This window comes from Pseudomonas sp. BF-R-19 (genome assembly GCF_019956445.1).
Classification (GTDB): Bacteria; Pseudomonadota; Gammaproteobacteria; order Pseudomonadales; family Pseudomonadaceae; genus Aquipseudomonas; species Aquipseudomonas fluorescens_BH.
In genome coordinates this window covers 111,777-168,999 of record NZ_JAHBDN010000037.1, presented here as the reverse complement: position 1 = coordinate 168,999, position 57,223 = coordinate 111,777, and the positions used below count along the sequence as shown (strand labels likewise).

Below are 57,223 nucleotides of genomic sequence, written 5' to 3'. Positions count from 1 at the left end.
AAAACTGGAATATTCTAATGAAGTTTCACTGCAGGTGGAATCTGACAAGTTTGTCGAATATAAAGCAATGGGTAATTCCAATGTTACCGGTGTCAGCATCTTCTACGAAGGCAAGTTGCTGCACCATATTGATGAAATATTGATTACCCACTAAAAACATATACAGCTTCCGGCATCTCAGGCGTCCTGTCCGACACTTCGTGCAGGACGCCTCCTTGTCAGCTTGCGGCTTGCGCGTGCAGCAAACCGGCCAACGTCTCGGCCTCGACCGGGCGGCTGATCAGATAGCCCTGTACTTCATCGCAGCGCTCGGCTTTGAGGAACTCAAGCTGGTCTTCCCGTTCCACCCCTTCCGCCACGACCTTCAGCTTCAGGCCGTGAGCCATGGCAATAATGGCCCGGGTAATCGCCGCGTCTTCGCTGCCCTCCCCCAAGCCACGAATAAACGCCTGATCGATCTTCACGTAATCCACCGGGATGCGCTTGAGGTAGCTCAGGGATGAATAACCGGTGCCAAAATCGTCAATGGCCAGTTTCACCCCGAGATCACGCAACTGCTGGAACGTCGCGATGATGTGTTCGACGCTATCCAGCAACTGGCTTTCGGTGAGTTCCAACTCCAGCAGTTGCGGCGCCAGCCCGGTCTCTTCCAGCACCTGCCGCACCAGACTGACCAGCTTGCCCTGGCGCAATTGATGCACCGACAGATTGACCGACACCCGAATCGCTTCGAGCCCCTGCCGTTGCCACTCACAGGCTTGCCAGCAGGCCTGACGCAGCACGAACTCACCGATCGGGCCGATCAATCCGGTTTCTTCAGCCAGGCCGATGAAATCCCCCGGCGGCACACGGCCCATGGTCGGATGGTCCCAACGCACCAAGGCTTCGGCGGCATTCAATTTGCCAGTGGCCAGGCACAGTTTCGGTTGGTAAAACACCTTCAGCTGCCTGTCTTCGATGGCTTTGCGCAAGTAGTTTTCCAGCTGTAAACGCTCCAGCGTGCTGGCTTGCAAACTGTCGGTGTAAAACTGGAAATTATTACCACCCAGGTGTTTGGCGTGCTGCATCGCCATGTTCGACTGACTGACCAGTGCAGAAATTTCCCGGGCGCTGTCCGGCAACAAGCTGATGCCCATCGACACGCTGACCACCAGCTCATGCCCCTCAATGGTCACCGGCAGGCGCAACTTGTTCGCCAGACGAGTCGCCACCCGGGCCAGGCTCGAAAGGTTGCCGTAGGAGTTGAACAACACGGCAAACTCATCCCCAGAAAGGCGCGCGATGGTGTCTGCTTCAGGCAATGCATTCACCAACCGCCGGGCCATCTTCTGCAACAACTGGTCGGCGACTTCATGCCCCAGGCTGTCGTTGAGTTGCTTGAACCGATCGAGATTGATGTGCAGCAACGCCAGGCTGCGATAACCGCCCTGTCGCACTCGTTGATGAGCCTCGCTGAGTCGTTCGCGAAACATCGCGCGGTTGGCCAGACCGGTAAGCTCGTCGTAATGGGTCAGATAGCGCATGCGCTCTTCGGATTCTCGGCGGGCCGAGAGATCAGCGAAAAAGCCCACAATATGGCTCACATTTCCCCGGGGATCGCGCACGGCATTCAGTTGCAGCCATTGCGGATACATCTCGCCGTTCTTGCGGGTTTCCACCAATTCGCCCTGCCAACTGCCCTGCTGTTCCAGCGCCTGATGAATTACCGCGTAATGCCGACGCGCATCGCGACTGCATGGCAACTCAATGACATTGCGTCCGATCATGTCGTCGATGTCATAGCCGGTCACCCGACTGAAGGCCTGATTGATCGCGATCAGGACGTAGTTCGGATCGAAAATCACGATCCCTTCGCTGGCCGCCTCGAACACGGTCGCCGCCAGTTGCCGCTGCTCTTCCAGGCCTTTGCTGGCGCTGATGTCGCGGCGAGTGCCGACCATGCGAATCACCCGACCGTTCTTGGCGCGCTCGACCGCCCGCCCGCGGTCCTCGATCCAGACCCAGTGGCCGTCGCCATGCCGCACGCGATACTCGATTTGATAGTCTTCGGTGCGGCCCTTCAAATGCTCGACCAGTGCCCTTTTCAGCCCAGGAAGATCCTCGGGATGAAGGCGCGGCTTGAGGTGACGCAATATCGCCGTGACCTGTTCCGGCTCCAGGCCGAACAATTCCTGAATCTGTGTGTGATGGACTTCGTCGGTTTGCAGATTCCAGTCCCACAACCCCAACTCGCTGGCCTTCAATGCCAGCGCCAGGCGCGCCTCACTCTTGCTCAGTGCCTGGTTGGCGGCATCCAGTTCCAGGCTGCGCTGAGCGACTCGGTTTTCCAGGTCGATCTGGATTTCTCGCAATTCGGTTTCGGCACGCCGGCGCTGTTCAATCTCCTTGGCCAGCTTCTGATTGAGCTGATCACTGCAGCATTGCGCTTGCTGTAGATGCTCGATCAGTGCCTGGTTCTGAAAGCGTCGCATCAAGCCCCGATCGATCAATCGATTGACTTGCCAGGCAACCACGCTCAATGCACCGAGCAGAATCAGCCCGAACCAGCCCCAACCTTGCTGCTGTTCGTCAGCCCCCCAAAACATATAGGCGATGGCCGGCAACAGGCAGGGCAAGGTGAATGACAGAAAGGCCGGCAAACTGACCGCATAAGCCACGCTGGCCGAGAGCGCCGCGGCACCGATGAGGCCGAATACCCAGGCTTGCTGAATGAAGTTATCGGCGGGAACCAGGGCGATGCCGGCACCGGCCAGGGTCAGACCGGTGAGGCCGGAGCCCAGCAAAAACATCCGTCGCCAAATGGGATGGGCCTGACGATTGGGAATGGCCGAATCGAAGGCTGCGACCTGAATCACCCGCAATGCCACCAATGACAACAACCACACCAGCCAGACACTGACCAGGAAATAACGCTGCGGACTCCAGAGCAAACCGGCACAGACCAGGCCATTGATCAGCATGAATAACGTGGGCAGCAGCGAGCCTTGATACAACAGGCGCGTGCGTTCGACCGCCATTTCCATGGCGTACTGTTTACGGATCTCCCGGGGCTCCACAGTGGGGCCCGACAGGTCGAAGCTGAGGGTCATAGGCGATGTTCTTGTTCTTATAATGATGAGCATGAGCCCGAAACTGCTCGGAGCATACACAAGCAATTGCCCGGACCAAACTGCTGCTGATCAATAAATCGCCAAATTTTTCAGCCGCCGACGCCCCTGAAAATGCTGAGGGCACGCCCCGCCAACGCCTGCAGCCGATGACCGACCGGTCGTCCTTCGCATAACTTTCATCGGTTAAAGCGAAGCGGGGTTTGCCCGGTGTGTCGCGGCCCCCTAGAATGCCCCGATGCGCGATGATCTCTCCCTTCTGCTGAACTCCCTCAACGATGCCCAACGCCAGGCTGTAGCAGCCTCCGTGGGTCGTCAGTTGGTCCTGGCCGGTGCTGGTTCCGGTAAAACCCGAGTGCTGGTGCACCGTATCGCCTGGCTGATCCAGGTCGAAAACGCCTCGCCCCACTCCATCCTGTCGGTGACCTTCACCAACAAGGCCGCTGCCGAGATGCGCCAGCGCATCGAGCAGCTGATGGGTATCAACCCGGCCGGCATGTGGGTCGGCACCTTCCACGGCCTGGCGCACCGCCTTCTGCGGGCGCACTGGCAGGAAGCGGGTTTAAGCCAGACCTTCCAGATTCTCGACAGCGATGACCAGCAGCGGTTGGTCAAGCGGGTGATCCGCGAGCTCGGCCTGGACGAACAGCGCTGGCCGGCCCGTCAGGCCCAATGGTTCATCAACGGGCAGAAAGACGAAGGCCTGCGCCCGCAACACATCCAAGCCAGTGGCGACCTGTTCCTGGCGACCATGCGCGGCATCTATGAAGCCTACGAGGCTGCCTGCCTGCGTGCGGGCGTCATCGACTTCTCCGAATTGCTGCTGCGCGCCCTCGATCTGTGGCGCGATCACCCAGGCCTGCTCGCTCACTATCAAAAGCGCTTCCGGCACATTCTGGTGGACGAGTTCCAGGACACCAACGCCGTGCAATACGCCTGGTTGCGCCTGCTGGCCAAGGGTGGCGACAGCCTGATGGTCGTAGGCGACGATGACCAGTCGATCTACGGCTGGCGCGGCGCGAAAATCGAGAACATCTACCAGTATTCCGAAGACTTCCCGGACGCCGAAACCATTCGTCTGGAGCAGAACTATCGCTCCACCGCCGGCATCCTGAAGGCTGCCAACGCCTTGATCGCCAACAACACCGGGCGCCTGGGCAAAGAGCTGTGGACAGACGGCGGCGACGGCGAAGCGATCAACCTGTACGCCGCCTTCAACGAGCACGACGAAGCACGTTACGTTGTCGAAACCATCGAAAGCGCGCTGAAAACCGGCTTGTCTCGCAGCGATATCGCGATTCTGTACCGTTCCAACGCCCAATCGCGGGTTCTGGAAGAAGCCTTGCTGCGCGAGCGCATTCCCTACCGTATCTATGGCGGACAGCGCTTCTTCGAACGCGCCGAAATCAAGAACGCCATGGCCTACATGCGCTTGCTCGAAGGCCGCGGTAACGATGCCGCGCTGGAACGGGTCATCAATGTGCCGGCCCGTGGCATCGGCGAGAAAACCGTCGAAGCGATCCGCGACCATGCGCGCCACAGCGATGTGTCGATGTGGGAAGCGATGCGCCAACTGGTGGCCAACAAAGGCCTGACCGGTCGTGCGGCCGGTGCCCTTGGCGCGTTTATCGAGCTGATCGAGAACCTCGCCGCCAAGTGCATGGAAATGCCACTGCACCTGATGACCCAGACCGTCATCGAGCAGTCGGGGCTGATCGCCTATCACGAAGCGGAAAAAGGCGAGAAAGGCCAGGCCCGGGTAGAAAACCTTGAGGAACTGGTCAGCGCCGCGCGCAACTTCGAAAACAGCGAAGAAGACGAAGACCTGACGCCATTGGCAGCGTTTCTCGGTCACGCATCGCTGGAAGCCGGCGATACTCAGGCCGACGAGCACGAAGACAGCATTCAACTGATGACCCTGCACAGCGCCAAAGGCCTGGAATTCCCTTACGTGTTCCTGGTGGGCATGGAAGAAGGCCTGTTCCCGCACAAGATGAGCCTGGAAGAACCCGGCCGCCTTGAGGAAGAACGTCGCCTGGCCTACGTCGGCATCACCCGGGCCATGCAGAACCTGGTGATGACCTTTGCCGAAACCCGACGCCTTTATGGCAGCGAGACCTACAACAAGGTGTCACGCTTCGTACGCGAGGTTCCGAAAGGCCTGATTCAGGAGGTGCGGCTGTCCAACAGCGTCAGCCGTCCGTTCGGTGGCAACCAGTCGATGAGTGGCAGCAACCTGTTCAGCGGCAGCGAGATTCCGCAGACCGGCTTCAGCCTCGGCCAGACCGTGCGCCACTCTGTGTTTGGCGATGGCGTGATCCTCAACTTCGAAGGCGCCGGGGCCCAGGCCCGGGTGCAGGTGAACTTCAGCGAAGGCAGCAAATGGCTGATGTTGGGTTACGCCAAACTGGAAGCGATCTGAACACCAGACACAGGACCTTTGTGGGAGCGGGCTTGCTCGCGAAGAACGATGACGCGGTATTACTGCATTACCGCGGTGCGCCCATTCGCGAGCAAGCCCGCTCCCACAGGGTTCCGTGTGGACTTACAGATATTGATCTGAATAAGATGCAAAAAGCATGGTCTCAGGCTTTTTTTCCTCCTGGACATTCTGAGCCCTGCTATCGGCGGCATTCGCGGCAATATCCGCCACTTTCGCGAAAGTTGGCATCGAAAACGTCAATTCCGACTTCGCCACCCTGCTACGTACGATAGTGGTACTGGTCAGTCTGGCCTTGATTTTGTACGCCACGGGCCAATATCAGTCATTGGGATCGATCTCTGCGAAGAGCTACCTGTTCCTGCTGTTGTCGGGCCTTGCCACAGGTGCATCGTGGATCTGCTATTTCCACGCACTCAAGGTCGGTCCGGCGTCACTGGTTGCCCTGCGACGCTAGGCAAGCGTCCTACAAGCCCTGTCCACTCATCTGACAGATCAAAGTCAAAAGGCCTTCTTGCACTGACTGGAGCTGCACACGACCTGTCAGGCAAAAGCCCGAAACACTCTGCCGCTAGCCAGTAACACTTCACCTGTGCAACATGGCGCGCGTGCCTTCCACAAATGGGAATTCCCTTTATGAAACGTTTTCTTAGCATCGCCATGGCGTTGTGCATCGGCCTGACGATGAGTCTCGACGTCAATGCCGCCAAGCGCTTCGGTGGTGGCAAAAGCGCAGGCGCTGCGCCGACTCACCAGACCAGCCAGATGGCTCCTTCTTCTCCAGGCATGGGCGGCGCTGCGGCGACCGCGGGTGCTGCCGGTGCCGCTGGCGCCGCTGCCAAGGCCGGTGGCGCTTCGCGCTGGCTCGGCCCACTGGCCGGTATCGCGGCCGGTGGCCTGCTGGCATCCATGTTCATGGGTGACGGCTTCCAGGGCATGCAGATCCTCGACATCCTGATCATGGCCGTCATTGCGTTCCTGGTCTTCCGCTTTATCGCCGCCCGTCGTCGCAAGCAGCAGGAGCAATACGCTCCGGCCGGCCACGCGCCGATGCAACGTGAGGCGTTCGAACAAAAGCCGGCCGGCGGTTCGATCTTCGGTGGTTCGGCAGCGCCTGTTGCCGCTCGCCCAGTGATCAATGCGCCAGCCTGGTTCAACGAAAGAAACTTCGTCGAAGCGGCGCGTAATCACTTCCAGTCCCTGCAACAGCACTGGGACGCCAACGAAATGGACAAGATCACCGAGTTCGTGACCCCGCAAATGCTGGAGTTCCTCAAGCGTGAGCGTGCTGACCTGGGTGACGGTTTCCAGTCCACCTACATCGATAACCTCAATGTACAGCTGGACGGTGTAGACGATCGCGCTGACAAGACCATTGCCACCCTGACTTTCACTGGCGTGTCGAAAACCTCGCGTTTCGACCAGGGCGAAGTCTTCAGCGAAAGCTGGAACATGGAACGTGCACAGGGCGAGAATCAGCCTTGGCTGGTAGCTGGTATCCGCCAGAACGGCTGATCACCCTCCACGTTTCACTTGCTGCAAACAAAACCCCGGCCTCGGCCGGGGTTTTCTATTTCGCGGTTGCATCTATAGCAAGCTACTGTATAAACCGCCCCATATAAACCGCGCCATACAAGCAAGAGGATCCCGGACGTGGAAGAAATCATCGAACAACTGCGTGAAGCCAACGAACCGGTACCGGTCCCCTTGGAGTTGCCCGACGAAGACCTGCTGGTCGAAATCGAAGAACAACTGTTCATCGACATACCCTTCGTCTTCAGAGAGTTTCTGCTGACCGTCAGTGACGTGGTCTACGGCAGCCTGGAACCGGTCACCGTGACCGACCCGCAATCCCACACCTACCTGCCCGACGTTGCCGCCAACGCCTGGGACGCCGGCGTCGATCGCAGCCTGATCCCGATCTGTCAGGACGGTGACGATTACTACTGCGTCGAAGAAGACGGCACCGTAGTGCTTTGGCAGGCCGAAGAAGAGCTGATCGCCGAAGAGACCTGGGAGTCGGTTTGGCACTGGGCACGGGACGTCTGGCTGGAAAGCTGATCAAGTCAACGCCGCTGGTTGGTCAATGCCCGGACGACTCCTTGTGATTGTCGAGGGTTTCCAGCAACGCCACCTGCATCCGCGTATGCACACGAATGAACCAGCGCCATAGCAACGCCGCCACGGCGGCCGCGACCACGGCGATCAGTACCAGCAACTTGTTGGTCGGCAGAATACTGGCCGACAAGGCTGCCAACAGCAAAAAGATCACCAGCAGCGACAGGATCGGGATCACTTCGGCGATCACCCGGCGCACTCGCTGCGTGTGGCGCCCGGCCATCTCCGGCTTCACACCCATTTCCGCCAGCAACATCGACAGCGCCTTTAGCTTGCGGTACGCCGCAATCAAAAAAGGCAGCGATAACAGCAGCGCCCCACCCCAGATCAACGCCTTTTGCCAACTCGGATCGCTGATCCAGTGTTGCAGGTAAGCCGACATGCGTTCGGCGAAGTACGCGCCCGAGAAGAAGATCGCGATCACCAGCGCCAGATTGACCCCCACCTGCAGCAAGATCCTGCGAATCATGGATGCCAGTAACGCGCCCTCGCCCTGAGGCTGGATGCTGCGCAACCATTCGCCGTACATCCCCAGCACCCGCCCCAGGCGTTCTGGCATGGCGCCGGCGAGCTTGATCGACAATGGATCAGCCGCGCGAATCAGATAAGGCGTCAGCAAGGTCGTGATCACCGAAACCGCCACAGCCACGGGGTATAAAAAGTTACTGGTGACCTGCAAGGTCATGCCCAGTGCCGCGATGATGAAAGAGAATTCGCCAATCTGTGAAAGACCCATCCCGACCCGCAGCGAGGTGCGTCCGTCATTGCCGGCGATAAATGCACCAAGGCCGCAGGACAACATCTTGCCGAACACCACGGCTACGGTGATTACGGCAATTGGCCAGGCGTACTGAAGCAGGATCGCCGGATCGAGCATCAACCCGATGGCCACAAAGAAAATCGCACTGAAAAGATCGCGAACCGGTTCAATCAAACGCTCGATTTTCAGCAGTTGCCGGGATTCAGCCATGATCGCGCCGATCAGGAATGCCCCGAGGACCATGCTGTATTCAAGCTTGACCACCAGCAGGCAGAAGCCAAAACACAGGCCCAGCACCGTGATCAGCAGCATTTCGTTGCTTTCGAACCTGGCGACGTAGGCCAGCAGCCGCGGCACCATCAGGATGCCAATGACCAACGCGACGATCATGAACAGCGACAGTTTGCCGACCGTGGAAAACACTTCCCCGGAGCTGACCGTACCGCTGACCGCGATGCTGGACAGTAGCGCGATGATGCCGATGCCCAGAATGTCCTCGACGATCAGCACTCCGAATATCAACTGGGCAAATCGCTCGTTCTTCAGCTTCAGATCATTGAGCGCCTTGACGATGATGGTGGTCGAGGAAATCGCCAGGATCGCGCCGAGGAACAGTGAATCCATGGTGTTCCAGTCGAACCAGCGGCCAATCTCGTAGCCGATCCAGATCATCAGCACGATTTCCAGGAATGCCGCGATGAATGCCGTGGCACCGACCTTGAACAACTTGCGCAGGCTGAACTCCAGGCCCAGGCAGAACATCAGGAATATCACCCCGAGTTCGGCCAGGGTCTTGATGGTCTCTTCGTCGTGGATCAGGCCGAATGGCGGGGTGTGAGGGCCGATGATGAAGCCGGCGACGATGTATCCCAGCACCACCGGTTGTTTCAGGCGATGGAAGACTACGGTGACCACACCTGCGATCAACATGATCACTGCCAGATCCTGAATGAAACTGATGGCATGCATGGCGTGAGACTCCCTGAGTGGCATTGCTCGATCCCCGGACGCAGGAAAAGTCTGATCGAGCAGAACAAAAATCGGAATTGCACGTAGGAAATGCCCTTGAGGCAGGGCTTTTTGCAGGGTAACACCGCGACTTCTGGCAGAAAGGCGGTGCAATATATGGAAACAGATCGATCCGGCGTGACGGCGACCCTGCACCCGGCGTCCCGATAACTGTTGGTTTGAAAAAACCGCCGAGGCACCCGCAGAGGTGCATCCCTCAACCCTGGCCTTGACCCGTGAGAATGCTATGGAACCCGGAAACGCCCAGCTGTCGATGACGGTATTGATGACCCCCGACATGGCCAACTTCTCTGGCAATGTCCACGGCGGCACCCTGCTCAAATACCTCGACGAAGTGGCCTACGCCTGCGCCAGCCGTTATGCCGGCCGCTATGTGGTGACCCTGTCGGTGGACCAGGTCATTTTCCGTGAGCCGATCCATGTCGGCGAATTGGTGACCTTTCTCGCCTCGGTCAACTACACCGGCAATACCTCCATGGAGGTGGGCATCAAAGTGGTGACCGAGAACATCCGCGAACGCTCGGTGCGCCACACCAACAGCTGCTTCTTTACCATGGTCGCGGTGGATGACCAGCGTAAACCTGCCTCCGTACCACCGTTGCAACCGCAGAATAGCGAAGACAAGCGTCGTTACATGCAGGCGCAGCAGCGCCGACAGATTCGTCAGGAGTCGGAAAAGCGCTATCAGGAGATCAAGGGCGACGTCTGAGTTGTTCAGGCAGGTTGATGGTGTTCTCTAGATAGCCTTCGCGAGCAAGCCCGCTCCCACACTGGATCTATGCAACAACGAAGATCAAATGTGGGAGCGGGCTTGCTCGCGAATAGGTTCAACGCTCAATCAGAGGCTGATCGAGGTCGCCTCGAACCGCACCCGCGGATGGGCAATCCGGTCCTGAGCCCGTACCAGTTCCAACTCGTAGCTGGCACAGGCCTGGGTTTCCAGCAGCACTTCATGCACCGCCGACGCCGTGAACTCGAACGCGGCCACCAGGCTGTCGCCCAACAGCACACGCGCCAGGAACAGGCCGGACGTCAGATCGCCCACGCCTACCGGCTGACGCGGGAACGCCAGCAACGGGCGCTGCAAATGCCAGCTGCCCTCGGCCGTCACCAGCAGCATCTCGAAGACCTCTGCCGACTTGCCTGGGTAGTCCAGATGCTTGACCAGCACTGCTTTCGGGCCGCGCACCAACAATGCACGCGCCATTGCCAGGCAATCGAACAGCGATTGCGGCTTGCGCCCGGAGAAGCTGTCCAGCTCCAGCTGGTTCGGGCACATGAAGTCCGCCACGGCGGCGGCCTCTTCCAGCAGAAAATCACTGACCTCCGCCGGAACACTGCAGCCCTTCTCGGGATGCCCCATGACCGGGTCACACAGGTACAGCGCCTTGGGATTCATCGATTTGATCCGCGCCACACCCGTCAGGATCGCCCGGCCCTGGGCCGCACTGCCAAGGTAACCGGAGAGCACCGCATCGCAGTTGCCCAGCTCGCCAATCGCCGCGATGCCTTCGACCAGGTCAGGTATCTGGTGCGGCGCCAGCACTTCACCGGCCCACTGACCGTACTGGGTGTGATTGGAGAACTGCACGGTGTTGAGCGGCCAGACATTCACCCCGACCCGTTGCATCGGGAAAACCGCGGCACTGTTGCCGGCGTGACCGAATACCACGTGGGACTGGATAGCGAGCAAATGCGGAGTACGTTTCATGCGGTGGATTTCCGTAAAACGATTGAAATTCTAGCCGCGCAGTATGCGACTAAACGCAGCCTGTACGACAGACCAGCGACGCAGTTAAGCTGACACTATCTTGTTGGAGCACCCTGTTGATGCTGACCCTTGGAAATATATTCGTGCTGATGCTGTTCGCCACTGCCGGCGCATCGCTATGGCACAACCACGGCTTGCGCGAGCGCGCGCTGGAGCGGGTCAAGCAGCATTGCGGCAAGCTCGGGATCGAATTGCTCGACGGCAACGTGGCCTTGAAAAGAATCGCGTTCATCAAGGATGCCAATGGTCGGCGACGCCTGGCCCGTGTGTATAACTTCGAATTCACCGTGACCGGTGAATCCCGCCACAACGGCACCATCACTCAGTTCGGTGCTCACAGCGCACAGATTGAACTGGCGCCCTACCCGGTCCCGTTCGACGAAACCGAACCAGTGGTCGACGTGGCAAAACCTCGTGCGGAAGTGATCGAGCTGAGCCAGTGGCGTCAGGACCATACCAAGTGGCGACCTTGAGTCATTAACCCGATCCGGATCGGCACGCTGCCAGCTCACGCTGCAATCGTTCTGCATTCTGCGCCTCACTGAAAATCAGCTCGATACGCGAATCCTGCCGCCATTCACTGGGCTGCCAGTCCAGCACCGAGTTATCCACCGCGTTCGCCGAGAGCCACCCGTGGGCGCAGTGGATAACCAGCTTCGCCCGCCTCCAGCCAAGGCTTCCAAGCCACCGGCCAACCAGCGCGGCATCAAACACCTGGCTTGGGTGCCAACGCCATCCGATGCTCCAGCCTCCGTCTTGTTCCTGACTCAAGCAAATGGGCAACGCGGGATCGCTCCAGACCGCCGGCAGCTGCGCCAATCCCTTGGGCAAGACGAAGTTATCCACACCTGCCCGCGCTTTGGCATTCAGCCCCGGCAACTCGCTCAAGGGTAAAGTCGACTGTTGCGTCCAACACAGGGGGAGCGGCGGCAATTGTCCGGCGATTCGCTGGCGGCTTTCTTCTTCGAGACCTTCAGACTTGTTCAACAGCAGTAGTCCCGCATGGCCCAGCGCTTGCTGTTGAACATCCGGCAGCGGTTTGCCAGCGGCGAGCGCCTGGGCATCCAACACCAGCACACAAGGCTGGACAGCCAACACGCCTTGCCACGGCGCTTCGCTCAATTGCCTGAGCAACTGCGCCGGATGCCCCAGCCCCGAGGGCTCGATGAACAGCCGATCCGGTTGTGCCTTGCGCAACAAGCGCCCAAGACCAATCTGAAACGGCGCACCGTTGACGCAACACAAGCAGCCCCCGGCCACTTCCCCCAGTGCGATACCATCGGCGTCCTGGGTCAGCAGTGCAGCGTCGAGACCGATCTGGCCAAACTCGTTGATCAACACCGCCCACCGCTCGCCAGCCGGGCGCTGGGCCAGCAGGTGCTTGATCAGGCTGGTCTTGCCGGCGCCCAACGGGCCGGCAATGACATGAGTGGGGATATTCTGCAGCATGGTTGATGATTTCTGAGGAGGTGGTGGATGCGGTTGATCGGCTTGTCGTTGTTCCTGGCACTCGTTTCAGGCGAGGCGCTGGCCCAGGCGTGTGTGGTTCACAGCCAGGGCGAGCGGCTTGATGTCCAGGTTTGCCAGCAGAACCGCAACATCCCGCCAAAACTCTTCGCCGATGGTTTCTGCCAACCGAACCTGGCGGGGCAGAAAGTCGATGTGCAGTATGTCGATCAATGCCCCGGCGGCGCATTTGGTATCTGCAGCAACGCCCAAGTCGCCAATATGCCCTACCGACAGGATATTCACTATTACGGCGTTGCCACCGACGCGGCGTATTTGCAGCCGTACTGCGAGGCCCAGAGCCAGGGCACCTGGCTCAAGCCTTGAAGCGCCAGTAGTGGATCAGGCGGCCTCTTCATACCAAGGGCCGAATGGATCAGGCAGCAAACGCCAGCCCTCTACGCCCAGCACCATTTCCTCATCGGTCAGCAGGCATGCGTCCAGTTCGGCCGTGAGTTGCGTGAAGTCGATATTCTGGCCGATGAACACCAGTTCCTGGCGGCAGTCCCCGCTGTCCGCAGTCCAGTTTTTCATGATCCCGGCGGTACTTTCTTCGTCCTGCGGCCACTGGCTTTTCGGTACGTAACGCCACCAGCGCCCGGCAAAGCCATAGCGCATCAAACCACCGGCCTGAGACCAGCTGCCAGCGTCCTTGTGCTTGCTCGCCAGCCAGAAAAAGCCCTTGGAGCGCAGCAGCTTGCCGTTGTCCCAAGGACCGTCGATGAAGTTGAAGAAACGCTGTGGATGGAACGGCCGGCGAGCCCGGTAAGCACTGGAAGCGATCCCGTATTCCTCGGTTTCCGGCACATGTTCACCGCGCAGCTCCTGCAACCATCCCGGTGCCTGGGCAGCTTTTTCGAAGTCAAAACGACCGGTGTTGAGAATCTTGTTCAAGGGAATTTCGCCCATCGCCATCGGAATGATTTCCGCCCGAGCGTTGAGCCGCTCAAGTATGGCGATCAGTTCCTCGCTCTGGTGGCTGCTGATCAAGTCGATCTTGCTGAGCAAAATCACATCGGCGAACTCGACCTGCTCAATCAACAGGTCGGTAATCGAACGTTCGTCTTCCTCCCCTAGGGTTTCACCTCGGGAAGCCAGGCTTTCGGCAGCCTGGTAATCGAGCAGGAAGTTCATGCCATCGACCACCGTGACCATGGTGTCGAGACGTGCGATGTCGTTGAGGCTCTGGCCGTTTTCATCGCGGAAGGTGAAGGTTTCCGCCACCGGCAGCGGTTCGGAAATACCGGTGGACTCGATCAACAGATAGTCGAAGCGACCCTCACTGGCGAGCTGACTCACCTCCTCCAGCAAGTCTTCGCGTAACGTACAGCAAATACACCCGTTACTCATCTCAACCAACCGTTCTTCAGCGCGATTTAGGCTGACATCGCGCTGGACTTCGGTGCCATCGACGTTGATTTCGCTCATATCGTTGACGATGACTGCAACTCGCAATCCATCACGATTACGTAGTATGTAATTAAGAAGTGTACTCTTTCCGGCGCCTAGAAAGCCGGAGAGAACGGTCACGGGAAGTCGATTGGACATCTGCATATTCCTCACAGGGATGCCCGGTCACTGTGTCGGGCTTACACAATGCTATACTGTAACAATACAAATAAACCATCCCCTCTTGCCCGGCAGTGCAAAGGACAGGATGCTGAACGCCGCTCCCCTCGCGAGAAAGCCCATGCGCAACGCCCTTAAACCTGCATTGATCATGCTTTCCCTGCTGGTGGCTGCAGACGCGACGGCCCAATTCCCGAGCCTGGCCAAGTGCACCCGCAGCGCCAACCTGCTGGCCTGCGTGGATGCGGATGGCAACGCCTACAGCGTCAACACCGCCGGCAGCACCCTCTATCTGCGGGGTTTCGAAATGGCCGGCAAACGCTATTGGGCGCAGACCAACAGCCGCTACGGCCAGCTGACGTTTTTCACCGGTATCGCTTCCGATGGCGAGGCCTGGGTTGGCTACAACCGGCGCGTCGGCTGGACCACGATCAACCGGTTTTCCAGCTCTGGCGGCAGCAGCGCCAGGTTCACCTGCAGCCGGATCGCTGGCTGTTAGGCCTCTTTGTTTTTCTGTTGATGGCGTGAAATCAGGCTGAGCATGTGGCGGTTGCGCATGATGAAAGTCCGTTCATGAAAAAGGCATCGTCGATTGTATTGTTATACTATAACATGTCAAATCAACTCCCACGATGGACCTGCTCATGAATGCGCTGACTCTGCCGGATATCGCCGCGCAGGCCTCACGCCAAGCCCTGCCACTGGAGTGGGTGGGCATGTGCGGCATTGCTCTTCCCGTTTTGTTCGATGGCCAAAGACTGAATGCAAAGGCCGATGCCGGCGTAAGCCTCGACGATGGCAACGCGCGTGGCATTCACATGTCACGGCTTTATCTGGCGCTTGAATTGTTGGAGCAGGAAAGCCTTTCACCGGCTTTATTGCGGCGGGTTTTGCAGCGTTTTCTTGAGAGCCATGAGGGGCTATCCAGCAGCGCACACTTAACCATTCATGCCGATTTGTTGCTGAAAAGGCCGGCGCTGATCAGTCCACTGGCTGGCTGGAAAAGCTATCCGGTCAGCATCGAAGCGCGTTTGAAAAACGCGATGTTCCACGTGGAACTAAAAATCGATGTGTCTTATTCCTCAACTTGCCCGTGTTCTGCGGCCCTTTCTCGACAGTTGATTCAGCAAAAATTCGTCGATGATTTCGCCAACAAGCCACTGCAACACGCCGACGTTTTAGCCTGGCTCGGCTCCACGAACGGCATCGTCGCCACACCTCACAGCCAACGCAGCAGCGCAAAGTTGTGCGTTCGGTTGGCCGATTTTCTGGACGAGTTGCCTCTGATCGCCGTCATCAATGACGCCGAAGCCGCACTCGGCACCGCCGTTCAAACAGCGGTAAAACGCGCCGACGAACAGGCCTTCGCCCTGGCCAATGGTCAGAACCTGATGTTCTGCGAGGACGCCGCACGCCGTTTGAGTCTGGCCCTGAAACGCTCCGCGGGCATCAATGCCTTCCACATTCGTGTCATCCACGCCGAAAGCCTGCACGCCCACGACGCCGTAGCCGAAAGCCGTTTCAACTGGGGGGCCGTATGATTGCTTGCCACGCTTTGCGCTGGGGCGCACCGGGGCAGCCACTCACACCCGCGCTGGACTTCGAACTGTCGCAGGGCAGCCTGACCGCCATCATCGGTGCGAACGGCTCCGGGAAAAGCAGCCTGTTGAAGGTCATCGCCGGCCTGCAAAAACCGTTGGCCGGAAAGGTGCGACTGAGTGTTCCACTTAAAGGCGGTGTGTCGTTCCTGCCTCAGCAACAACACCTGGACAGGCAATTTCCGATCAGCCTTCAGGCATTGGTCGCCGCCGGTTTCTGGGGTAGCAAACAGTCACCGGAGATCCGTAGCCAACGACTGAAAACCGTCCTCGAAAACTGGTGCCTGAACGGCCTGGAAGAACGACCCTTGATGGCCCTCTCCGGCGGTGAATTGCAACGCGCCCTGCTCGCCCGGTTGAGCCTGACCGATGCACCCTTGCTGTTGCTTGATGAACCCCACGCGGCCCTCGATGAACTCGGCCAGGCATTGCTCTGGAAGCACATACACGAATGGCACCTCGAAGGCCGGACACTGGTGGTCGTGTGCCATGACCTCGCCGCTGTCCGCGAGCACATCCCACACACCTTGCTGATCAAAGGCAACGGTTGCGTATACGGTCCGAGCACCGAACTGATCAGCCAACCACCACAAACGCAGGTGGCCTGATGATCGCTGCCGCGCATCTTTGGCAACCGTTCCACGAGTTCGTGTTCATGCGTCGGGCGCTGCTGGGCGGTTTGCTCCTGGCGTGCAGTACGGCGCCTCTTGGAGTGTTTCTGATCCTCAGGCGCATGAGCCTGATCGGCGATGCGGTCGCCCACGGCATCCTTCCCGGTGCGGCCCTGGGCTTCTGGTTTGCCGGCTTGAGCCTCCCGGCGTTGACCATCGGCGGTCTCGGCGCCGGCCTGAGCATGGCCGGCCTTGCAGCCTGGATTACTCGGCGCACCGGCCTGCGAGAGGACGCCAGCCTCGCGGCGATCTACCCGATTTCCCTGGCCGGTGGCGTACTGATTCTCGGCATCGCCGGCAAACGCCTGGACCTGTTGCACCTGTTATTTGGCTCGGCGCTGGCGGTCGACGGCCCGACCTTGACCGGCATGCTTTGGGTGTCGGGCCTGAGCCTGATGGCCATGGCATTGATCTACAAACCACTACTGCTCGACACCCTCGACCCGCTTTTTCTGCAAACGGTCAGCCGACTCGGCCCCTTGGCCCACGGCGTATTCCTGACGCTGGTGGTGTTGAATCTGGTCATCGGTTTCCAGGCGATCGGCGCGTTGATGGTGGTCGGCCTGATGATGCTGCCTGCCGCTGCGGCGCGTTTCTGGAGTCGTCGCCTGCCGGTGCTGATCGTCGTCGCCGCCTTGCTCGGCAGCCTCTCGGTGTGGCTCGGTTTATTGATCTCGTTCTATTACTCGCTGCCCAGTGGCCCGGCAATCGTGCTGGTGGCCGGCGGTGGGTATCTGTTGTCCGTGGTGTTCGGGCCGGTGCACGGCTTGCTGCGCCGCCCGCCTTTGCTTACATCCCAATGAGGTGTTACCCGATGCGCGCTTTACTCGTGCTGTTCAGCTTGATGGTGTCGATGTCACTGTCTGCCGCCGAAAAACTTCAGGTGGTCACCAGCTTCAGCATCCTTGCTGACATGACCCGGCAGGTCGGCAGGGAGCATATCCAGATCACCAACATGGTCGGCCCGGACGCGGATGCCCACACCTACGAGCCGACACCGGACGACGCCAAAGCGCTGCTCAAGGCCAGGCTCATCATCAAGAACGGCCTGGGTTTCGAGCCCTGGCTGGATCGCCTGGTGACGAGCACAGAGACCCGGGCGCAGGTCATCAGCGCGAGCCACGGCGTCATCCCGCGCAGCCTGGATGAAGACGGCGAAACCGTTCCCGACCCGCATGCCTGGCATAACCTGGCGAACACCGAACTGTACATCGCCAACATCACCAAGGCGCTGATCGCCGCTGACCCGGCGAACACCGCCGACTATGAGCGCAACAGCCAGGTGTACCTGAAGCAGGTCTACGCCCTGCTCACCGAAGCCAAGGCCAAGCTCGGCTCACTGCCACCGGGCAATCGCAAGATCGTGACCTCCCATGACGCCTTCGGTTATCTCGGCCAGGCCTACGGCATCGAGTTCATGGCACCTCAAGGCCTGTCCACCGAGCGCGAACCTTCAGCCGCCGAAGTGGCCGCACTGATCACCCAGATTCGTCAGGCCAAGGTCAAAGCCGTGTTCATGGAAAACATCAAGGACGCCCGCCTGCTCAAGCAGATCGCAGAAGAAAGCGGCGCGCAGATCGGCGGCACGCTGTACTCCGATGCCCTGGCGGCGAACGGTCCGGCCAGCACCTTCACCGGGTTGTTCGAGTACAACCTCAACACCCTGTACAACGCGTTGAGCAAGCCATGATCCGCAAGAACCCTTCCGGAGATTTACCGCTGATTGCCGAGTCGGCCTACGTCGACAAGACAGCAATCATTTGCGGCAAAGTGGTGATCGGCGAGAACGTGTTCGTCGGGCCCTATGCCGTGATCCGCGCTGACGAAGTCGATGACTCAGGCGAGATGCAGCCGATCACCATCGGCGCCAACTCGAACATCCAGGACGGCGTGGTGATCCACTCCAAATCCGGTGCGGCGGTGACCATTGGCGAGTTCAGTTCCATCGCCCACCGCTCGATCGTGCATGGCCCCTGCACCGTGGGCAATCGAGTGTTCATCGGCTTCAACAGCGTGCTGTTCAACTGCGTGGTCGGTGACGGTTGCGTGGTGCGGCACAACTCGGTGGTCGACGGTCGTGACCTGCCTGAAGCCTTCTACGTGCCCTCCACCACGCGGATCGGCGCCAACACCGACCTCTCGCAATACCCGCCGGTGAGCGTCAGTGCCTCGGAGTTTTCCGAAGACGTGGCGCGCACCAACGTCGACCTGGTGCGCGGCTACAAAGCCCTGCAAAACGAGTTCTGAAGCGGGTGGCCAAAAACAGCCATCGTGTCAGGACAAATTGCCTGCCACGACAAACGTCTTAATGTTTGCCCCTATGGTTTATGCGATAACGCTCGTTAGAAGCACGTGAGTACGCCGACCATGATCCAGATCACCCTGCCCGATGGTTCATTGCGTGAATACGATCAGCCACTGTCCGTGCACGAGGTGGCCGCCAGTATCGGCGCCGAACTGGCCAGCGCGGCCGTGGCGGGAAGGGTCGACGGTGTACTGGTGGACTGCGAATACCTGATCGAGGCGAATGCCCGGGTCAGCATTGTCACCCCCCGGGAGCCGGACGGTCTGGAGATCCTGCGCCGCTCCTGTGCATTGATGCTGGCGATGGCGGTCAAGCAACTCCACCCTCATGCGCAAATGCGTGCGGGAAAGGAATTGGGCGACGGTTTCTTTTACGAGTTTGCAGTCGAGCAACCGCTGACCCCGGCAGACCTGCCCCTCATCGAAGCGCGCATGCAGTCACTGGCAGCGACCAATCACTCGATCCGTCGACGGCCGACGCGCGAAGCAGTGTCGCTGTACCGTCTGGGGGACACCGAGTACCAGAGCCATGGACCGCACGTCCCCACCACCAAAGTCTTGCAGGCGTTTGCCCTGGATCACATCAGCGGCACGTTACAGCAACGGATCTACGGCACCTGCTGGTCCAGCCATCAGGAACTGCAACACTGGCGCGTTCCACCCCATGTGGTCGTCGTGAGCATGGATGACCGCCAGGCGACTTATGCACAAGCGGTGACCGAATCCTTGCGCCAAAAAGGTGTGCGCGCCAGGGCCGACCTGCGTAACGAAAAAGTCCGCTACAAGATTCGCCAGCACAGCCAGACCGTGCCGTACCTGGTGGTGGTTGGCGAAAAAGAACAAGCTGGGGGGTTTGTCAGTGTGCGCAGTCGCACGGGGGAGGATTTTGGCCGGATGGCTGTCGAAGCGGCGTGTGAGTGGTTGAGTCGGCCGGGAATCTAGGGCGGCTGGAAGGACGCCTTCGCGAGCAAGCCCGCTCCCACACTGGATCTGTGGTGTTCACAAAATCAGTGTGGGAGCGGGCTTGCTCGCGAAGGCGATCCGAGGAAGCTTTTAAGCTCTTGGTTTCACAGTACCGCAATCCTGCCCCAGCCAGACGGCGCGGGATTCGAGGCTGCCCTTCTGCTGAAGGCCGGTGGCGTTGAACGTCCCGTTGACCTTGGTGGTGAACTCGCGATCACTGACGAATGTCGCCACGCCGGCACCCTGGGCTCTCGGGCAGCTGAAACGGAATTTCCACTGATTGCCGGAGCGGTCGGTGATTTCCTGTTTGCAGCCCGACTGCGGATCGGTCAGCGGAATGTTGTCGGTCTTGACCTGCTCAGGGGTCAGGCATGCCCGGATCCCTTTGCCACCCATGGTGATGCCCTGCTTTTCCAGCTGGGCGCGCTGCTCAGGGGTCATCTGGCTCTGGATCTGGCCGAGGATCAATTGCAGGTCCGGCATATTCTGCTCGTCGACCTTCATGTTGCTCGTGGTCATCTCCCACAATCCTGGTTGCAGCATTTGCGCGTGAGCCGCCACAGGAAGTGCCAAACCCAGTGCCATGGCCAAACCCAGCAGACGAACGTTCATCGAGTAACTCCTGATCAGTAGTGGCCGTTAGACGTCAGCCGCAGGCTTCGGTTCATGGGCCAATTAATTAGCGACATTCTGCACGGAACATGGTCTGTTAAGCACTGAATCTTCAGGAGCAAGGCAGCCCCCATGGATTATTTCGGACCGCATATTTTCGGTTACACCATCGCCCTGCTGCACTCGCTGGGCATGATCGCGGCCATACACGCCGTGTTGACCGTCCGTACCGCCCAAGGCTCGATCGCCTGGGCCCTGTCGCTGTTTTTCATCCCTTACCTCACGCTGATCCCGTACCTGATGTTCGGCCGCAGCACCTTTGATGGCTACATCAAGGCCCGGCGGCAGGCCAACGAGGAGATGCGCAAGGCCGTTTCCGAACTCAACTGGCGACCCTGGGTAGAAGAAGCCCTCACCGCCCGCGCCTCTTCTGCCTACGCCTCACTCAGAGCGATGCCCAAGCTCGGACACATGCCCTGCCTGGCCAATAACCAGACGCGGCTGTTGATCAACGGCCAGTCGACATTCGACGCCATTTTCGATGCCATCAGCCAGGCGAAAGAAGCCGTGCTGATCCAGTTTTTCATCGTCCACGACGACCGTCTCGGCCAACGCCTGCAGACTTTGCTGTTGAAGAAAGCCGCCGAAGGCGTGGCGATCTACCTGTTGTATGACCGAATCGGCAGCCACTCCCTGTCCCAAGGCTACGTGCAGGCCTTGCGTGATGGCGGCGTCGAGGTCAAGGCTTTTGGCCCCCGTAGTGGCTGGTTCAATCGCTTTCAGGTGAACTTCCGCAACCATCGCAAGATCGTGGTGGTGGACGGCATTCTCGGCTTCGTTGGCGGGCACAACGTCGGTGACGAATACATGGGCGAGAAACCGCCCTTGGCCCCCTGGCGCGATACCCACGTGCAAGTGCGCGGGCCAGTGGTGGCGTGCATGCAGGAGTCTTTCGCTGAAGACTGGTTCTGGGTGGCGCGTGCCCTGCCGCCGCTGATCCTGCCTGAGGTTTATCCGGAAGACGGCGTGCTGTGCCAGTTGCTCGCCAGTGGGCCGGCAGACGCCTGCGAAACCTGTTCTCTGTTCTTTGTCGAGGCGATCCATGCGGCGACGGAACGGATCTGGATCACCAGCCCGTATTTCATCCCCGATGAAGCCGTGTTCGCAGCATTGCGCCTGGCGGCACTGCGCGGTGTGGATGTGCGCCTGCTGTTGCCGTCTCGGCCCGACCACCGAATCGTCTATGCCGCCTCCAGCCTCTACGCCTTCGAAGCCGTGCGCGCCGGTGTGAGGGTGTTCCGTTACGAGCCCGGATTCCTGCACCAGAAAGTGGTGTTGATCGACAGCGAAATCAGCGCCATCGGCAGCGCCAACCTGGACAACCGTTCGTTCCGGTTGAATTTCGAAGTGATGTTGCTGACCGTCGACCGCGCGTTCGCCGCCGAGGTGGAACAGATGCTCAACGATGATTTCGCCAACGCCCACGAAATCGCCAAAGGAGAAGGCCGGGAGACCCACCGCCTGCAGCAGGTCGGCATGCGGGTCGCCCGGCTTATTTCGCCGATTCTCTAGAGGTAGATATCGTCACGGGTCCATGGCAGTTCATGACTGCCATCGGCGTGGGCCTTCACTGCGAGAATCTGGTGCAGGTTGATCCAGCCGCGGGCGAACGCGTAGGCGCAACCGGCCAGGTACAGCCGCCAGATGCGCAGGACTTGTTCCGGTACGAGCTTGGACGCCGCTTCGAGGTTGTCTTCCAGGCGTTCGCTCCAGTGATCGAGCGTACGAGCGTAGTGCAGGCGCAAACTCTCGACGTCGACGATTTCAAGCCCCGCCTCACTGATCTCGGCAGAGATCATCGACAGGTGCGGCAGCTCGCCATTGGGGAACACATATTTCCCGATGAAATCTCCGGCACCACGTCCCACCGGACGGCCATCGGTGTATTTGGCGGTGATCCCGTGGTTCATCACCAGGCCGCCCTCTTTCACCGCGCCGAACAAGGTATTGCAGTATTCGGCCAGGTTGGCGTGGCCGACGTGTTCGAACATGCCGACGCTGACCACTTTGTCGAAACGGCCATCCTGTGGCAGATCGCGATAGTCGAGCAGTTGCAGTTCGACCAGGTCGTCCAGGCCCTCCGCTTTTACGCGTTCCCGGGCCAGGGCCAACTGCTCCTTGCTGAGGGTGATACCGAACACTCTCGCGCCAAATTCCCGCGCCGCAAAACGCGCCAATCCGCCCCACCCGCAACCCACATCCAGCAGATATTCGCCGGGCTGCAGGCGCAGCTTGCGGCACAGATGACGGAACTTGGCTTGCTGGGCCTGCTCGAGGCTTTCGCTGCCGGTCTCGAAATAAGCGCAGGAATACGCCATGTCGCTGTCGAGCCACAGCTGATAGAACGCATTGGAAAGGTCGTAGTGGTAGGAAATCGCCTTGGCGTCCATCTCTTTGTCGTGGGCGCTACGAACCGGCTGATTGTCGTCGTTTTCGTCCAGCAACGCCTGGCTCCATTCATCGCAGACACGGATCACTTCGCTGATGGAGCCTTCGAGTTCCAGTTTGCCTTCGACAAAAGCAGCACCGAGGGCGTCCAGGCTTGGATGGGTAAACTGGGTGACCATTTGTGGGTCCTTGACCACAATAGTGACGCTGGGCGCCGGTCCCAGATTGAGTTCATGGCCATCCCAGAGTCTCAGGCGAAGCGGTAATTGCAGATTCTGTAAGGCCGGTGGAAGATGCGCGAGCATGGAGAATCTCCCTTGTTTCAGACGTCTAAACAGAGGGTAGACCATCTTTGAAAAATAGCTGGCTATCGAATTAATAGCCGATTTCAATGATTCGCGACGCCTGCACCTGCCGCCGCGAACGCACAAAATGATGTGCCCTCATCTCCAATGACTACGAACCGGGCGCACAGTTCTAAAAAGTTGAAGCCCCCGTGATGACCCGGTTTAGAGCATTCGCCTTCAGGCTTCGTCCTTCAGTTTGAGCAACGGCTCCTGGAACCGCAGCAAACGACCGGCATTGCCCAACACCAACAAGGTGCTGAGGTTATGCAGCAACGCCGCAATCATCGCCCCGGCAGCGCCAAGCCAGCCGAACGCGGCGAAGGCCACGATCGCCAGGGTCCAGCCCAGCCCGATGATCACATTGACCTGCAACGTCTGGCGGCACTGACGACTCAGGCGCACGCAGGTGCCGAGGCGGCGCAGGTCACTGCCGATCAGCACAATGTCCGCCGAAGCCAGGGCGATGTCCGCACCGCCGGCGCCCATGGCCACACCCACCACGCCAGCCTTGAGGGCCAGGGAGTCGTTGATGCCATCGCCGACCACCATCGGCCGGAAGCCGCTGTCGATTTCCTTGAGCACGCGGTTCAGTTTGTCTTCGGGCAGGGCTTGCGCTTCGACGTCACTGATCCCGACATCCCGAGCAAGCGTTTGCGCGACGCTGTGCCGGTCACCGGTGAGCAACAACTGGCGACCCAATCCCAATTCGCGCAACTCACCCAAAGCAAATTGCGCCTCGGGTTTGACGCTGTCGGCCAACAACAGCCAGGCAAGGAATTCACCGTTGAGCGCCAGCCCGGCAATCGGACCGTCATGATCGGGAACCGTTGTTGTGCTGATGCCCAGTTGCGCAAACAACTCCGGCCGGCCGAGCGCCGCTTCGCCCTGCTCGGTCATCGCCACTACGCCCAGGCCCTGGCGCTCATGAATGTCCGAAAGCAGCAGGAAATGCTCCTGGGTCACCAACCCCGCCAGCGCACGGCTGACCGGGTGACTGCTGGCCGAGCCGAGGCTGGCGGCGAGCTTGAGGACATGGCTGCGGTCCTCCAGCGGGCTGTCGATGGATTGCAGGCGCAAGGTGCCGAAGGTCAGCGTCCCGGTCTTGTCGACCACCAGCGAAGTCAGGTCCGCCAACTCTTCGAGGAACGCAGAACTGCGGATCAGAATCCCGTGGCGTGCCGCTACCGCCACCCCGGCAATCGCCGTCGCCGGTGCCGACAACACCAACGCACAAGGACAGGCCGCCACCAACACCGCGAGCATCGCTTGAGCGTTGTTGGTGATGAACCAGGTCACCGCCGCCAACAGCAACACCAGCACCATATAGCTGCCCGCGTAACGCTCAAGCAAACGAGTGATCGGCGGTTTCGAGCGCTCGGCGTTTTGCATCAGGGCGATGACTTTGCCGAGGGTCGATTCCTGGCCGGTGCGGGTCACTTCGATTCGCAGCAGACCGTCGAGGTTGATCGCGCCCCCGAACACCGACATGCCGACGCCCGCTTCCATCGGTACCGATTCGCCGGTAATGGAGGCAGTGTCCAGACTGGCCTGGCCGGACAACACCCGACCATCCGCCGGCACCCGGTCCCCGGCGCGGACCTCGACCAGGTCGCCGGCCTTGAGCGTGCCGTTGTCGACTTCAATGATGGAGCCGTCCGCCTGCACCTTGCGCGCGTGGCTGCGGGTCAGTTTGCCGAGTGCGTGAATCGCCTCCTGGGAACCGATCACGCTGCGCTCCTCCAGCACGTGACCGAAGATCATGATGATCGGCAACAGGGCCGCCGTCAGCAGATCCCCGGTGGCCCAGGCACCCAGCATGGCCAGGGCAATCAATTGATCGGTGATGCCGTGCAGGCTTGGATAGCGCAGGCTGTACCAGGCCGAGCGCATGACCGGCACGGCGACCAGCAGCGAGGCAAAACCCAGCAGCAGCTGACTGACGCCAGTTTGCTCAGGCGCCAGCCAACGCCAGATTAATCCCAAGGCCAGCAAGCCCAATGCGAGCATGGCCAGGGTCAGTTGGCGCGCGGCGCGGCGCTGTTCAGCCGAAGACAACAGGCTCGGTGCGACGGCGGTTTGAGCGGTCATTGTGCAGCTCCCTGAATGATCAGGCGGGAATCGTCTTTGGGATCGACCGTCGTGACCGAACCGGCCTGACCGAGAATTTTCGGCAACCGCTCACGATAAATGCGTAACAACATTTGCGGGTCAGTGCCCTGTTGTTGCGCCTTGGCCAGGCTCAACACCGTGGCCGTGTCGGTGGATGCTTTGGCCAGTCGTTCACTGGCCTGGGCATGGGCAACTTGTAATGTTCTGTCGGCTTGCTCGTTGGCCGTTTGTGTCAGCTTTTCGGCTTCGGTACGCGCATTGGCCACGGCTTTGTCGGCCTGCTGGCTCGCTGTGAGTACCGCATTGAAGGCATTCACTGCCGGGCTTGGCAGACTCGATTGCACATCGACCCGCGCCACCTCGATCCCCAGTCCCTGCCCCGTCGCCGTGAGTTCAGCAAGACGCTGGTTGATGCCCTGCACCAGATCGCCTCGCAAGCGCTCGCGTCGTTCCGCCGCCTGACTGTCAGCACCGATCAGCTCTGGCCGGGCAACCAGGATAGTGTCCAGATCGCGTGCGGCGGTCAGTGCCACGGCGCTGCGGGTGACCAACCGATCCAGTGCCGGCAACACATGTTCGGCCTGAAGTACGAACGCATAGGGTTCGGTGACTTTGTAGAAAACCCGAACATCGAGTTGCACCACACCGGCATCACCCGTTAACAGATAGCCGGAGCCTGCGAGGGCATCGCTGATGGGCGAGGCAAAACTGGCCACGCGATCTGCCTGGATCGCGGCACCACTGCGCAACAGACCTTCCACTCGACGCTCGATCACCCGCTCCGCCGCCGGCAACAAAACCACCTGCTCGAACGGTTGCGGCCATGCCAGTAACAGCCCGGCATTCTGAATGCGATCCAGCGCACCGAAATGCAAAACCACCGCGCGATTTTGCGGATCGATCTGTCGCACATTGGAAAACGCCCAAGCCAACGCAGCCAACACTGTCACCGCGTATAGGGCGAGAAACGCCAAGCGCCCGGCCTGAATCCAGGGGCTGCTCAACTCATTTGTTCCACGTGGAACCAAACTCATGGCTGCGATCCGGACTTGTTGTCGAGGCTCGGCGGACCGTCAACCAACACCCGGAACGGCGCGGCATCGGTGCGCAGAATCAGCTTGGTTCCCGGCGTCACCACCGTGCCCAAGGTGTCGAGCGAGCGCAGCAGGTTGTAGAGCTGCGGCGATCCCGCGTAGGCGCGACCGTAAATCCGCGCCGCTTCAACCCGTGATTGTGCTTCGATATCCGCGGCTTTTACTGTGGCGTCGGCCTGCACGATCCGCGCATCACGTTCGGCGGCGGAACGAATTTGCGCGGCCTCACGCTTGCCGATAGCCGTGCGCTCAGTGGCGATGGTTTCACGCTCGGCGCGCATCCGGTCGACCGTCGCAGTGAGCGTCACCGAAGGCAGCGTCAATCGTTCGATACCGACCTGCAACACGCGCACGCCATAAGTGGTGAGCAGCTGCTGATCGATTTGCTTGCGCAGCTGTGCTTCGAAATCGGCGATGCGCACCTGGTTGGCATCGGTATTGACCAGGTTCGCCAGATCAAAACTGCTGGCGGTGGTTTCCAGTGCGGAGCCGACAAAGGTGCGAATCTGCCGCGCGGCTTCATCGGGCTGGTTCTGCACCGCGCGCATGAAGCGTTGCACATTGTCCGGATCGCCCTGCACCTGCCACGCCACGTATGCCTGAACGATGATGCGTAAACCGTCCCGCGTGCCGACATCCTGCAAACCGCTGGACGTGGTGCGCAGCCGCAGATCCACAGGGATCGCCGCCTCGAACGGTGCCGGCCAGCGCCAACCCAGTCCCGGCTCCAGCAAGACTCGCGATGGATTGCCGAAGCGCGTGATCACCGTGGCCTCACCGGAGCGCACCTGCACCAGGCTTGCGGCAGCGACCGCAAACGCCACCAACAATGCCGCCCAACCCATCCGACGCCACGGGAATGGACCGGCCTCCTGCGGATCGCCGTGGTGATGATGATGGTGGCCGTGGTGGTGCCCGCCATGGCTGTGATCGTGTCCGGCGTGGTCATCGTGATCGTGGGTATGGGACTGGCTCAATTGGCAGCTCCTGGCTGAGCGGTTTTACGCGACGGCGCAGGGTCAACCGGCAGCGTGAACGTACGGAGGTCGATGGTCGGCGCATTGCTACTGCCGCCCAGTCGATGATCGAGAATCAGCAATTTGGCGTTGGCCAAACCCTGGGACAACTGACTGAAATACTGCTCCAGCACAAAGGCCTGGCCAGCGCTGGCATAGGCTTTTTGCTCGGCGTTGAATTTCAGGTCTGCGGCCTGGGCGCCAGCGTTGATTTCACGGGCACTGGCCGTCGCCTGATCGCGGGCGATGCTGGCCTGCAACTGCGCCTGGTTGGTGGCCTCAGCGGCGGCGCCGCGTTCGCGGGCGATCAAGGCTTGCGCGCCAATCTGCGCCGCTTGCACGCCGTGATAGGCATTGGCTGCACCGGCCGGCGGATGAATCGCTTCGACCACCGTGGCGAGAATTTCCACGCCGCTGTCGAGTTTTTGCAGGTCAGCCTGCACCGCGCGGCCGATCTCTTCGGCCAGCCCTACCCTGTCCTCGCCGAGCAAACCGTCGAGGGTGCGCGAGGCGAAGTCGTGAACCAGGATTCGGCTGGCGGTGCTGCGAATCAACATCGGCACATCGGCACTGTTATAGGTCGCGGCCAACGCCGCCTCATCGCTCAGACCAATGCGATAGACGAAGCGCACGTCCATGTTGACGATCTGAAAGCTCTGCTTGTCGGCTCGGCTGCTGGCGATCACCTGGGATTTGTCGTTCACATGGCTGGCGTCCCACAGGCGATTGGCAATCGCCGGGGCCAGGCCTTCAGCGGGGTCGGCCTGAATGGGTGCTGTGGTTTCGCCAACACTGGTGGCCAACTCGTGTACCACGCCATTCTCGACGCTCAACACCCGGCCCAATGGCCAAGGCAAACCCATATGCAAACCTGGGCCGAACACTTCCGCTGGCTTTCCGAATCGCTCGTAGATGCCACGCCCTTGCAGGGCAATTTCGTGAATGCCGGTCAGTGACCAGCCAACCAGCGACACCACCGCCAGCACCGGCAGGAACGCCCGACGCATGTAAGTGAAAGCCCAGATCTGCCGCAGATCGATGCCGAAGCGGTTATGCAATTCGTGCTGCAACGCCAGCAATGGCTGTGGTGGCCAGCGCAGCATGTCAGCGACAAAACTGCGCGCCAACAGCTCCGGCTCAAGGCGGTCGCGGCGCGGGCTGAATAATGACAATACCGCGCGCAGCAACAGTTCTGCCGCCACCATCCCCGGCAGCAGTCCGATCAACACCGCCAGACGTACAGGCCATACCGACGTTTCATCGGCAAACAACAGACAAAAAGCACCGAGCACCAGGCTGATGATCGCCACACGGGTCAATTGCGCCAACGCGGCGGCTTCAGGCCATTGCGCGGTGTTTTCCTGCGCCAGATGGCGCTCCATCACCAACAGGCCGAACGCCAACAGCAAAAAGCACGCAGCCCCGACAGTGGCCGACAGGCCCAGCGCTGCCGGGGGCAACGTGAGGTTCCAGGCCTGTTCCACGCCCAATACCGCCAACAATGCCCAGCCGCCAAGCCACAGCGTCGGCGCGCCGATTTGCCCGAGCAGGTGCTGCGATTGCTGGCTGATCCGGTCCAGCAAACGCTCATACCACCCCGAAGGCGCGACAGACTCGTCGACAACAACCACCGGCACTACGGGATTCATGGCGCGGGCACGCCACTGGGCTACCCACCAGGCCGATTGCAAACCGGCCATCAACACCACAGACGCCGCGCTCAGGTTCAGCAGCAACGCTGGCCACAGTGTTTGCGACGAAAACAGCCCGACAAAAAACGCCAGCAGCACACCCACCGTCGCGAGTACGCCCGCACCGATGGCGAACTGGCGCAAACGCCGCCCTTGAATGACCGCCTGCTGAAAGCGCGGCAACCCGGCTAACGGCGCTTCATCAACATCGAGATCGACTTGCATACCACCCCAGAGTGTCTTCGCTTACAGAACAATTCGTTACGATATAACGAAAATGGTGAAATTTCTGTTTTCAAGCGCGCTATCTAAAGATTCCCAACCTGTCGCTTAGCTGAAGCCTTGACCGAAATACGGCACAACGCACATATTACGATCGTAATTTTATCTAGGTACTACTTTTACCCATCCCTACCCCCTTTCGATCCAGGAGTACATCCATGAGCATTTATGACGTCGTGATACTCGGCGGTGGCCCCGGCGGTTACAACGCGGCGATCCGCGCCGGACAACTGGGTCTGAAAGCCGCCTGCGTGGAAGGACGCGCCACACTCGGCGGCACCTGCCTGAACGTTGGTTGCATGCCGTCCAAGGCGTTGCTGCATGCCTCCGAACTGTACGACGCGGCCATGGGGGCAGAATTTGCCAACCTGGGGATCGACGTCAAACCCAGCCTCAACCTCGCCCGGATGATGACGCAAAAGGATGAAAGCGTTACCGGGTTGACCAAGGGCATCGAATTTCTTTTCCGCAAAAACAAAGTCGACTGGATCAAAGGCTGGGGGCCACATCGACGGACCGGGCAAAGTCACTGTGACCGATAGAGCCGGTGGCAAGACCGAACTGATCGCCAGGGACATCATCATCGCCACCGGTTCCGAGCCCATGCCCCTGCCTGGAGTGGACATCGATAACAAACGCATCCTCGACTCCACCGGTGCCCTGGCCCTGAGCGAGGTGCCCAAGCATCTGGTTGTGATCGGTGCCGGCGTGATCGGCCTGGAACTGGGTTCGGTCTGGCGACGCCTTGGGGCGCAGGTAACGGTGGTCGAGTTTCTCGACCGGATCTGCCCTGGCGTGGACATCGAAGCCGGCAAAACCCTGCAACGCTCCCTGAGCAAGCAAGGCTTGAGTTTCAAGTTGAGTTCAAAAGTGACCAGCGCCACCAGCTCCGCCAATGGCGTTCAGCTCAGTATCGAGCCTGCCGCTGGCGGTGCTGCAGAGTTGCTGGAAGCGGATTACGTATTGGTGGCCATCGGGCGCCGACCTTATACACAGGGCCTGGGCCTGGAGAACGTCGGCCTCGCCACCGACAAGCGCGGCATGCTCGCCAACAAAGGGCATCGCACCGAAGCCGCCGGCGTCTGGGTGATTGGTGATGTGACCTCAGGTCCCATGCTCGCCCACAAGGCCGAGGACGAAGCCATGGCCTGCGTCGAGCAGATCGTCGGCAAGGCGGGCGAGGTCAATTACAACCTGATCCCCAGTGTGGTCTACACCAAACCGGAACTGGCCAGCGTCGGCAAGACCGAAGAGCAGCTCAAGGCCGAAGGTCGGGCGTACAAGGTCGGCAAGTTTCCCTTCACCGCCAACAGCCGGGCGAAGATCAACCACGAAACCGAAGGCTTCGCCAAAGTGCTGGCCGATGAGCGCACGGACGAAGTCCTTGGCGTGCACCTGGTGGGCCCGAGCGTCAGTGAAATGATTGGCGAATATTGCGTGGCCATGGAATTCAGCGCCTCGGCGGAAGACATCGCCTTGACCTGCCATCCACACCCGACCCGCTCCGAGGCCTTGCGCCAGGCGGCGATGAATGTGGATGGGATGGCGACGCAGATGTAAGACCCGAAGGGCTTGGGTGCCTGGTCTATTGCCATCGTCGGAACGCCGCCCGGAGCAAGCTCGCTCCCACATTGGATTTGTGGTGTTCACACAATCACTGTGGGAGCGGGCTTGCTCGCGAAAGCAGGCGACTCGGTTTAAAGCGGCAAATGCTCCAGCGGTAACACCCCCGGAGCCTTCACCGTATGAATCGCAAAGTTGCTGCGGATGTCGCTCACCCCCGGCAGCTTCAGCAAACGCCCGGTGAGAAAGCGGTCATAGGCACGCAAGTCCGGCACCACCACCTGCAGCAGAAAATCCGACTCCCCTGACACCAGAAACGCCGAAATCACCTCCGGCAATGCCGTTACCGCCAGGCGAAAGGCTTCGGCTTGTTCATCGTTATGACGCTCGACCTTGACCCCGACAAACACCGTCAGCCCCAACCCCACTTCATCGCGATCAAGATTGGCCTGGTAGCCGCGAATCACCCCCGCTTCCTCAAGCATCCGCACCCGGCGCAAGCAAGGCGATGCCGACAGGCCGATCTCGTCTGCCAGTTGCACATTGCTCAGGCGGCCATCCCGTTGCAGCGCGGCGAGAATCTTGCGGTCGTAGGCGTCGAGTTTCATGGTTTGGCAGATCCCGATGGTTCAATCTTGATTAAGTGGCAGATTATGCCAATACACGACCCGATAGAAGCTGACAACGCAAGCACCTGCCCCGCCCTTCAGCCCTAGACTGGCACGACCAAATCGACAACGAATGGGGTGCAACATGCAAGGTCTCTGGCTGTTTTTCATGGCACTGGCAGTGGTCTACCTGTTACCGGGGCCCGACATGATCCTGCTGTTGCAGACCGGTGCCCGCCAGGGCAAAGGCGCCGCGCTGGCCACGGCCGTGGGTTTGGGCATCGCCCGGGGTTGCCATGTGGCATTGGCGGCGCTGGGGCTGGCGGCACTGTTCAAGGCGGCGCCCTGGACTTTCGACGTGGTGCGCCTGGCAGGCGCCGCGTATCTGCTGTGGATCGGTATTCAGTGTCTGCGAACCACGATGCTGCCGAGCCTCACCAGCGCCGACGCAACCGGCGAAAAACCGCGCTGGGGCGCAGCCATCCGACGCGGACTGCTGACCAACCTGCTCAACCCCAAGGCACTGCTGTTCTGCTCGGTGCTACTACCGCAATTCATCAACCCACAGGCCGGGCCGGTGCTCGGGCAATTTGCGACCTTGGGCGTGGTGCTGGTCGGTGTCGGTTTGCTGTTCGACAGCGCCTACGCTTTGATCGGCGCGGCACTCGGCCGTTGGCTGCAACGCAGCCCCTCAGCCCAGCGCCTGCAACAATGGTTGTTCGGCAGCCTGTTGATCGGTTTCGCCGTGCGGCTGACCTTTGTGCAACAGGCTTGAACCTCACTGCGCCTTGCGGCGGCGACGCTTGAACATCAACAGCGCGGCTGCCGCGAACGCCAGTACGCTACCGACCTGTAACGGCGTCTTGTAAGGGCGCAAGGCCGAACGCGCAGCGTCGGTGACTTGGGTCACGTAGCGTTTGTCGGCGTGCTCGAAGTCGGGGTACGGGCACTGGTGACCGAAATCGGCGGCCCATTCCACGTAAGGCCCTTCTTTGACATAACGCTGATAAATCGCACTTTGCTCTTCGAGGCTGCTGTTCCACCCCGACGCCTCGCACAACACCGCCGCAAACGCCTGGCTGGTGTGAGGCAAGTTATCCGCCGCCTTGTTCGCCAGCGCGGTGGCCACGAAGCGATAGTGGTAACGCTGATCTGGCTGGGCAGCGCTGGCCTGCTGGCGCTTCACTTCGTCCTCGGCCACCAATGGACCGACCTTGAGTTCGTCGTTTGCCAAGGTGAAGTTACCGCCGAGCGTGGCGTAATCCGGCGCCATTTCGTAGCCCAGGATGTCCATGCCCCACTCGCGGGCCGTCCAGGCCGCATTGAACAGCGCAGCGGCGCGACGGGTCGGCCACCAGGCTGCATCAGCCGCCAGACGTTGCTCGCCATACAATCTCGCCTTGTGCCGCAAGCCGTCATTATCGAAGTACGCCGGCGCCTCCTCGTAATGCCCCTCGCGCAACAACCGCCGCCCCAGCAGATTGCGCAGGCTCGCCGCCACCGGCAAGGGCACGTAGTTGTCGCGGTCCAGCTGGCTGAGCGGCGGCGGTGCCGGCACTTGAGTGTCGACGTAGTGCTTGAGTTCTTCGAGGGTCAACACGCGCTCGGCAACGGTGGCGGCGTCGAACCAGTAAATGCTTTGGCTGCGATACAGCTGATCGAAGGCTTGCAGGTAATCCCCGCGTTGCAGGGCCAGGATCGCACTTTCACCCTCGACCCGGCATTTGGGCTGAAGCGTTTCGTAATCGTAGTCCGGGGTCCGTCGCTCGCCCCAGGATTCATTCTGCGGGAAGGCCTGGGCCGCTTTGGCATAGGCTGCGGCGGCCGCACTCTTATCGCCCTCGCGCACCGCCAGTTTTGCCCGCAGCCACCAGGCCAACCCGCCATCGCCGGCATGTTCGAGGAAAGCCTTGGCGCTGGCGTAATCGCCCTGTTGATAATTCATCGCCGCCAGGCGGTCGGCGTTTTCGAGACTGCCACGGGTGCTGTTTTGCAGCAGCTTGATCATTTTTTGTTCGTTGGGCGGTTGATCGCCGAACGACCAACCCAATCGGCTGATCAGCGATGCGGTCACCAATTGCTGTACGGGTTGGCCCTTGAGCAACTTGGCCACTTGATCATCCGGCAGCGTCATCAGGTCCGCCATCAACAGCTTCAGCGATTCGTACCCCACCGCGGAGCCGTGCAGATTCTGCGTGGCGTATAGCTCGATGGCGCGGTTCCAGTCACCGGCGGTGCGCACCACCCGGGCTTCTTCGCCGAGGCTGGCGACGCCCAGCTCCAGCGGATCGCTGAAGCCGTCGATGCTCAGTTGCCGGGCTTGCTCGAAGGCCCTTGCGGATTGCTCAAGCAGACCCGGAGCCGCATCGGCTTCGACGCTCATGGCGAACAACGCGCGCCCCAGCGAATAAGCCGCCCAGGTGCTGCGCGAGGCCCGTTGCTCTGCAGGCAAGGCCAGCACTTTCTTGAAATACCCGGCGGCCAAGGCAGGATCACCCGCGCCAAATGCCACGGCGCCCGCCAGGTACAACCTGAGTTCAGGCGGCAGTTGCGCCCCTTCGGTTTCAACCTGACGGGCATCGGTCAGGCTGCGCAGGTGTTTCACCAACACCTGTTGCTCGGCGGAAAGTCCCACCTGCTCGGCTTGATCGCGCAGCGCTACAAGGTCAGGTTCATCGCTGTTGTCGGCGCCAGCAGTGACGTTCTTCAATCCTTTGATAGCGTGGCCGAGGCGGCTGATTTCGAAGCTGAAGTTGCCTTCCGGCAGTTCCGCCAGCGACTGGCCGCGGTTATCCAGCAGGCGCATGGGGAAGTCCGGGCCGCAGGCCAGCGCCGAACCCAGCGGCAGGCTGAGGCTCAGGCAAAGCAAATGACGCGGCCAGTTACGGGTGAACATTCGAACCTCCTTGATCAATGTGTGCGCAGCGAGCCCAACCAATGGCACGCTGTCCGCCGGCCGGTATTCGGCCATCGCGCAGGCGGGTGAAGGTAAGCAGATCCGGACGCTGTTGCAACGCGTAACCGGCCAAGGCATCGGCCCCCTCACAGCCACTGACCGCCAGCGTCAGGCGTTCGGGCCAGGCGCGGTCGAGGTTGCCCAGGTTGCTGATGCCGATGTCATAGAGGCCATTGTCGGCCGAGAGTTTCAGCGCCAACTGACTGTCGAGCGCATCACCGCGCGCCACGGCGCGCAAGGTGGTCAAGCTCCAGGCCCGACGGTCGTTGGCCAATGGCAGGCGAAACCAGATCAGGCCCGCCAGATGTTTCGGTGGATCGGCCCGCAACTCGGTACCGAGGGTGCGTAACGAATGCGGATCGGCAAGCAACTCCCGGCGCAGGCCTTCGCGCTCCACCGTGACTTCGCTTTCCACAACAGGCGCGCCACCCGCCGACGGCAGCAACGCCACGCCATAGGCTGGCAGTGCCAGATAGAAGGGTTTCGTCGTGATACGGCTCCAGGCCTTCGCCCATTGCCGGGCCTGATCGGCATCAAACAAGCCGCGACGCGGATCGCTCACCGCGTGCACCTGCAACACGCTGCTGTCGACTGTGGATAACAACGCCGGCAGTTCGCGACTGTCGAGCCAGGACGGCAACGCGGTGATGCTCAGGGGCAGCGACGTCGGCAACGCTTCACGTAAATGCGCGAGAAACTGGCGATACGCCGGTAGCCGGGCATTACCCGCATCATGGTCGATTTCCACGCCGGCGAGGTTCAATCCCTGTCCCTGCCAATCGCTGATCACCTGCCGGATTTGCGCTGTGATCTCATCCTGATCCAGCGCCTTGAGCTGCCCATCCAGGCGCATCACCGCAATCACCGGCCGGCCATCGCGCTTGAGCAGTGCCGGATCAATCCGGGCCCGACTCCAGCCTGCGTTGGGAAAGGCCTGCAAGGCCAGCACCCGCAAGGTCGAAAAATCGGCGCGGCTGTCCCGGAGGGCGGCGTCGTGGGCCGGCGTCCACTGCCGCTGCCAGACGTAAAGCTGTTGATCCAGCGGCGGTGCATCCTGCCTTTCGCATCCGATGGTGAGCGCCAGCGCCATCAGCAAGACCATCGAGCGAGTGAAAAAAACCATTGAAACGCCTGTTCCTGAAATGCAGAAAGGGCCATTGCGGTTAATGCCAGTCAGTTAAGCGAAACTCCTGTGGGAGCGGGCTTGCTCGCGAAAGCGGTGTGTCAGGCAACATCAATGTTTACTGTTCCGCAGTCTTCGCGAGCAAGTCGAATCGTCGCACCGCCGCTCCCACAGGTTCCGGGGCTTAACTGACAGGCATTAGCCTCTGCGGCCCTTGTTCGTTCTACCCCTACCCTACTCAGCCATCGACCGGCGGGCAATGTTCGCCTGCAATGATCGTCAGATATCGAGTACCAACGGCTGCGCCCCCTGCGCCGGAATCGCACAGCAAATCAGCACCTGTCCGTCATCCGGCACCTCCGCTGGCGGCAGTGGGTAATGCACCTGACCGCTGATCAAGCGCGTCTTGCAGGTGCCGCAGGAGCCGCCGCGACAACTGAATTCCGGACGCAGGCCACGGCTTTCCGCCAACTCCAGCAAGCTGCCGCCATCCGGTTGCCAGCGCGCCTCCTTGACAGATCGCTGGAACACCACGGGCACGGACGTGGTGGCGGCTGGCGGTTGCTCGATGACCACCGCATCGGGGTCCGGACGCCGGCGCAAGGTGGACGGGCCGAAAGTTTCGGCGTGAATCCGCGAATCGCGAATGTCCAACTCGCGCAAGCCGTCGTACAGCGACTGGGTAAAACTCCCGGGACCACAGACGACAAAATCCAGCTGATCGTAGTCCTCGACTGTCAGCAGATCCTTGAGCAGCGCGACGTCGATCCGTCCACTGAGGTCGAAGTCCTCTCCTTGTATTGCTTCGACTTCTGGTTGGCTGAGCAAACGCACCACCCGCACCGCGTCCCCGGCATCATCGAGCAAGCGATCCAGCTCCTGGCGAAACGGCTGGTCGGCCAGCATGCGTGAACTCTGGATGAACCATGTCGGCCGGATACGGCGGGTGCGCAACCCTTGGTAAACCACCTCCCGCAGCATCGACAACAGCGGCGTGATGCCGACCCCGGCCGCCAGCAACACCAATGGCCGACGCTCATGGGGCGCCACGGTGAAATGCCCTTGCGGCGCCCGCGCGTCCAACAGGTCGCCAACACGAATCTGCTCATGCAAATGCGTAGACACCCGCCCGTCACGCTTCACGCTGATGCGGAAAAAATCATCGGACGGCGCGCTCGATAGGCTGTACGTGCGAATGTGCACATCGCCGTCAATGTTGAAGCGCAGGGGCAAATGCTGCCCGGCCTGGAACAGTGGCAACCCGGCTCCGTCGGCAGGCTCCAGGTAAATTGAGCGGATGCTGTGGCTTTGCGCTTCAATCCGCGCCACCCGCAACGGCCGCCATTGATCGCCCAGGGCCTTGGCCTGTATACGCGCCTTGGCTTGCTCCCATGTGCCGGTGAGCAAACTGGTGGGTGAAACTCCGTCGAAGCGCCAGCGCAATGCCAGGGCGGCCGGGCGACGGACCACCTGCTCGACATCGATCGTCCACAGGCGCTCGGCCCCCTGGAACGCCTCGACCTGGGGACCGTCCAGGATGATTTCGGTGCGCCCGCTGAGCTGCAGCAAATCACCGGTATTGAAATCGATGAACAACAACCCGGCCCGGGGATTGAGCAGCAGGTTGCCCAAGGTGTTGAAATGCAGATTGCCGGCGAAGTCCGGAATGGTCAGGCGATTGCCCTCCACACGGACGAAACCGGTCTGACCGCCGCGGTGCGACACATCCACCGAGCGCTCACCGTCGACATCCACATAACTGGCAACGAAGAAGGTGTCCGCCTCGGCGATCATCGCTTTGGCCGCGTTATCCAGTTCGTTGAAATGCTGGACGACACGCGTCGAGGGATCGGCCAGCGGCACCGAGCGAAACTGGCGCAACTGAATGTACTGCGGGCAATTGCCGAAGGACTGATCCACCGTCACTGCGAAACCGTCCATGGACATGGCGCGAACATGCCCATTGATGCGGTTGCGGCGGCGAGTGTGCAACTCGATGCCCAACAGGCCGATGGCCGAACCGTCGCTCAACTGCGCGGGATCATCAATAGCAGGCAGGCTGCGAAATTGCAGCAAGCCAGGTTCTGGCGAGTGGGCGAAACCGGGCTGACCTTCAAGGATACTGGCCCAGGGATGACCGTCGGCATCCACCGCGGCGTACAACATGAACGGCAATTGCTGATAGAAGGTGCGGTGCTGGTCCGGCATCTCGCGGCGAATCACCTTACGACCGAACGCCTCCATTCGTTCGGCAACGCCCACATGCGCCTGCAGTTGTTTCTCGCCGGCATGCCAGGGTGAACGGTCCATACGGCTGCTCCCTTGCGCCACTGGCGCAGAACGGGGCGGCCCGGCAACACCGGGCCACCGGCATCAGGCGGTTTTTTGCAGGCCGGCGACGGTGCGCGGCATGCCGACAAAACCCGGCAAGGCTTCGATGCGGGCCAGCCAGGCGCGAATGTTGGCGTACTCCTCCAGCGACACATTGCCCTCAGGCGCGTGGGCGATGTAGCTGTAGGCGGCGACGTCGGCAATCGTCGGTTCAGTGCCGGCCAGATACGGCGTATTGGCCAGTTCGTGATCGATCACTTTGAGCACGGTATGGGCGTAGGCAATCACTTCTGCAGCGTTGTAAGGCGCGCCAAACACAGTGATCAATCTTGCCCGGGCAGGGCCGAAGGCAATCGGACCGGCAGCCACCGACAACCAGCGCTGGACCTTGGCGGCCCCTACCGGATCAGCCGGCAGCCAGCGACCGTTGCCGTACTTTTGCGCCAGGTAAACCAGTATCGCGTTGGAGTCGGCCAACACTACGCCTTGATCATCAATCACCGGCACCTGACCGAATGCATTGAGCGCCAGAAACGCAGGTTGCTTGTGCTCGCCCTTGGCGAGGTCAACGAAAATCAATTCGGTCGGCAATTTCAGCAGGGACAGCATCAACTCGACACGGTGAGCGTGGCCGGAACGTGGGAAGTTGTAGAGTTTGATCGCTTGCATGGTCGACACCTCAGGGTGAGTGCTGCTGTTCAGGAGAGATGGGTCGTATCTTCTACTCACATCCAAACCAACAGAATCACCAGCCAACGCAATCCATTATTTCAGTGCTTGAAATAATTCAACGCGTGAGCGCCGGATGCTCGCGCAGGGTCTTCACCGCGAAATCGACAAAACTGCGCACCCGGGCCGGCGCTTTGCGCCCGCCCTGATAGACCACATGGATGGGCAACGGTGGCAGTTCGAAGTCGGCCAGAATGATTTCCAGCTCACCAGCGGCCACCTTGGTCGCCACTTGATAAGACAGTACCCGCGTGAATCCCAACCCCAGACAGGCTGCCGTGATGGCCGCCTGACTCGCCGTCACCACCAGTCGCGGTTCAGCCCGGACACTCAAGGTTTCGCCGTCTTCAATGAATGGCCAACTCCTGAGTTGGCCGATAGCCGAAGTCGCAATAATCGACGCCTGGGCCAGATCCCGGGGATGCCTGGGCCGACCATGGCTGGCCAGAAACTGTGGCGAGGCGCAGATCACCCGACGCACCTCGCCGACCCGAATCGCATGCTGGTTGCTGTCAGGGAGTTCGCCGATGCGAATCGCCACATCGACGCCCTCCTCGACCACGCTCACCACCCGGTCCACCAGCAGCGCGTTGATGCAGACCTCGGGGAATTGCGTCAGATAATTCACCATCATCGGCGTGACGAACAGCTCTCCAAACAAGACCGGTGCGGTGATGGTCAGTTGCCCACGGGGATGGATATGGCTGCCCGCTGCCGAGTCCTCGGCTTCCTGCACCTCGGCGAGAATTCTCCGACAGTCCTCCAGATATCGCTGACCAGCCTCGCTCAAATACACGCTGCGCGTGGTACGCGTGAGCAGTTGTGTGCCAATCCGCTTCTCCAGCGCCGCTACCGCTCGGGTGACACTGGCCGCCGACAGGCCCAAACCCCGCGCCGCCGCCGAAAAACCCTGCTCCTTGGCGACAGCAGCGAAGACCTGCATTTCCTGGAAGCGGTCCATGGGCAAGTCCTCATTTCAGATAGATAAATCGCAACCGAAGGCCGGAATGTCAGGCGCAAATGTTCAACAACATAGTTGGGCGTCCGACCATCAGGTAAATCAATGGGCTACTGCACTCTAGCGCCTACACAGTAAAAACCAAGCGTGTCACAAACCTTAATTATTGATAATTAATGAGGATTATTTTCTTGCGACGGGTGCGACTGTTGGCAATTATCCTGATCAGCCCGTTGCAATGACTAATGCCCGGTAGAGAAAAAGAGCCATTGGTTCAGCTTCCAAACCGCTTCAGGCAAGGGTTCGCAGCGGACTCCATCAACTGCAGCAGAATTCCAGCCTGTACAAACAGGCGGAATATACGACTGCTCCTATACTACAAACCACCCTGTTACCTATTGGGTTTTTGGTAGGTACCTCGTTGAAGTTTTCTCTACTTAAAGTAAGGCGTTATGGGTTTTTAACGCTTGGACGGCTGCCCGTCGATCTTGCTTTATGGATTCACCTTAGTAGGGAAGAGTTGAACTTCAACGGCCTGGCTAACCTGTGTGACACAGCAAGGAGTTCGACAATGTTGCGCACTAACATTTCCGCTAGAGCACTGTCCGGTGGTTTGCTCGACGTACTGATTCGCGCCGGGTTGATTACGGTGCTGGTACTGTTCTGCTTCCAGATCTTCCACCCTTTCCTCAACCTGATGCTCTGGGCAATGATTCTGGCCATCACCCTGTATCCGCTGCATGCGCTCATCAAGCGCAAGCTGGTCAACAAGGACGGTCGTGCCGCTACCCTGATCGTGGTGGTCGCCCTGGCTTTGCTGATGGTACCGATCTACCTGCTGGGCACCTCGATCAGTGAATCGGTCCAGGGCACCCTGGCGGTCCTCAAGTCCGATACGCTGCAGATTCCGCTCCCCAGCGAAAAAATCGCTTCCCTGCCGCTCATTGGCGAGCCGCTCTATGGCTACTGGATGCAGGCCGCCACCGACATGAGCAGCGTGCTCATGAAGTTGATGCCTTATATCAAGTCCGTCGGCCTGACCTTGTTGGGCAAAATGGCTGACGTTGGCGTAGGTTTTCTGTTGTTCATCGGCGCCCTGATCATTGCCGGCGTGTTCATGGCCTATGGCGAAAACGGCGAAAGAAGCGCCCTGGCCATCACCTCGCGCCTTTCCGGACCAGAGCGTGGCCCTCGCATTACCGTGCTCTGCACTGCGACCATCCGCGCGGTCGCCCAGGGCGTAGTGGGCATCGCGTTCATTCAGATGTTGCTGGTCGGCGTGGGCTTCGTGCTCATGGGTGTCCCCGGTGCCGGGCTGCTGGCCATGGTGGCGCTGTTGATGGGGATCATGCAATTGCCGGTACTGCTGGTGACCATCCCGGTGATCGCCTATGTCTTCGCCACCGACGGCACCACCTTGGGCACCGTCGTGTTTGGCATCTACAGTCTGATCGCCGGGATGGCCGACAACGTCCTCAAGCCGTTGATGCTGGGTCGTGGCGTCGATGTCCCGATGCCGGTGATTCTGATTGGCGCCCTGGGCGGCATGGTAAGCGGCGGCTTCATCGGTTTGTTCATCGGGCCGGTTGCGCTGGCGGTGGGCTACCAATTGTTCTGGCAATGGGTCCAGGACCAGCCGTCTGCCGAGATCATGAACGAGACACCCGAGATCGAGGCGTTGAACGAGACACCGAAGATAGAGGCAACGAACGATCAGCGTCCTGTCTGAGGAGTTTGCGCTTGATGCCACGCCCTGCTCGCATCAGCCGGCTTCTGCTCTGTGGCACCGTCGTCCTGGGGGGCTGCGTGCAACTGGGCCCGGATTTCCAGTCGCCGGCCCAGCCCTGGGTCGACCACTGGAACAGCCCGGCCCTGGAGATCGTCGGCCAACAACACGCGCAACCCGACAGCCGCCAATGGTGGCGCGTGTTCAACGACCCGGTGCTGGACCATTTGATGGCCGAAGCCGATGCCCACAACCCCGACCTGCACGTCGCTGGCCTGCGGGTCATGGAGTCCCGGGCACAATTGGGTATCGCCCTGAGTGGACGCTACCCGCAATTGCAGCAGGCCAGCGCCGACAGCCTGTACCTGAACCGTAAGCAATCCGGCGGAGCCAACCCCCAGGACACGCATTTCTGGCAACACAGCGTCGGCTTCGATATCGGCTGGGAACTGGATTTCTGGGGGCGTTTCAGCCGCGCCATCGAGTCGGCCGACGCCTCCTGGTTTGCCGCCCAGGCCAACTATGAAAATGCCTTGGTGCTGTTGCACGCGCAACTGGCGCAAAACTACTACGCCTTGCGCACCGCCGAGGCGCGCCTGGCCATCGCCCGCAGTAACGCCAAATTGCAGAAGCGCAGCTACGAGATCACCGAGCGCCTGTTCAACAGCGGGGCCGAAGCCGAACTCGACCTGCAACAAGCCAAGACCCAGTACTTGGGCACCCTCAGTACCATCCCGGATTTCGAGAGCCAGGTGGCGAGCTTGCGCAATGCGTTGTCCACCCTGATCGGCCAGCCACCCGGCTCGATCCCTGACCTCAATCGCAACACCGGCTTAGTGCCGCTGCTCGATACCGCGGTGTTGCAGGATGTGCCGGCCAACCTGCTGGTGCGGCGCCCCGATGTTCGTGCTGCCGAGCTGCAAGTGGCGGCGCAATCGGCGTTGATCGGTGTGGCCGAGACCGACCTGTACCCCTCCATCAGCCTGCTGGGCAGCATCGTCTGGTCCGCCAGCTCGCTCAACGGTGCACCCAACACCCTCGACATGGTGGCCGGCCCCAGTCTGCGCTGGGACATCTTCGACCACGGCCGGATCACCAACAACGTCCGCGTGCAGGATGCGCGCTTGCAGCAATTGATCGTTATCTACCAGGACAGTGTGCGCCAGGCGGCCCGTGAGGCCGACGATGCCGCGACCGGCTTGATCAAGGCACTGGAGCGCGACCAAATCCTCAGTGATGCATCGGTGGCCGCCGAACGATCGGTGACCCTGGCCAACGCCCAATACCGCGAAGGCTATTCGGATTTCCAGCGCGTGCTGGATGCCCAGCGGGCCCTGTTTGCCCAACAGGATATCTACCTGGTCAACCGTGGCACCGCGGTCAATAGCCTGATCGCCCTGTACAAGGCCCTGGGCGGCGGCTGGTACAGCGACCAGCCGCTGATCGACCCGGCTACCCGCAAACAAATGCAAGAACGGACCGATTGGGGCGATCTGCTCGACGAACCGAAGGAAAGTGCCCATGACTGACAGCCAACAACCGGTCGACGAGAAAGCCCCGGCACCTGCCGCCGACCCTGCGAAAAAAGCGATCAACTGGGTGGTGCTGCTGATCATCCTGAGTCTGGTCTGGTACCTGATGGCCGACCGCTACACCCCCTACACGCAACAGGCACGAGTGCAGGCCTTCATTGTGCCGGTGGCCGCCGAGGTATCCGGCCGGGTGACCAAGGTGAATGTACGCAACAACCAGGACGTCAAGGCCGGCGAATTGCTCTTTGAAGTCAACCCGGAGCAGTACCAGATTGCCGTCGATCGCGCCCGCGCCGACCTTGAATCGACACGTCGGCAGGTGGGTGCCAACACCGCCGGCGTCGACTCCAAGCAAGCCTCCCTGCGTGCGTCCCAGGCCAACGAGCTCAAGGCACGCCAGGACATCCAGCGGCTTGAACGCCTGTACAGCGAAGACCCGGGCACCATCTCTCTGCGCCGCTTGGAGATATCCCGCGCCACCCTGTCAGAATCCATCAGCCAGGTCGCCGCGGCCAAGGCCGAAGTGCAACGTGCGCGGGAACAACAGGGCGGTAACGAAGACGAAAACGCCCAGTTGCTCAGCGCCGCCAGCAACCTTGAAAAAGCCGAGCTGGACTTGAGCAACACGAAGATCCACGCACGCTCGGCCGGCCTGATCACCGATTTGCGCACCGATGTCGGCCAGTTCGCCGCCGCCGGTGCTCCGGTGATGACCCTGATCGCTATCCACGATGTGTGGATCAGCGCCGACATGACCGAAAACAATCTGGGAAGCGTCCAGCCCGGGACGCCGGTGTCCATCATCCTCGACGCCCACCCGGGCAGAATTTTCAAAGGCCATGTGCGCAGCGTCGGCTATGGCGTCGATATCGGCCAGACCACCCAGCCGGGCAGCCTGCCGACAGTGGAGAACAGTCGCGATTGGCTACGCCCTGCCCAGCGCTTTCCGGTCATCATCGAGTTCGAGCCCGGTGAGTTGACCGGCCCGCAAGGTATCCGGTCCGGCGGACAGGCCGAAGTCATGGCATTCCCGAGTGAAAGTAACCCGCTGAATATCCTGGGTCGCCTGTTCCTGCGCGTGATGAGCTGGATGTCCTATGCGTATTGAGCGCCCGGCCCGGGTTCAGCGCGCCCTGCGCCTGAGCTTCGGTACGGCGCTGTGCCTGGCGGCGAGCTTTGGTCTGGCCCTGCCCATCCCGTTCCTCTCGCCGATGCTGGCGCTGATGATGCTGGCAGCGATGAACCGACCGTTGCCGTTCAAGGCCAGTCTGGGCCTGATCCTGATCCTTATGCTGACCACCGGGACCGGCCTGCTGCTCATTCCCCTGCTGCGTTACTACCCGTTCAGTGGCGTATTGCTGGTCGGACTGTGTCTGTTCCTGGCCTTCGGTTATGGCCTGCGCGGCGGCAACCCGCTGGTGGCGACCTTCCTGGTGGTGGGCCTGACCTTGATCAGCTCGGCCGGAACCGCTGAATTCGCCCTGGCGCTTGAGGTGATCGTGGCCCTGGTCAAGGGCCTGTTCCTGGCCGTCACCGCGCTGACCATCAGCCATTGGCTGTTTCCCGACCCCGCCAGTGCCCCCGCGGCCAAACCCGGCCCGAGCCTTACGCCAACCGAAAGCGGCTGGCTGGCGCTACGGGCCACGCTGGTGGTGCTGCCGACTTTCCTGCTGGCCATGATCGACCCGGCCAGCTACCTGCCAATCATCATGAAAGCCGTCAGCCTCGGCCAACAAAGCTGCGCGACCAGCGCCCGCACCGCCGGCCAGGAATTGCTCGGCTCGACCCTGCTCGGTGGCCTGATGGCGATTCTTTTCTGGTGCGCGCTGAGCCTGTTCGTCAACCTGTGGATGTTCTTTCTGTGGATGTTGCTGTTCGGTTTGCTGGCGGCCAGAAAGCTCTATGGCCTGGCACTGACCCGACAACCACCGAGTTTCTGGCTCAACAGCCTGGCGACCCTGATCATTCTGCTCGGCCAATCGGTGCAGGACAGTGCCGCGGGCAAGGATGTCTACACCGCCTTCGCCATCCGCATGGGCCTGTTTATCCTGGTGACCTTGTACGCCTGCGCCATGGTCTATTTGCTGGATACGCGGCGGCAACGTCGAATTACGACCGCCTAGAAACAGAAAAACCCCCTGAGAAGGGGGTTTTTCATCTGTGGATAACTTATTCCACAGTCACCGACTTCGCCAGGTTGCGCGGCTGGTCAACGTCGGTTCCTTTGAGCACGGCGACGTAGTACGACAGCAGCTGCAGCGGGATGGTGTAGAGAATCGGCGACAGGATGTCGTGGATGTGCGGCATGTGCACCACGTGGGTGCCTTCACCGTTGGTCATGCCGGCCTTCTCGTCTGCGAAGACGATCAACTGGCCACCACGGGCGCGGACTTCCTGAAGGTTGGACTTCAGCTTCTCCAGCAGCTCGTTGTTCGGCGCCACGGTCACCACCGGCATGTCGTTATCCACAAGCGCCAACGGGCCGTGTTTCAGCTCACCGGCCGGATAGGCTTCAGCGTGGATGTAGGAGATTTCCTTGAGCTTGAGTGCCCCTTCCATCGCCACCGGGAACTGCGCGCCACGGCCGAGGAACAGCGTGTGGTGTTTCTCGGCGAACAGCTCGGAGATTTTTTCCACGGTGCTGTCCATGGCCAGCGCTTCGCCCAGACGGGTTGGCAAACGACGCAGTTCTTCGACCAGCGTCGCTTCGACGCCTTTGGCCAAGGTGCCACGAACCTGGCCCAGGGAAAGCGTCAGCAACAATAGGCCAACCAGTTGCGTGGTGAAGGCTTTGGTCGATGCCACACCGATTTCGCGACCGGCCTGGGTCAACAGGGTCAGATCGGATTCACGCACCAGCGAGCTGATACCGACGTTGCAGATCGCCAGGCTGGCGAGGAAGCCCAGTTCCTTGGCGTTGCGCAGCGCGGCCAGGGTGTCGGCGGTTTCGCCGGACTGGGAAATGGTCACAAACAGGGTGTCCGGCTGCACCACTACCTTGCGGTAGCGGAATTCGCTGGCGACTTCGACCTGGCAAGGAATGCCGGCCAGTTCTTCGAGCCAGTAACGCGCGACCATGCCGGCGTGGTAACTGGTACCGCACGCGACGATCTGTACGTTGCGTACTTTGGCGAACAGCTCGGCAGCCTGTGGGCCGAATGCCTGTACCAGTACCTGGTTCTGGCTCAGACGACCTTCCAGGGTGCGCTGCACCACAGATGGTTGCTCGTGGATTTCCTTGAGCATGAAGTGGCGGAACTCGCCCTTTTCAGCGGCTTCGGCACCGTCGCGATACTGCACGGCTTCGCGCTCGACAGCCTGGCCGTCAATGTCCCAGATCTGCACGCTGTCGCGGCGGATTTCGGCGATATCGCCTTCTTCCAGGTACATGAAGCGGTCGGTGACCTGACGCAGGGCCAACTGGTCGGACGCCAGGAAGTTTTCCCCCAGGCCCAGGCCGATCACCAGCGGGCTGCCGCTGCGGGCTGCGACCAGACGATCCGGTTGCTTCGAGCTGATAACTGCCAGGCCGTAAGCACCGTGCAACTCTTTGACGGTCGCCTTGAGGGCCACGGTCAGGTCGCTCAGATCCTTGAGTTTGTGGTTCAGCAGGTGAGCGATGACTTCGGTGTCGGTGTCCGAGGTGAACACATAACCCAGGGCCTTGAGTTGTTCACGCAAGGCTTCGTGGTTTTCGATGATGCCGTTGTGCACCACCGCCAGGTCACCGGAGAAGTGCGGGTGAGCATTGCGCTCGCACGGTGCACCGTGGGTGGCCCAGCGCGTGTGGGCGATGCCCAGACGACCGACCAGCGGCTCGGTGGTCAGTGCCTGCTCCAGCTCACTGACCTTGCCCGGACGACGCATGCGCTCGAGTTTTTCATCGTTGGTGTAGACCGCCACGCCAGCGCTGTCATACCCACGGTATTCGAGGCGTTTCAGGCCTTCGACGAGGATGGCGGTGATGTTACGTTCTGCGACTGCGCCGACAATTCCACACATGCTATTTCTCCTGACTGACTGCCGCGCAAATCAAATTGATGCCGCGGGCCTGAATCTGATCGCGAGCCTCAAGCGGCAGGCGTTCATCCGTAATAAGGGTATGGACACTGCTCCAGGGCAGCTCCAGGTTGGGAATCTTGCGGCCGATCTTGTCAGCCTCCACCATAACGACTACTTCGCGGGCGACTTCGGCCATGACCCGGCTCAGCCCGAGCAGTTCGTTGAAGGTGGTTGTACCGCGAACCAGATCGATGCCATCGGCGCCGATAAACAGCTGGTCGAAGTCGTAGGAGCGGAGTACCTGCTCGGCAACCTGCCCCTGAAAGGACTCGGAATGCGGGTCCCAGGTACCACCGGTCATCAACAGCACCGGTTCGTGCTCAAGTTCGCTCAGGGCATTAGCGACATGCAGCGAGTTGGTCATCACCACCAGGCCGGGTTGCTGTCCGAGTTCCGGAATCATGGAGGCGGTGGTACTGCCACTGTCGATAATGATGCGCGCATGCTCGCGAATCCGCGCGACGGCGGCACGGGCGATGGCTTGCTTGTATTTGGAAACCGGCTGGCCAAGGTCCGCGACCAATTCCTGAGGCATGGTGATCGCCCCGCCGTAACGACGCAGCAACAGGCCATTGCTTTCAAGTGCCGCCAGATCCTTGCGAATCGTAACTTCCGACGTTTCGAAGCGCTTGGCCAACTCATCCACACTGACTTCGCCCTGCTCATTGAGCAAGGCGAGGATGTTGTGACGACGCTGAGGTGTGTTGCGCTTCGACATGAGCGGATAAGTTTCGTTTCGAAAGATGGCGGAAGCAATCAAAACCTATCAGCGAAACTTCGTCAAGCGCCATGCGATAAAAAGAGCTGTGGATAAAAGCATCGCGGGCAAGTCGGAGCGGCGATCCGACTTGCCCGCGAATGCAATGGATCAGGCTGTGAATAACTTCAGCCGATCATTGGAGTGTGGATAACTCAGCTCTTGTTAATCTTCTCCGGCCGCTTCCAGCCGTCGATGTTCTTCTGACGAGCACGCCCGATGGCCAACTGGGATTTATCCACAGCCGAGGTAATGGTCGAGCCGGCCGCTGTGGTCGCACCGTCCAGGATATCCACAGGTGCTACCAACGAGTTGTTGGAACCAATGAACACATCTTCGCCCAACACGGTTTTCCACTTGTTGGCGCCATCATAGTTGCAGGTGATGGTACCGGCACCGATGTTGGTACGCGCGCCCACTTCGGCATCGCCCAGATAAGCCAGGTGACCGGCCTTGGCGCCTTCGCCCAGGTGCGCGTTTTTCAACTCGACGAAGTTACCCACATGCGCCCGGGCTTCCAGCACGGTACCTGGACGCAGTCGCGCGAACGGGCCGGCATCGCTGCCTTCACCCAGAATGGCACCTTCGATATGGCTGTTGGCCTTGATGACCACACCTTTGCGCAGGGTGCTGTCCTTGATCACACAGTTCGGGCCGATCACCACGTCATCCTCAATGACGACCTTGCCTTCGAGGATCACGTTGATGTCGATGAGCACGTCACGGCCTACCGTCACGTCTCCCCGTACATCGAATCGTGCCGGGTCGCGCAGCGTCACACCTTGAGCCATCAAACGACGACCGGCGCGCAATTGATAATGCCGTTCCAGTTCGGAAAGCTGCTTGCGGTCGTTGGCGCCCTGCACTTCCATGGCGTCGTGCGGTTGCTCGGTGGCCACCACCAGACCATCGCTCACTGCCATGGCAATAATATCGGTCAGGTAGTACTCGCCCTGGGCGTTGTTATTGGAGAGGCGGCTCATCCAGTCGCCAAGACGGGCAAAAGGCAGCGCCAGAATGCCGGTATTGCCTTCGGTGATCTTGCGTTCGGCGTCATTGGCATCTTTCTGTTCGACGATGGCCGCAACCTTGCCAGCGGCATCACGAACAATACGGCCGTAACCGGTCGGGTCATCCAGCTCGACGGTCAGCAGGCCCAATTGCTGCGGACCCACCTGCTTGAGCAGGCGCTGCAGGGTTTCGACCTCGATCAACGGCACATCACCGTAGAGCACCAGCACGGTGTCGGACTGAATGAACGGCACGGCTTGAGCAACGGCGTGACCGGTACCCAATTGTTTATCCTGCAGGACGAAATTCAGATCATCCGCCGCCAGGCGTTCGCGCACGGCGTCGGCACCATGACCGATCACGACGTGGATGCGCTGTGGATCAAGTTGCCGAGCGCTGTGGATAACATGACCGAGCATGGAGTTGCCGGCAATCGGGTGCAAAACTTTCGGCAAAGCGGAACGCATGCGCGTGCCTTGGCCTGCAGCGAGAATAACGATTTCAAGAGACATGACTGGCTACCAATCCTGGGTGGTCAGCGGCTGCGACCGGGTTGTAAAAATTGGAAAAGAAAAAAGGGTAGCCGAGGCTACCCTTTTTAATCAATCACACAACAAGCGCAGCCTTAGTGGCCGAACTTCTTGCGGATCTGCTGGACGGTGCGCAGCTGAGCTGCAGCCTCGGCCAGACGTGCGGCAGCAGAACCGTAATCGAATTCTGCGCCTCGTTCATGCAAGGCCTTCTCGGCAGCCTTGACGGCTTCCTGAGCGGAGGCTTCATCCAGGTCGGCAGCACGTTGCACGGTGTCGGCAAGAACCTTGACCATGTTCGGCTGAACCTCGAGGAAACCACCGGAGATGTAATACACCTCCTCTTCCCCGCCCTGCTTGACCAGGCGGATCGGACCTGGCTTCAGATTAGTGATCAGCGGCGCGTGACCCAGGGCGATACCAAGATCACCCAGTGCACCGTGCGCAATCACCATCTCGACCAGACCGGAAAAGATTTCTCCTTCCGCGCTGACGATATCGCAATGGACTGTCATAGCCATCTGATTGCCTCAACCTAAATTAGCGCCCGTTGCCGGGCGCCGGGATTACAGTTTCTTGGCTTTTTCGATCGCTTCTTCGATGCCGCCAACCATGTAGAACGCTTGTTCTGGCAGGTGGTCGTAGTCACCGTTGAGGATGCCTTTGAAGCCAGCAATGGTGTCTTTCAGGGAAACGTATTTACCCGATGCACCGGTGAAGACTTCAGCCACGAAGAACGGCTGCGACAAGAAGCGCTGGATCTTACGAGCACGGTTTACCAACTGCTTGTCGGCTTCCGACAGCTCGTCCATACCCAGGATCGCAATGATGTCCTTCAGTTCTTTGTAACGCTGCAGAACGTACTGAACGCCGCGAGCGGTGTCGTAGTGGTCCTGGCCGATTACGTTCGGGTCCAGCTGGCGCGAAGTCGAATCCAGTGGGTCTACCGCTGGGTAGATACCCAGGGAAGCGATGTCACGGGACAGAACGACGGTAGCGTCCAAGTGGGCGAAGGTGGTCGCTGGCGACGGGTCGGTCAAGTCATCCGCAGGTACGTATACCGCTTGGATCGAAGTGATCGAACCTTCCTTGGTCGAAGTGATACGTTCTTGCAGAACGCCCATCTCTTCAGCCAGGGTCGGCTGGTAGCCTACTGCGGAAGGCATACGGCCCAGCAGTGCGGATACTTCAGTACCGGCCAAGGTGTAACGGTAGATGTTGTCGACGAACAGCAGAACGTCGTTACCTTCGTCACGGAACTTCTCGGCCATGGTCAGGCCGGTCAGTGCTACGCGCAGACGGTTACCCGGCGGCTCGTTCATCTGACCGTAAACCAGTGCCACTTTGTCCAGAACGTTGGAATCCTTCATCTCGTGGTAGAAGTCGTTACCCTCACGAGTACGCTCACCCACACCGGCGAACACGGAATAACCGCTGTGCTCGATGGCGATGTTACGGATCAGTTCCATCATGTTTACGGTCTTGCCTACACCGGCACCACCGAACAGACCGACTTTACCGCCTTTGGCGAACGGGCAAACCAGGTCGATAACCTTGATGCCGGTTTCCAGCAGGTCGTTGCCGCCTGCTTGTTCAGCGAACGAAGGCGCTGGACGGTGAATGCCCCAACGCTCTTCAGTAGCGATTGGACCTGCTTCGTCGATCGGGTTGCCCAGAACGTCCATGATCCGGCCCAGAGTCGCTTTACCGACCGGTACGGAGATGGCTGCGCCGGAGTCGACAACGTCCAGACCGCGCTTCAAGCCTTCGGTGGAACCCATCGCAATGGTACGAACCACGCCGTCGCCCAGCTGCTGCTGAACTTCCAGAGTGGTCCCGGCCGCGCTTTGAACTGTCAGCGCGTTGTAGATGCTCGGTACGCTGTCGCGTGGAAATTCCACGTCGATAACGGCGCCGATGATTTGAACGATACGTCCGCTACTCATAGCTGGATCCTCTGAATATTTGAACCGTTAAACCGCGGCAGCGCCGCCGACGATTTCCGAGATCTCTTGGGTGATCGCAGCCTGACGCGCCTTGTTGTAGACCAGCTGCAAATCGCTGATCAAATCACCGGCGTTGTCGGTAGCGTTCTTCATCGCGATCATCCGCGCAGCTTGTTCAGCCGCGTTGTTCTCGACCACCGCCTGGTAGACCTGCGACTCCACGTAACGGACCATCAAGCCGTCCAGCAGCTCCTTGGCATCCGGTTCGTAGAGATAGTCCCAGTGGTGCTTGAGGTCTTGATCCGGGGTTGCCACCAGTGGAATCAACTGCTCCACGGTAGGCTGTTGCGTCATGGTGTTGATGAACTTGTTGGACACCACGGACAGGCGGTCAATACGGCCGTCCAGGTAGGCATCCAGCATCACCTTGACGCTGCCGATCAGATCATTGATCGACGGCTCTTCACCCAGGTGGCTGATAGCTGCAACGACGTTACCGCCGAAGTTGCGGAAAAAGGCCGCACCCTTGCTACCAACGACACACAGATCGATCTCGACGCCGTTTTCGCGGTTTACCGCCATGTCCTTGACCAGGGCCTTGAACAGGTTGGTGTTCAAGCCGCCGCACAGACCACGGTCACTGCTCACTACGACATAACCAACACGCTTGATTTCGCGGTCGATCATGAACGGGTGGCGGTATTCCGGGTTGGCGTTGGCCAGATGCCCAATTACCTGGCGGATACGCTCCGCATAAGGACGGCTAGCAGCCATGCGCATTTGTGCCTTGCGCATTTTGCTGACCGCCACTTTTTCCATGGCGCTGGTAATCTTTTGCGTGCTTTTGATGCTCGCAATCTTACTGCGAATCTCTTTTGCGCCTGCCATGTAACACCTATCAGGTTAGCAAGCGGGAGCCTTGCGGCTCCCGCTGCGGCTTACCAGGTTTGGGTGGCCTTGAACTTCTCGATACCGGCTTTCATGCCAGCGTCGATTTCGTCATTGAAGTCACCTTTCACGTTGATCTTCGCCATCAAATCGGCGTGATCGCGGTTGAAGAAAGCAATCAGCGCTTGCTCGAAGCTGCCGATCTTGGCGATTTCAACGTCAGTCAGGAACCCACGCTCAGCGGCATACAGCGACAGCGCCATGTCAGCGATCGACATTGGTGCGTATTGCTTCTGCTTCATCAGCTCGGTAACGCGCTGACCATGCTCAAGTTGCTTACGGGTCGCTTCGTCCAGGTCAGAAGCGAACTGGGCGAATGCCGCCAGTTCACGGTACTGAGCCAGAGCGGTACGGATACCACCGGACAGCTTCTTGATGATCTTGGTCTGAGCGGCACCACCCACACGGGATACCGAAACACCGGCGTTCACTGCAGGGCGGATGCCCGAGTTGAACATGGCCGATTCCAGGAAGATCTGACCGTCGGTGATGGAAATCACGTTGGTCGGAACGAACGCGGAAACGTCGCCAGCCTGGGTTTCGATGATCGGCAGTGCGGTCAGGGAACCGGTTTTGCCGGTCACTGCGCCGTTGGTGAACTTCTCTACGTATTCTTCCGAAACGCGGGATGCGCGCTCCAGCAGACGGGAGTGGAGATAGAACACGTCGCCTGGGTAAGCTTCACGGCCTGGTGGACGACGCAGCAGCAGGGAAATCTGGCGGTAAGCCACTGCTTGCTTGGACAGATCGTCATAAACGATCAGCGCGTCTTCACCGCGGTCGCGGAAGAATTCACCCATGGTGCAACCGGAGTACGGTGCCAGGAATTGCAGCGCAGGAGATTCCGAAGCACTGGCAGCCACGATGATCGTGTTGGCCAGGGCGCCGTTTTCTTCCAGCTTGCGAACCACGTTGGCGATGGTCGATTGTTTCTGACCGATTGCTACGTAGACGCAGAAAATGCCGCTGTTCTTCTGGTTGATGATCGCGTCGATCGCCAGAGCGGTTTTACCGATCTGACGGTCACCGATGATCAGCTCACGCTGGCCACGGCCGACAGGGATCATGGCATCGACAGCCTTGTAGCCAGTCTGTACAGGCTGGTCTACCGACTTACGCCAGATCACGCCTGGAGCAACTTTCTCGACCGCGTCGGTCTCGGTGTTGCCCAGTGGACCTTTGCCGTCAACAGGGTTACCCAGTGCGTCGACTACGCGACCCAGCAGTTCCTTACCAACCGGAACTTCCAGGATGCGGCCAGTGCACTTGGCGCTCATGCCTTCAGCCAGAGACTGGTATGCGCCCAATACAACGGCACCTACGGAGTCTTGCTCCAGGTTGAGGGCCATACCGAAGACGCCGCCCGGAAACTCGATCATCTCGCCGTACATTACGTCGGCCAGACCGTGAATCCGCACGATACCGTCAGATACGCTGACGACAGTGCCTTCGTTACGGGCTTGGGAGGTCACATCGAGCTTGTCGATGCGGCCCTTGATAATTTCACTTATTTCGGAAGGATTGAGTTGCTGCATTGCTCTGCTGCCCCTTCAAACTCAAGATTTCAATGCTTCGGCAAGTTTCGCGATTTTGCCGCGAATCGAGCCATCGATAACCAGGTCGCCGGCGCGGATGACGACACCACCAATAAGGGCAGCGTCCTCCGCAACTTGCAGGCGCACTTCCCGGTTGAGTCGTGCACTGAGAACCTTGGCGAGTTTGTCTTGCTGTTCTTGGTTCAATGCAAAAGCACTGGTGACTTCTACGTCTACCGACTTCTCTTGTTCGGCCTTGTACAGGTCGAACAGAGCGGCGATCTCCGGCAACAGCGGGAGACGGTCGTTTTCGGCAACGACGTGGATGAAGTTCTGTGCCTTCGCATCAAACTTGTCGCCGCACACGTCAATGAACGTGGCGGCCTTTTCTGCGCTCGTCAGTCGCGGGGCCTTGAGCACGCGCTGCATGGTGTCGTCTTCCGACACCGCTGCAGCCAGGCCGAGCATGGCTGACCAATTGGCCAGTTGCTGGTGGGCCTGAGCGTGCTCGAAGGCCGCCTTAGCGTAAGGTCGGGCCAACGTGGTCAGTTCTGCCATGATCGCCCTCGCTTAGATTTCAGCAGCCAGTTGGTTAACCAGCTCTGCGTGCGCGTTTTGATCGATTGTGGCACCCAGGATCTTCTCGGCGCCGCCGACTGCCAGCAAGCCCACTTGGGCACGCAGCGCGTCTTTGACACTGTTCAGTTCCTGTTCGATCTCGGCCTGAGCCTGAACCTTCACACGGTCAGCGTCGACACGGGCTTTTTCAACAGCCTCTTCGACAATCTGGTTACCGCGTTTCTTGGCTTGCTCGATGATTTCAGCTGCCTGAGCTTTCGCTTCGCGCAGTTGGTGACCCGCTTTTTCTTGGGCCAACTCCAGGTCGCGAGCTGCACGGCTGGCAGCGTCCAGACCATCAGCGATCTTCTTTTGACGTTCGTGCAATGCCGCAATGACCGGAGGCCATACGAACTTCATGCAGAACAGTACAAAAATCAGGAACGCAACGGACTGGCCAATCAGGGTCGCATTAATGTTCACGCCAACACCTCGCAGTTACGTTGTCCATCACACCAAATTACCCGGAAGATCCGAGTAATTAGCCAGCGATTTGACCAACGAACGGGTTCGCAAAGGTGAAGAACAGAGCGATACCAACACCGATCATGGTTACGGCGTCGAGCAGACCGGCAACGATGAACATTTTAACTTGCAGCATTGGAACCATTTCTGGCTGACGCGCTGCGCCTTCCAGGAACTTGCCGCCCAGCAGGCCGAAACCAATTGCGGTACCCAGTGCGCCCAGGCCGATCAACAGTGCAACAGCGATAGCGGTTAGACCAACTACAGTTTCCATCTTTCCTCCCGACTTTTACGTCGTATGGTTTAGGTTTTTTTAATTTAAAGCGGTAAAACAAATCGTTTCAGAGGCCCAGTGAAGAGCCCCTTCCCGTTTTACCGGGAAGGACATCAGACTAGTCGAGACTGGTCTTAATGGTTTTCTTCGTGCGCCATCGACAGGTAGACGATGGTCAGCATCATGAAGATGAACGCCTGCAGGGTGATGATCAGGATGTGGAACACAGCCCACGCCCACTGCAGAACAACGCCCAGGCCACTGAGCCAGAGCAGACCGCTGCCGAACATCACAGCAATCAGAATGAAGACCAGCTCGCCGGCATACATGTTGCCGAACAGACGCAGAGCCAGGGAGATCGGCTTGGCGATCAGGGTCACGAATTCCAGCAGGAAGTTCACCGGGATCAGCAGGGCCTGAACGAAGATGTTCTTGCTGCCGAACGGGTGCAGGGTCAGTTCGCCGATGAAGCCGCCGATGCCCTTGACCTTGATGCTATAGAAAATGATCAGTGCGAAGACCGAGATGGCCATGCCCAGAGTCGCGTTCGGGTCGGTGGTCGACACGGCGCGGAACGGGATGTGCGCGTCGCCGGAGATCCACATGGCTACTTGAGGAATCCAGTCGACCGGTACCAGGTCGACGGCGTTCATCAGGAACACCCAGACGAAGATAGTCAGTGCCAGCGGTGCAATCACCGGGCTACGGCCATGGAAGCTGTCTTTCACGCTGCCATCGACGAATTCGACCAATACTTCAACGAAGTTCTGCAAAGCACCAGGCTGACCCGATGTCGCTTTCTTTGCCGCCATGCGGAAAAGAAGAACGAAGATCAGACCCAATGCGACCGACCAGCCGAGGGTATCGACGTGGAAAGCCCAGAAGCCCATTTCCTTGGCTTCTGCTGCGGTGTGGGCAAAGCCCCAGCCGCCGTTTGGGAGCTGACCGAAGGTCAGGTTCTGCAAGTGGTGCTGGATATAGCCCGAAGCGGTTGTTTCTGCCATGTTTGCCTCAAACGCCCTAAGGTCTCGAAAGTCTTGTTCTCATCAGCAGGGGAGCGAACCAGCTGACTGACTGAGTCAGCACGAAGACACCGAATACTGCAATCGGCGCCAGTGGCTTCACACCTGCAAACACCAGTGCAAACAGCACTGCCGTCAAAATCAGTTTGCCTGCCTCGCCGGCATAAAAAGACCGGACGATGGACTGGGCTGCTCGGGCGCCGGAAAACCGAAATGCCCTGTGAGCGAAATAAACATTGGGCAGCAAGGCTATCAGGCCTCCGCAAAGTCCCGAGTACCCGGCAACGACTCCATATCGGTACCAGAGCGCCAAAGCGGCGATCAGCAACACGACAAACTGAGCCATTAACACCGGAAAAACTGCCAGGCGATGGAAGGGCAAGCGGTTTGGCGTGCGGGTTTCCATCACTTTTACTCTCCAATGGTCGGCTGCCGAAATTCAATAACTTGGCATAATTTGTGCCGACAAAATGCGCGCAGAGTATAGGGGCGGTTCTGCCCCTATTCAACTGTCAGGTAGTGATTTCCGACTGCACGCTACATGAGGAAATGTTTCAGCGGATATGTGCAAGTACGCCTTGAAGCTCATCCAGTGAGTTGTAGCCAATCACCAATTGCCCTTTACCCTTCTTACCGTGGCGGATCTGCACCGCAGAGCCTAGGCGCTCGGCCAGGCGCTGTTCGAGACGGGCGATATCCGGGTCCGGTTTTGCCGCTTCAACAGGCTCCGGTTTGCCACTCAACCACTGGCGAACCAGTGCCTCGGTCTGGCGCACGGTCAGCCCGCGTGCGACAACATGTCGCGCCCCTTCAACCTGTTGAATTTCCGGCAAACCGAGCAAAGCACGGGCATGACCCATTTCCAGGTCGCCGTGGGACAACATTGTCTTGATGACTTCCGGCAAGGAAATCAGGCGCAATAGGTTGGCCACGGTCACCCGGGACTTGCCCACAGCTTCCGCCACCTGTTGCTGGGTCAGCTGAAACTCCTGCTGCAAACGCTGCAAGGCCACCGCTTCTTCAATCGGGTTCAGGTCTTCGCGCTGGATGTTCTCGATCAGCGCGATGGCGATCGCGGTTTCATCGGGTACATC

50 protein-coding genes and 2 pseudogenes (2 of these 52 only partly in view) are annotated in these 57,223 nt (G+C 59.9%); 22 read left to right on the top strand and 30 right to left on the bottom strand.

Annotation, left to right across the window (positions count from 1 at the left end; all coding sequences use genetic code 11):
• Positions 1-154, top strand: the 3' end of a protein-coding gene (locus KGB28_RS06920; RefSeq protein ID WP_223443707.1) for a hypothetical protein. 161 nt of this gene lie to the left of the window's left edge; the window shows 154 of its 315 coding nt (coding positions 162-315); the start codon falls outside the window, past its left edge; its stop codon occupies positions 152-154.
• Between the two features lie 64 nt (positions 155-218).
• Here KGB28_RS06920 and KGB28_RS06915 read toward each other — a convergent pair whose 3' ends face one another.
• A complete protein-coding gene (locus tag KGB28_RS06915; RefSeq protein WP_223443705.1) occupies positions 219-3,089 on the bottom strand; it encodes an EAL domain-containing protein in 2,871 nt (956 codons plus the stop codon).
• 256 nt (positions 3,090-3,345) lie between these two features.
• Here KGB28_RS06915 and uvrD point away from each other — a divergent pair, with 256 nt between their 5' ends.
• The 4 genes and pseudogenes from uvrD to KGB28_RS06895 all read left to right on the top strand — a co-directional run bounded on the left by uvrD (position 3,346) and on the right by KGB28_RS06895 (position 7,608).
• Complete coding sequence (uvrD, locus tag KGB28_RS06910; protein WP_150724849.1) at positions 3,346-5,529, top strand: DNA helicase II; 2,184 nt, start codon at positions 3,346-3,348, stop codon at positions 5,527-5,529.
• Positions 5,530-5,725: 196 nt separating this feature from the next.
• Positions 5,726-5,992 (top strand): annotated as a pseudogene (locus KGB28_RS06905) (EamA family transporter); the annotation flags it as partial.
• A 191-nt stretch (positions 5,993-6,183) separates the two neighbouring features.
• Entirely contained in the window at positions 6,184-7,062 is an 879-nt protein-coding gene (locus tag KGB28_RS06900) for a Tim44 domain-containing protein (RefSeq protein WP_150724848.1), read from the top strand.
• A 138-nt stretch (positions 7,063-7,200) separates the two neighbouring features.
• Positions 7,201-7,608 (top strand): SMI1/KNR4 family protein, encoded by a 408-nt coding sequence (locus tag KGB28_RS06895; protein ID WP_003187120.1) that lies wholly within the window; start codon positions 7,201-7,203, stop codon positions 7,606-7,608.
• A gap of 22 nt (positions 7,609-7,630) precedes the next feature.
• Here KGB28_RS06895 and KGB28_RS06890 read toward each other — a convergent pair whose 3' ends face one another.
• Positions 7,631-9,394 (bottom strand): cation:proton antiporter, encoded by a 1,764-nt coding sequence (locus tag KGB28_RS06890; RefSeq protein ID WP_223443702.1) that lies wholly within the window; start codon positions 9,392-9,394, stop codon positions 7,631-7,633.
• Positions 9,395-9,680: 286 nt separating this feature from the next.
• On the opposite strand from KGB28_RS06890, the gene KGB28_RS06885 reads away from it, so the two are divergent.
• Positions 9,681-10,163: an acyl-CoA thioesterase gene (locus tag KGB28_RS06885; RefSeq protein WP_046038855.1), complete on the top strand. Its 483-nt coding sequence runs from the start codon at positions 9,681-9,683 to the stop codon at positions 10,161-10,163.
• Between the two features lie 129 nt (positions 10,164-10,292).
• On the opposite strand, the gene pdxY is transcribed toward KGB28_RS06885, so the two are convergent.
• Positions 10,293-11,165 (bottom strand): pyridoxal kinase PdxY, encoded by an 873-nt coding sequence (gene pdxY / locus KGB28_RS06880; protein ID WP_046038853.1) that lies wholly within the window; start codon positions 11,163-11,165, stop codon positions 10,293-10,295.
• A gap of 119 nt (positions 11,166-11,284) precedes the next feature.
• Between pdxY and KGB28_RS06875 the strand changes: the two genes are divergently transcribed.
• Positions 11,285-11,698: a DUF3301 domain-containing protein gene (locus tag KGB28_RS06875; RefSeq protein WP_223443700.1), complete on the top strand. Its 414-nt coding sequence runs from the start codon at positions 11,285-11,287 to the stop codon at positions 11,696-11,698.
• 4 nt (positions 11,699-11,702) lie between these two features.
• On the opposite strand, the gene KGB28_RS06870 is transcribed toward KGB28_RS06875, so the two are convergent.
• Positions 11,703-12,674 (bottom strand): CobW family GTP-binding protein, encoded by a 972-nt coding sequence (locus tag KGB28_RS06870; RefSeq protein ID WP_223443698.1) that lies wholly within the window; start codon positions 12,672-12,674, stop codon positions 11,703-11,705.
• 27 nt (positions 12,675-12,701) lie between these two features.
• Here KGB28_RS06870 and KGB28_RS06865 point away from each other — a divergent pair, with 27 nt between their 5' ends.
• On the top strand, positions 12,702-13,058 hold the full coding sequence (locus tag KGB28_RS06865) for an NADH:ubiquinone oxidoreductase (RefSeq protein WP_223443696.1): 357 nt from the start codon (positions 12,702-12,704) through the stop codon (positions 13,056-13,058).
• A 15-nt stretch (positions 13,059-13,073) separates the two neighbouring features.
• Here KGB28_RS06865 and zigA read toward each other — a convergent pair whose 3' ends face one another.
• Positions 13,074-14,279, bottom strand: a complete 1,206-nt coding sequence (zigA, locus tag KGB28_RS06860; RefSeq protein WP_223443694.1) for a zinc metallochaperone GTPase ZigA — start codon at positions 14,277-14,279, stop codon at positions 13,074-13,076.
• Between the two features lie 142 nt (positions 14,280-14,421).
• On the opposite strand from zigA, the gene KGB28_RS06855 reads away from it, so the two are divergent.
• The 7 genes from KGB28_RS06855 to KGB28_RS06825 all read left to right on the top strand — a co-directional run bounded on the left by KGB28_RS06855 (position 14,422) and on the right by KGB28_RS06825 (position 19,815).
• Complete coding sequence (locus KGB28_RS06855; RefSeq protein WP_223443692.1) at positions 14,422-14,799, top strand: glutamine synthetase; 378 nt, start codon at positions 14,422-14,424, stop codon at positions 14,797-14,799.
• A gap of 145 nt (positions 14,800-14,944) precedes the next feature.
• Positions 14,945-15,841 (top strand): GTP cyclohydrolase FolE2, encoded by an 897-nt coding sequence (gene folE2 / locus KGB28_RS06850; RefSeq protein ID WP_223443690.1) that lies wholly within the window; start codon positions 14,945-14,947, stop codon positions 15,839-15,841.
• A complete protein-coding gene (locus tag KGB28_RS06845; RefSeq protein ID WP_223443687.1) occupies positions 15,838-16,506 on the top strand; it encodes a metal ABC transporter ATP-binding protein in 669 nt (222 codons plus the stop codon). Before folE2 ends, KGB28_RS06845 begins: the two co-directional genes overlap by 4 nt.
• Entirely contained in the window at positions 16,506-17,372 is an 867-nt protein-coding gene (locus KGB28_RS06840) for a metal ABC transporter permease (protein ID WP_223443685.1), read from the top strand. Before KGB28_RS06845 ends, KGB28_RS06840 begins: the two co-directional genes overlap by 1 nt.
• Before the next feature lie 11 nt (positions 17,373-17,383).
• Positions 17,384-18,259 carry a metal ABC transporter substrate-binding protein gene (locus KGB28_RS06835; RefSeq protein ID WP_223443683.1) on the top strand — a complete coding sequence of 292 codons (876 nt, stop codon included), beginning with the start codon at positions 17,384-17,386 and terminating at the stop codon, positions 18,257-18,259.
• Positions 18,256-18,816: a carbonate dehydratase gene (locus tag KGB28_RS06830; protein WP_223443681.1), complete on the top strand. Its 561-nt coding sequence runs from the start codon at positions 18,256-18,258 to the stop codon at positions 18,814-18,816. Before KGB28_RS06835 ends, KGB28_RS06830 begins: the two co-directional genes overlap by 4 nt.
• 120 nt (positions 18,817-18,936) lie before the next feature.
• A complete protein-coding gene (locus tag KGB28_RS06825) occupies positions 18,937-19,815 on the top strand; it encodes a His/Gly/Thr/Pro-type tRNA ligase C-terminal domain-containing protein (RefSeq protein ID WP_223443679.1) in 879 nt (292 codons plus the stop codon).
• Positions 19,816-19,926: 111 nt separating this feature from the next.
• On the opposite strand, the gene KGB28_RS06820 is transcribed toward KGB28_RS06825, so the two are convergent.
• A complete protein-coding gene (locus KGB28_RS06820) occupies positions 19,927-20,448 on the bottom strand; it encodes a DUF3617 domain-containing protein (RefSeq protein WP_223443676.1) in 522 nt (173 codons plus the stop codon).
• 132 nt (positions 20,449-20,580) lie between these two features.
• On the opposite strand from KGB28_RS06820, the gene cls reads away from it, so the two are divergent.
• Positions 20,581-22,020: a cardiolipin synthase gene (gene cls, locus KGB28_RS06815; RefSeq protein WP_223443674.1), complete on the top strand. Its 1,440-nt coding sequence runs from the start codon at positions 20,581-20,583 to the stop codon at positions 22,018-22,020.
• Here cls and cfaB read toward each other — a convergent pair.
• The 5 genes from cfaB to hflK (KGB28_RS06790) form a co-directional block, all read right to left on the bottom strand.
• Entirely contained in the window at positions 22,017-23,201 is a 1,185-nt protein-coding gene (gene cfaB / locus KGB28_RS06810) for a C17 cyclopropane fatty acid synthase CfaB (protein ID WP_223443671.1), read from the bottom strand. The genes cls and cfaB overlap by 4 nt on opposite strands.
• Positions 23,202-23,420: 219 nt before the next feature.
• Entirely contained in the window at positions 23,421-25,331 is a 1,911-nt protein-coding gene (locus KGB28_RS06805; protein ID WP_223443669.1) for a cation-translocating P-type ATPase, read from the bottom strand.
• Complete coding sequence (hflK, locus tag KGB28_RS06800; RefSeq protein WP_223443666.1) at positions 25,328-26,386, bottom strand: protease modulator HflK; 1,059 nt, start codon at positions 26,384-26,386, stop codon at positions 25,328-25,330. The genes KGB28_RS06805 and hflK (KGB28_RS06800) overlap by 4 nt, the downstream gene beginning before the upstream one ends.
• Positions 26,383-27,423 carry a protease modulator HflC gene (gene hflC / locus KGB28_RS06795; protein WP_223443663.1) on the bottom strand — a complete coding sequence of 347 codons (1,041 nt, stop codon included), beginning with the start codon at positions 27,421-27,423 and terminating at the stop codon, positions 26,383-26,385. Before hflC ends, hflK (KGB28_RS06800) begins: the two co-directional genes overlap by 4 nt.
• Complete coding sequence (gene hflK, locus KGB28_RS06790; RefSeq protein ID WP_223443661.1) at positions 27,420-29,378, bottom strand: protease modulator HflK; 1,959 nt, start codon at positions 29,376-29,378, stop codon at positions 27,420-27,422. Before hflK (KGB28_RS06790) ends, hflC begins: the two co-directional genes overlap by 4 nt.
• Before the next feature lie 215 nt (positions 29,379-29,593).
• Between hflK (KGB28_RS06790) and lpdA the strand changes: the two are divergent.
• Positions 29,594-30,995, top strand: a pseudogene (gene lpdA / locus KGB28_RS06785) (dihydrolipoyl dehydrogenase).
• A gap of 137 nt (positions 30,996-31,132) precedes the next feature.
• On the opposite strand, the gene KGB28_RS06780 reads toward lpdA, so the two are convergent.
• Positions 31,133-31,606: an Lrp/AsnC family transcriptional regulator gene (locus KGB28_RS06780; protein ID WP_057712676.1), complete on the bottom strand. Its 474-nt coding sequence runs from the start codon at positions 31,604-31,606 to the stop codon at positions 31,133-31,135.
• Between the two features lie 145 nt (positions 31,607-31,751).
• Here KGB28_RS06780 and KGB28_RS06775 point away from each other — a divergent pair, with 145 nt between their 5' ends.
• Complete coding sequence (locus KGB28_RS06775; protein WP_223443659.1) at positions 31,752-32,381, top strand: LysE family translocator; 630 nt, start codon at positions 31,752-31,754, stop codon at positions 32,379-32,381.
• Between the two features lie 3 nt (positions 32,382-32,384).
• Here the strand turns inward: KGB28_RS06775 and KGB28_RS06770 are convergent, their stop codons facing one another.
• From KGB28_RS06770 to KGB28_RS06750, 5 genes are all read right to left on the bottom strand, one after another.
• A complete protein-coding gene (locus KGB28_RS06770) occupies positions 32,385-34,502 on the bottom strand; it encodes a hypothetical protein (RefSeq protein WP_223443657.1) in 2,118 nt (705 codons plus the stop codon).
• Positions 34,489-35,685, bottom strand: a complete 1,197-nt coding sequence (locus KGB28_RS06765; RefSeq protein WP_223443655.1) for a DUF3142 domain-containing protein — start codon at positions 35,683-35,685, stop codon at positions 34,489-34,491. The genes KGB28_RS06770 and KGB28_RS06765 overlap by 14 nt, the downstream gene beginning before the upstream one ends.
• Positions 35,686-35,964: 279 nt before the next feature.
• Positions 35,965-37,995: a pyridoxamine 5'-phosphate oxidase family protein gene (locus tag KGB28_RS06760; protein WP_223443653.1), complete on the bottom strand. Its 2,031-nt coding sequence runs from the start codon at positions 37,993-37,995 to the stop codon at positions 35,965-35,967.
• Positions 37,996-38,058: 63 nt separating this feature from the next.
• Complete coding sequence (locus tag KGB28_RS06755) at positions 38,059-38,685, bottom strand: glutathione S-transferase family protein (RefSeq protein WP_223443641.1); 627 nt, start codon at positions 38,683-38,685, stop codon at positions 38,059-38,061.
• 118 nt (positions 38,686-38,803) lie between these two features.
• Complete coding sequence (locus KGB28_RS06750; protein WP_223443638.1) at positions 38,804-39,706, bottom strand: LysR family transcriptional regulator; 903 nt, start codon at positions 39,704-39,706, stop codon at positions 38,804-38,806.
• 568 nt (positions 39,707-40,274) lie between these two features.
• Here KGB28_RS06750 and KGB28_RS06745 point away from each other — a divergent pair.
• From KGB28_RS06745 to KGB28_RS06730, 4 genes are read left to right on the top strand one after another with little or no spacing between them, the layout of a single operon-like run.
• Positions 40,275-41,432 (top strand): AI-2E family transporter, encoded by a 1,158-nt coding sequence (locus tag KGB28_RS06745; protein WP_223443634.1) that lies wholly within the window; start codon positions 40,275-40,277, stop codon positions 41,430-41,432.
• A gap of 14 nt (positions 41,433-41,446) precedes the next feature.
• Positions 41,447-42,958, top strand: coding sequence for an efflux transporter outer membrane subunit (locus KGB28_RS06740; RefSeq protein WP_223443631.1), 1,512 nt, complete (start codon positions 41,447-41,449; stop codon positions 42,956-42,958).
• The gene (locus KGB28_RS06735; protein ID WP_223443628.1) at positions 42,951-44,069 is read left to right on the top strand and encodes an HlyD family secretion protein; all 1,119 of its coding nucleotides are present in this window, start codon (positions 42,951-42,953) and stop codon (positions 44,067-44,069) included. Before KGB28_RS06740 ends, KGB28_RS06735 begins: the two co-directional genes overlap by 8 nt.
• Positions 44,059-45,084 (top strand): DUF2955 domain-containing protein, encoded by a 1,026-nt coding sequence (locus KGB28_RS06730; protein ID WP_223443625.1) that lies wholly within the window; start codon positions 44,059-44,061, stop codon positions 45,082-45,084. Before KGB28_RS06735 ends, KGB28_RS06730 begins: the two co-directional genes overlap by 11 nt.
• 46 nt (positions 45,085-45,130) lie before the next feature.
• Here the strand turns inward: KGB28_RS06730 and glmS are convergent, their stop codons facing one another.
• The 13 genes from glmS to KGB28_RS06665 all read right to left on the bottom strand — a co-directional run.
• Positions 45,131-46,963 carry a glutamine--fructose-6-phosphate transaminase (isomerizing) gene (gene glmS / locus KGB28_RS06725; RefSeq protein ID WP_223443623.1) on the bottom strand — a complete coding sequence of 611 codons (1,833 nt, stop codon included), beginning with the start codon at positions 46,961-46,963 and terminating at the stop codon, positions 45,131-45,133.
• Position 46,964: 1 nt separating this feature from the next.
• Positions 46,965-47,741 (bottom strand): DeoR family transcriptional regulator, encoded by a 777-nt coding sequence (locus KGB28_RS06720; RefSeq protein ID WP_150728262.1) that lies wholly within the window; start codon positions 47,739-47,741, stop codon positions 46,965-46,967.
• A 194-nt stretch (positions 47,742-47,935) separates the two neighbouring features.
• Positions 47,936-49,303 (bottom strand): bifunctional UDP-N-acetylglucosamine diphosphorylase/glucosamine-1-phosphate N-acetyltransferase GlmU, encoded by a 1,368-nt coding sequence (gene glmU / locus KGB28_RS06715; protein ID WP_223443620.1) that lies wholly within the window; start codon positions 49,301-49,303, stop codon positions 47,936-47,938.
• A 113-nt stretch (positions 49,304-49,416) separates the two neighbouring features.
• A complete protein-coding gene (locus tag KGB28_RS06710; RefSeq protein WP_007969909.1) occupies positions 49,417-49,842 on the bottom strand; it encodes a F0F1 ATP synthase subunit epsilon in 426 nt (141 codons plus the stop codon).
• 45 nt (positions 49,843-49,887) lie between these two features.
• Positions 49,888-51,267 carry a F0F1 ATP synthase subunit beta gene (atpD, locus tag KGB28_RS06705; RefSeq protein ID WP_008045671.1) on the bottom strand — a complete coding sequence of 460 codons (1,380 nt, stop codon included), beginning with the start codon at positions 51,265-51,267 and terminating at the stop codon, positions 49,888-49,890.
• A gap of 27 nt (positions 51,268-51,294) precedes the next feature.
• On the bottom strand, positions 51,295-52,155 hold the full coding sequence (atpG, locus tag KGB28_RS06700) for a F0F1 ATP synthase subunit gamma (RefSeq protein ID WP_008045673.1): 861 nt from the start codon (positions 52,153-52,155) through the stop codon (positions 51,295-51,297).
• Between the two features lie 50 nt (positions 52,156-52,205).
• A complete protein-coding gene (gene atpA, locus KGB28_RS06695) occupies positions 52,206-53,750 on the bottom strand; it encodes a F0F1 ATP synthase subunit alpha (protein ID WP_030132553.1) in 1,545 nt (514 codons plus the stop codon).
• Between the two features lie 21 nt (positions 53,751-53,771).
• Positions 53,772-54,308: a F0F1 ATP synthase subunit delta gene (locus KGB28_RS06690; RefSeq protein WP_008045680.1), complete on the bottom strand. Its 537-nt coding sequence runs from the start codon at positions 54,306-54,308 to the stop codon at positions 53,772-53,774.
• 12 nt (positions 54,309-54,320) lie between these two features.
• The gene (locus KGB28_RS06685; RefSeq protein ID WP_008045681.1) at positions 54,321-54,791 is read right to left on the bottom strand and encodes a F0F1 ATP synthase subunit B; all 471 of its coding nucleotides are present in this window, start codon (positions 54,789-54,791) and stop codon (positions 54,321-54,323) included.
• A gap of 58 nt (positions 54,792-54,849) precedes the next feature.
• A complete protein-coding gene (gene atpE / locus KGB28_RS06680) occupies positions 54,850-55,107 on the bottom strand; it encodes a F0F1 ATP synthase subunit C (RefSeq protein WP_003097235.1) in 258 nt (85 codons plus the stop codon).
• Between the two features lie 134 nt (positions 55,108-55,241).
• On the bottom strand, positions 55,242-56,111 hold the full coding sequence (gene atpB, locus KGB28_RS06675; protein WP_150728260.1) for a F0F1 ATP synthase subunit A: 870 nt from the start codon (positions 56,109-56,111) through the stop codon (positions 55,242-55,244).
• Positions 56,112-56,127: 16 nt separating this feature from the next.
• Positions 56,128-56,535, bottom strand: coding sequence for a F0F1 ATP synthase subunit I (locus KGB28_RS06670; RefSeq protein ID WP_150728259.1), 408 nt, complete (start codon positions 56,533-56,535; stop codon positions 56,128-56,130).
• Between the two features lie 148 nt (positions 56,536-56,683).
• Positions 56,684-57,223, bottom strand: the 3' portion of a protein-coding gene (locus KGB28_RS06665; protein WP_223443618.1) for a ParB/RepB/Spo0J family partition protein. Its footprint extends 333 nt past the window's final position; only the last 540 of its 873 coding nucleotides appear in the window; the start codon falls outside the window, past its right edge; it ends in the stop codon at positions 56,684-56,686.

Bases quoted from the DNA above. Each gene is read 5' to 3' on its own strand.
- atpG (WP_008045673.1), bottom strand. From the start codon at position 52,155: ATGGCAGGCGCAAAAGAGATTCGCAGTAAGATTGCGAGCATCAAAAGC.
- KGB28_RS06870 (WP_223443698.1), bottom strand. From the start codon at position 12,674: ATGCTGCAGAATATCCCCACTCATGTCATTGCCGGCCCGTTGGGCGCC.
- KGB28_RS06890 (WP_223443702.1), bottom strand. From the start codon at position 9,394: ATGCATGCCATCAGTTTCATTCAGGATCTGGCAGTGATCATGTTGATC.
- zigA (WP_223443694.1), bottom strand. From the start codon at position 14,279: ATGTCCAATCGACTTCCCGTGACCGTTCTCTCCGGCTTTCTAGGCGCC.
- KGB28_RS06845 (WP_223443687.1), top strand. From the start codon at position 15,838: ATGATTGCTTGCCACGCTTTGCGCTGGGGCGCACCGGGGCAGCCACTC.
- KGB28_RS06735 (WP_223443628.1), top strand. From the start codon at position 42,951: ATGACTGACAGCCAACAACCGGTCGACGAGAAAGCCCCGGCACCTGCC.
- KGB28_RS06865 (WP_223443696.1), top strand. From the start codon at position 12,702: ATGCGGTTGATCGGCTTGTCGTTGTTCCTGGCACTCGTTTCAGGCGAG.
- KGB28_RS06825 (WP_223443679.1), top strand. From the start codon at position 18,937: ATGATCCAGATCACCCTGCCCGATGGTTCATTGCGTGAATACGATCAG.
- KGB28_RS06730 (WP_223443625.1), top strand. From the start codon at position 44,059: ATGCGTATTGAGCGCCCGGCCCGGGTTCAGCGCGCCCTGCGCCTGAGC.
- KGB28_RS06750 (WP_223443638.1), bottom strand. From the start codon at position 39,706: ATGGACCGCTTCCAGGAAATGCAGGTCTTCGCTGCTGTCGCCAAGGAG.
- glmS (WP_223443623.1), bottom strand. From the start codon at position 46,963: ATGTGTGGAATTGTCGGCGCAGTCGCAGAACGTAACATCACCGCCATC.
- cfaB (WP_223443671.1), bottom strand. From the start codon at position 23,201: ATGCTCGCGCATCTTCCACCGGCCTTACAGAATCTGCAATTACCGCTT.
- KGB28_RS06745 (WP_223443634.1), top strand. From the start codon at position 40,275: ATGTTGCGCACTAACATTTCCGCTAGAGCACTGTCCGGTGGTTTGCTC.
- KGB28_RS06840 (WP_223443685.1), top strand. From the start codon at position 16,506: ATGATCGCTGCCGCGCATCTTTGGCAACCGTTCCACGAGTTCGTGTTC.
- KGB28_RS06720 (WP_150728262.1), bottom strand. From the start codon at position 47,741: ATGTCGAAGCGCAACACACCTCAGCGTCGTCACAACATCCTCGCCTTG.
- atpE (WP_003097235.1), bottom strand. From the start codon at position 55,107: ATGGAAACTGTAGTTGGTCTAACCGCTATCGCTGTTGCACTGTTGATC.
- KGB28_RS06820 (WP_223443676.1), bottom strand. From the start codon at position 20,448: ATGAACGTTCGTCTGCTGGGTTTGGCCATGGCACTGGGTTTGGCACTT.
- KGB28_RS06855 (WP_223443692.1), top strand. From the start codon at position 14,422: ATGCGCAACGCCCTTAAACCTGCATTGATCATGCTTTCCCTGCTGGTG.
- KGB28_RS06670 (WP_150728259.1), bottom strand. From the start codon at position 56,535: ATGGAAACCCGCACGCCAAACCGCTTGCCCTTCCATCGCCTGGCAGTT.
- KGB28_RS06915 (WP_223443705.1), bottom strand. From the start codon at position 3,089: ATGACCCTCAGCTTCGACCTGTCGGGCCCCACTGTGGAGCCCCGGGAG.
- KGB28_RS06710 (WP_007969909.1), bottom strand. From the start codon at position 49,842: ATGGCTATGACAGTCCATTGCGATATCGTCAGCGCGGAAGGAGAAATC.
- KGB28_RS06765 (WP_223443655.1), bottom strand. From the start codon at position 35,685: ATGGTTTTTTTCACTCGCTCGATGGTCTTGCTGATGGCGCTGGCGCTC.
- uvrD (WP_150724849.1), top strand. From the start codon at position 3,346: ATGCGCGATGATCTCTCCCTTCTGCTGAACTCCCTCAACGATGCCCAA.
- KGB28_RS06835 (WP_223443683.1), top strand. From the start codon at position 17,384: ATGCGCGCTTTACTCGTGCTGTTCAGCTTGATGGTGTCGATGTCACTG.
- KGB28_RS06770 (WP_223443657.1), bottom strand. From the start codon at position 34,502: ATGTTCACCCGTAACTGGCCGCGTCATTTGCTTTGCCTGAGCCTCAGC.
- KGB28_RS06900 (WP_150724848.1), top strand. From the start codon at position 6,184: ATGAAACGTTTTCTTAGCATCGCCATGGCGTTGTGCATCGGCCTGACG.
- glmU (WP_223443620.1), bottom strand. From the start codon at position 49,303: ATGTCTCTTGAAATCGTTATTCTCGCTGCAGGCCAAGGCACGCGCATG.
- KGB28_RS06780 (WP_057712676.1), bottom strand. From the start codon at position 31,606: ATGAAACTCGACGCCTACGACCGCAAGATTCTCGCCGCGCTGCAACGG.
- KGB28_RS06875 (WP_223443700.1), top strand. From the start codon at position 11,285: ATGCTGACCCTTGGAAATATATTCGTGCTGATGCTGTTCGCCACTGCC.
- KGB28_RS06740 (WP_223443631.1), top strand. From the start codon at position 41,447: ATGCCACGCCCTGCTCGCATCAGCCGGCTTCTGCTCTGTGGCACCGTC.
- folE2 (WP_223443690.1), top strand. From the start codon at position 14,945: ATGAATGCGCTGACTCTGCCGGATATCGCCGCGCAGGCCTCACGCCAA.
- hflK (WP_223443666.1), bottom strand. From the start codon at position 26,386: ATGAGTTTGGTTCCACGTGGAACAAATGAGTTGAGCAGCCCCTGGATT.
- KGB28_RS06775 (WP_223443659.1), top strand. From the start codon at position 31,752: ATGCAAGGTCTCTGGCTGTTTTTCATGGCACTGGCAGTGGTCTACCTG.
- KGB28_RS06760 (WP_223443653.1), bottom strand. From the start codon at position 37,995: ATGGACCGTTCACCCTGGCATGCCGGCGAGAAACAACTGCAGGCGCAT.
- pdxY (WP_046038853.1), bottom strand. From the start codon at position 11,165: ATGAAACGTACTCCGCATTTGCTCGCTATCCAGTCCCACGTGGTATTC.
- atpB (WP_150728260.1), bottom strand. From the start codon at position 56,111: ATGGCAGAAACAACCGCTTCGGGCTATATCCAGCACCACTTGCAGAAC.
- KGB28_RS06805 (WP_223443669.1), bottom strand. From the start codon at position 25,331: ATGACCGCTCAAACCGCCGTCGCACCGAGCCTGTTGTCTTCGGCTGAA.
- KGB28_RS06755 (WP_223443641.1), bottom strand. From the start codon at position 38,685: ATGCAAGCGATCAAACTCTACAACTTCCCACGTTCCGGCCACGCTCAC.
- KGB28_RS06885 (WP_046038855.1), top strand. From the start codon at position 9,681: ATGGAACCCGGAAACGCCCAGCTGTCGATGACGGTATTGATGACCCCC.
- hflK (WP_223443661.1), bottom strand. From the start codon at position 29,378: ATGCAAGTCGATCTCGATGTTGATGAAGCGCCGTTAGCCGGGTTGCCG.
- cls (WP_223443674.1), top strand. From the start codon at position 20,581: ATGGATTATTTCGGACCGCATATTTTCGGTTACACCATCGCCCTGCTG.
- atpA (WP_030132553.1), bottom strand. From the start codon at position 53,750: ATGCAGCAACTCAATCCTTCCGAAATAAGTGAAATTATCAAGGGCCGC.
- KGB28_RS06690 (WP_008045680.1), bottom strand. From the start codon at position 54,308: ATGGCAGAACTGACCACGTTGGCCCGACCTTACGCTAAGGCGGCCTTC.
- atpD (WP_008045671.1), bottom strand. From the start codon at position 51,267: ATGAGTAGCGGACGTATCGTTCAAATCATCGGCGCCGTTATCGACGTG.
- KGB28_RS06830 (WP_223443681.1), top strand. From the start codon at position 18,256: ATGATCCGCAAGAACCCTTCCGGAGATTTACCGCTGATTGCCGAGTCG.